This window comes from uncultured Pigmentiphaga sp., from assembly GCF_937950555.1.
GTDB lineage: Bacteria > Pseudomonadota > Gammaproteobacteria > Burkholderiales > Burkholderiaceae_B > Pigmentiphaga.
Window position 1 is genome coordinate 114,258 of the sequence record NZ_CALFCW010000072.1, and the last position, 43,488, is coordinate 157,745.

A 43,488-nucleotide genomic window follows, 5' to 3' on the forward strand; every position below is an offset into this window, starting at 1 on the left:
CATTATCTCAGGCACGACTGGCTTCGTCTCTGCGCAAGCTCAGGAGAATCCCTAGGCGCGACTTTGGCGGCCTGCCGGACGCGGCGGGCCACCGGAACGGGCCGGCAGCCGCACCCTGGTTACAGCTTGCGTCGTAGCACGACGGGCTTGCCGCCGTAGGTGCGCTTGCTCATCCATGCGGCGAGCGCAGCGTCCAGGTAGTCGGCGTGTCCCGGGAACCACTGGAAAAGATGCAGGGCGAAATCGTGGATGAGGGCAACATCCGCCTTGCCCGCCAAGAACAACTCCCGGACCTCCCGCGTGGACTTCATGACTGCCTCGTGTTCCTGGAAGTGGCAGTCCGAAGGCGGGAAATCGGTGCTGCGCATCCACTCCTCTTCCTGGCCGAAGTGCTCCTTCAGGTGTTCTTCGAACGCGTCGAGCGCGGCGGCCGCGGAGTTCTCGGTGCAGGTCAGCAACCGGAAAGCGACGTCGTAGAACTCTTTGTGCGACTCGTCCATCGGGTTGAAGCCGAGGAGGCGGGCGTCGGACCACAGAAAGCTGGTGTCGCTTTCTGGGATGGGCGCCTGGTCGTCACGTAACGTGGGTTCTTGCTTCATGGGATTCTTGGCTTAAGCGAGGTCAGGTCATACACCTGCCGGGAGGGAAGCTCCCGCATCGTTGCAAGTATATGAGTTTTGGGCCTCGCCCCGCTTCGCCAAGGCCGCCGGGGGCAGGAATCCACCCCCTGGCGTTCGCCGCCCAGCCCACTGGTCAGGCGGCCACCGTCCCCATGAGTTCTTCCTTGCGGGCTGCCATCATCTCGGCAGCTTCCCGCAGGTCGATTTTCTTGCTTACGACCTTGGGAAACATTTCCTCTTCTTCTTCTTTGACGTGATGGGTGACGTATTCGCAGAGCACGGTCACTTTGGCGTCGTACATCTCGTCGCTTGGCCGCATGGATTGGACCTGGGCGATGAGGTCCTTGGCGCTGGCGTGCTCGACGACCGCTTCGTCCAGCAGGTCGGCGAAGGCCTTGCCCCCCTCGCGGCGGACCAAGGGATAGAAGATTTCCTCTTCCAACGTGGCGTGGACGGTCAACTCCTTACAGACGGTTTGGGCGATTTCTTCCTTCTCGGCGTCCGATTCGGCTTCCTTGAATTGCTTGAACAGCTTCTTCGCGTTGCGATGGTCGTCGAGCAGCATGCCCAGAGCGGCCTTTTGCAGGGCCGGGATGGTCGATTTGTTCATGGAACTCTCCAAAGTATCCTCTCAGCGAGGTCGGTTCCATTCAGCAAGCGCCGTGCCCAACCTCCCGGAGTGTTCCGGCGACGCGTTCGAACAGCGCGGCCAGGTGGGCGGCGGCGGGCGTGAGGGGCACGCCGGCGCGCGAGATGAAAACGATGTCCGGGGCATCGATTTCGTCCAGCAAGGGAATGGGTTCTATCACGCCTGCGAATAGCCTGGAGTGGAACCATTGCTTGGGCAACATCGCGAGCGCATCGGTCGAGCACAGCAGCGCCGCTACGCCGACCATGGACTCGGCTTGGGTCATCGGGACAGGGGGCGGCAGCCCGTGTCGTGCGAATGCGTCTTCGAACTCCGCCTCCCGGCGTTCTTGCACGCCGGTGAGAATCCACTCTTGGTCGACTAGTGTCATGTCTGATTAATTTTGATGCTTAAAATAGCGGTATTGGGTAAAATATGGGCTGAACATTTCAAGGCGCCATGACCATGCCCAGAGCCGTTGCTGATTTTGTGCTCGCCCCTGCTGACAAGGCCACTTTGCAAGGGTGGTTGCGCAAGGGTTTGACGCCGAACCGCCTGGCGCAACGCGCGCGCATTCTGCTGTCGCTTGCTGATCACGTGCCACCCAAAGAAATCAGTGCGCAGTATGGCACTTCGGTGGCGAGCGTCTTTCGCTGGCGTGCGCGCTATCAGGAAATGGGGATTGCGGGATTGAGCGATCTGCCGCGCCCTGGCCAACCGCGCAAGCTTTCGCAAAAGAAGGTGCGCGAGATTCTCACGCTCACCACACAGCGCATCCCGGCGGAAGCCACGCACTGGAGCCTGCGACTGATGGCCCGGTATGCCGGCACCACCATCCACCAAGTGCAGCAGGTGTGGCAAGCGGCGGATCTCAAGCCTCACCGGCTGCAGAACTTTAAGATCAGCAACGATCCGGACTTTGCCCAGAAGGTGGTGGATGTCGTTGGCCTGTATATGAATCCACCCGAGAACGCCATGGTGCTCTCGGTCGACGAGAAGACACAGATTCAGGCGCTGGATCGCACCCAGCCGATGCTGCCGCTGCGGCCCGGGCAAATCGAGCGGCGTACCCATGACTACAAGCGCCATGGCACAGCCAGCCTGTATGCCGCCTTCGACATTCTCACCGGCAATGTCATCGGCCGGATCACCACCCGTCATCGAGCCAAAGAGTTTCTTCAATTCCTGCGCCAGATCGACCGAGCCACACCCGCTGAACTGGATCTGCATGTCATTCTGGATAACAGCTCCACGCACAAGACCAAAGAAGTCAAAGCTTGGCTGAGTGCGCACCCTCGGTTCAAGCTGCATTTCACCCCCACCAGCGCTTCGTGGCTGAATGCCGTCGAGCGCTGGTTTGCACAACTCGAGCGCCGTGCCTTGCACCGAGGCGTCTTTGGCAGCGTGCCAGAATTGCGTGATGCCATCCGCAAATTCATCGACGCGCATAACGCCTATAGCGCCAAGCCGTTTCAATGGACAAAAAGCGCTGACGCCATTCTCGCTAAAGTTGAACGTGCAAAGAACAGTATTAATGGTAGAAATCAAAATTAATCGAACAGAACACTAGCTCCGCGAGCCGCTTGGCATGCCGCTTCGGGTGATCTTTGCGCCCTACCACCACGCGCTGGTTCTGGAACAGGAGCTCCACTTTGTAGCTGTCCCCAACCGGCCGCGCGGGGCGGGGGCCGATGAAGAAGTCGAGCGTGCCGTCCTGCAATCGGCCTTCGAGCGTGGAAAAGAACCCCTCGACCATGCGCAGGCGGACGCCAGGGTAAGCGCGCCGAAAGGCCACGTGGACCTCGGCAGCCATGGACAGCCAGACGGCGCTGGACAGCCCTATGGTGACGGAACCGCAGGGCGTGCCCAAGAGCTGCGCGACTTCGTCACGGCCGCGGCGGATCTCGGCCATCGCAGCGTGCGCGCGTCGATAAAAGGCCTCGCCGATGGGAGTCAGGACGACGCCTCTGGCATGGCGTTCGAGCAGCGGCGTGGCAAGTTCGTTTTCCAGTTCCCGCAGGCTGCGCGTGAGGGCAGGCTGGGCAAGCCCGAGCGCGCGGGCTGCGCCCCGCACGCTGCGTGCGTCCGCGATGGCGATGAAATCCCGCAAATGATGCAGTTTCATGGCGATAACGCCCAGGTATCGACGGGAGAATTTTGCCATCTTTCTGTTAGCGTCGGGCGTCTCTAGACTTCGCGCAAGACATGCCAATATCTAGGAGACGGACGATGGCTTTATTCAAGCGGATACCTAGGGTGGCGCCCGCGCTATCCGATTGAAGGAGCTGCGCATGGAAACGATGCAAACCGAAATCGCCATCGTGGGCGGCGGGCCGGCGGGGCTGATGTTGGCGATCGAATTGGGATGCCGGGACGTTCCGTGCGTCCTGCTGGAGGAAGATGCCGACCCGCCCGCTTTTCCCAAGGCCAACGCGACGTCCGCGCGGACGATGGAGCATTACCGCCGGCGCGGATTCTCGGACGAGGTGCGGGCTCTCGGGTTGCCGCCAGACTATCCGCAGGACGTGGTTTATTGCACGCAGCTGGCAGACCACGAACTTGCCCGGTTCCGGATTCCGTCGCGTAGCGAGGCAGCGCGGCGCAGCGCATTGGGCGATCTCTCCACGGTCGATGCGGGCGACTACGGGCGCGAAGCCTGGCCCACGCCCGAGCTGCCCCATCGCGTCCAGCAGATGCTGATCGAGCCGGTATTGCGTGCGCGCGCGGCGGCCTATGCGAGCGTCAGGTTGTGCCTGGGCCAGAGGGCCATTTCATTGGAGCAGGACGACCACGGCGTGACCCTCCTTGTCGAGCCTTCGAATGGCGGTGCGCCGTGGCGCCTGCGCGCGCGCTATGTCGTGGGCTGCGACGGTCCGAGGAGCATGGTGCGCAAGGCCATGGGCGTCGGATACACAGGCGAGAGCCGCGTGCAGCGCGATTTTTTCGGCGGGCAGATGCTGTCGATTTATTTTCGGTCGAGGACGCTTTATGGCGTGATCGGCAAGCCGCCGGCTTGGCAGTATTGGGCGGTCAACGCGCGACAGCGCGGCCTGCTGATCGCCATCGACGGTGTGCAGACGTTCTTGCTGGCCGTGCAGCTTGCGCCGGGGCAAGGCCCGGCGGACATCGACCCGCGGGCCGTGGCGCATGCCGTCGTCGGCCGCGAATTCGATTTCGAACTCATCGACCGCATGCCCTGGGTTGCCGGCTACATGCTGGTGGCCGAGAAAATGGCGGCCGGTCGCGTGTTCCTGGCGGGCGACGCAGCGCATCTATTCACGCCGACGGGCGGCATGGGCTACAACACGTCGATCGACGATGCGGTGAACCTGGGCTGGAAGCTGGCGGCAGTGGTCCAAGGGGGCGCGCCGCCGGCGTTGCTGGAAAGTTACGATAGCGAGCGCCGTCCGATCGCATTGCGCAACACGGCGTTCGCGCGTCGCATGGCTGACAGCATAGGCAATATGCGTCCGGACTCGACCCTCGACGAGCCGGGCGAACCTGGGCAGCGGGCAAGGGCGGAGCTGGGCCGGCGGCTGGCGGCGCACGTGGCGAGCGAATTCAACATCCCCGGACTGCAACTGGGGGTCCGTTACCTCGGTAGCCCTATCGTGGCGAAGGAACCCGGCCCTGTTCCCCCGGACGATCCGAACCACTACGAACCGGTCGCGGTGCCCGGCTCGCGCGCGCCTCATGCCGTCGTGGAAGGCAAAGTGCTATTCGATCTTTTCGGCCGCGATTTCACTTTGTTGGCTTTCTCGCGCATGGGGGAGGCCGAGAAGGCGTCGTGGCGCGCTGCAGCGCACGGGTACGGCATCCGCCTGGATCTGCTCGAGGTTGGCGACCGCTCGGCGCATGCGCTGTATGGCGCTGACAGAGTATTGATACGGCCCGACCACCACGTTGCATGGCGCGGCGGCCCGCAGGCCGATGTGGGTGCCCTGCTGGCGCTGGCGACGGGGCGCGCCATGGGCTAGTGCGGCGGCTGCGGCCGCGGTAGTGCTGGAAGATGCACAGGGCGGCCGCCGGCGGAGCACGGCCTGCGGCCGAGGAAGCGGGCCGCCCGCTGCTCAGGCCTCCGTATTCTGGATGAACTCCGGCGGCACGTCGGGCCCCCACTGATAGAGACTGTCTTCCGGCTCGAAGTCTCCTGCGGGCCACTCGTAACCGGCGGAGATGTAATCGATGTCTGCCGAGTACTCGCAGTAGGAGCCCCAGGGATCGCGCACGTAATGGAAAAAGTTCGACCCTAGCACGTGCCGGCCAGTGCCCCAGCCCTGCCTATATCCGGCCGCCGCCATTTGCGCGGCGCCTTGTCCGACTTCGTCGATGCTGGCGACGTCCCAGGCGGCATGGTGCCAGCCGCGGGCCGTGCTGCGCGCGAAAGCCACCAGGTGGTGGTCGCATCCATGCGGCGCATGGGTGAAGGCAATATTCTCGCCGGAGCGGTCCGAGAGCCGCAGGCCCAGGGTCTTGACATAGAAATCGAGCGTGCGCGAGACGTCGGGCGTGAACAGCAATACGTGCGAGAGACGCCGGGGCCGGACCTGCGCGACCTGCTTGCGCAGGCTGGCGCCGCGCCTATCGGCGGGCACGTGGATGTCACGCAGAGGCGGCTTTGCGTCGGGCATGGTCTTGGGGCCGCTCTTCACCTGGATGAGGTTGCCGTCGACGTCGCGGAACCAGATTCCTTCGCGCGTGGCACGGGGGGCATCGCCCGCGGCCGCCACTCCCGCCTCGTCCAATTGGCGGCGCATGCCAGGCAGGTCTTCTTCAAAGCAATTAAAGCTCAGGTAAGCCAACGCCTTGCGCTCGCCTTCGTAAATCCTCGCCCATACGTGGCCGTCTTGCGCGCGCAGGGCGAGCCCCCCGTTTTCGTGCGCGACTTCGAGGCCGAATGCAGTGTAAAAATGCCCGGCCAAGTCGAGATCGGGGACGGTGAGCGCATAGTGATCGATGGAATGCACCGCAGCCTTGCGGCAGGCATGGTCAAGGGTGGTCGCTGTGGTCATCGCTCTCCTCCTTTTTTCTTGGCTGCGGCGCGTTCAGGCTTCGTCTTCGATCGGGTTGCGCAGCGGCGCAAAGCCCGTGACGGACACTTCGCATATATCGCCGGGACGCATCAGCAGTTTCGGTTCGCGGGCCCAGCCTATGCCTGCGGGCGTGCCGGTGACGATCACGTCGCTAGGCTCGAGGGAAATCGCCTCGCTGATGATGCTGATCAGGGTGGGAATGTCGAAGATCATTTCGTCCGTGCTGGCGGACTGCACGACCTCGCCGTTGAGGCGGGTTTCGAGCCGTAGACCGCGCGCGGCTGGCGGGACTTCGCTTGCCGTGACCAGTTCAGGGCCGAACGCTCCCGTGGCGTCGAAATTCTTGCCCACCGTCCATTGCGGGGACAGGAACTGGTACTCGCGCACCGAACCGTCATTGAACAATGCATAGCCGGCGACGCAGCCAAGCGCCTCTTCTTTCTTGATATGCCTCCCGCCGCGCTTGAGCACCACGGCCAATTCGCCTTCGTAGTCCAGGGAATCGGAAACGCGCGGTCGGACGATGGGCTGGCCGTGGCCCACGAGGCTCGTGTGGTAGCGGGGGAAGATGGTCGGATAGGAAGGCTGCTCGTACGGGCTTTCCTTGGTGTGGTCTGCGTAGTTCAAGCCAATGCAGAAAATCTTGGCCGGGCGCTCCAGGATGGGAAGAAATGTCACGTCGGCTTCGCTCACCAGCGTGCCGCCGGTGCGGGTCTTTGCATACGTCTCGAGGTCGACACCGGCAGCCAGCAAGGACTCGAGGGAGTCTTCCCCGAGGATCCGGATGTCGTCTCCGTCCCGGGCTCCCAGGTACTTGGTGCCTTGGTGGATGAAGCGGATATAGCGCATGGGGCATTCCTCTCGGGTTGGGGGGCGAGGCGGGAAGTCGCTTATCGCGGCACGGGCGGCATGCGTCGGGCGCGCATTGGCCGCCGTCCGATCCGGAAGCGTAAAAGCTGGGGCGAGGATTGGGAAGATGGCCGATTTGCCCTACCGATACCCCTTGGGTATCGGTAGCAGGAGAGGCTCGGCGAGGGCTTCGCGCGCCGCCGGCACGTCAGTGCGCGGGGCCGCTTCGGAAGATGGCTTTGGCGGATTTATGCGCGATGCGCCAGCCTTCGTCGGTCAGCACGAGGGAGTCCCGTACCAATTGGACGACGCGGATGGGAGGCGTGGGCACGGGCAGGGCGGGGGCTTCGTCACTTTCGTGGCGCAGCACCGCCACGTACATCGATGCTTCGGCCGAGTACGCGTCCTTGCGGTCGACCACGAGGTCTTGCACGAGATGGGCGGTGACTACGCCGGCGCCCCGTTTGGAGAGGGCCTCCCGCACGGCGGCACGGCCCCGGAGGACCTTGCCTTGCCGTTCCCACACGCCGTCCGGCGTCATTTGTGCCACGAGCGCTTCGTAATCGCACGCATCGAGGGCGCGGTAGAAACGGTGGATCACGTCCATGCATTCCGCCGTCAGGTTGCCTTGCGTATGATGGCTCATCATTCGTCCTCCACCGTGTTGGCCAGGATGCCGATGTCCGTGATTTCAACCTCGATCCGATCGCCTTTTTTCATCCACACTTGCGGGTCGCGACGATGGCCGACACCCGCTGGCGTGCCCGTGGCGATGACATCGCCGGGGACGAGCGTGGTGATTTCCGACAGGTAGGAGACGATGAGCGGGACGGAATAGATCAACAGGTCCGTGCCCGAGCGCTGCATTTCCAGGCCATTCAGGCGCGACGTCAGCGTCAGGCGGGTCGGGTCCGGGATGTCGTCGGACGTCACGATCCAGGGGCCGTAGGCGCCGCTGCGATCGAAGTTCTTGCCGGCGGTGACCGAGAATTTCTGGTAGTCGCGCACGCTGCCATCCATGAAGCAGCTGTAGCCTCCCACATACTCCAGGGCGTCCTGTTCGGAAACGAGGTGGGCGCGCCGGCCGATGACGGCCGCCAATTCTCCTTCGAAGTCGAAGCGGGAGGAGGCTTTGGGGCGGATGACGGGCGCGCCGTGCGGCACGATGCTCTCGTGCGTGCGCGTAAATACGGAAGGCCGGGGAGAGACTTCGCGGCCGGTTTCTTCGGCATGGGACTTGTAGTTCACGCCTACCGCGAATATGCGGTTGATCCGCTCGAGCGGCGCGAGCAGGCGGACCTGGTCGAGCCGGTAGTCGGCAGTGGCGCCTTGCACCAGCCGCGCCACTTCCTCTCGGGCGCCGAGCATGGCGTCGATGGCCGCCAGGTCCGGCGCGCGGCGCCCGACGTCGACGACTGCATCGCCGACGACGACGCCCGTGCTAGTGCGGCCCTCGGCCGAGAATCTGATCAGTTTCATCGTTTGTCCTCAAACTGCATCGGGAAATCGAACGCCTCCGCCGGGATGGTTGCCGCCGGGCGGAGGCGGGTATCGATGGGGCCGATCAATCGGCCGTGGCGCCGGAGGCCTTGACCACTTCGCCCCATTTTTTCACTTCGGCGTCGAGGTAGCGCTTCGTTTCCTGCGGCGTGGTTCCGACGGAGACCGCTCCGAGTTCCTCCAGGCGCTTTTGTATGCCGGGGTCGCGCATGGCCTCCCGCGTTTTTTCCGACAGCAGCTCGATGACCTGCTGGGGCGTGCCACGCGGTGCGACCAGGGCGAAGAATGAGGTCGATTCGGCGCGGGGGAAACCTTCTTCGGCTAGCGTGGGGACGTCAGGCAATTGCGGGATGCGCTCGCGCGACGTGGCAGCAAGGGCACGTAGCTTGCCTGAGCGGATCAGGGGCAGCACGTTCGGCGTATTGTCGAACATTACCTGGATCTGGCCTCCGATCAAATCGGTGATGGCGGGAGCATTGCCGCGGTACGGGACGTGGAGCATGGTGGTGCCCGCCTGGCTGTTGAACAGCTCGCCGGAAAGGTGGAAGGGGGAGCCGCTGCCCGGCGAGCCGTATGCCACTCCTTTGGGATGGGCCTTGGCGTAAGCGATGAACTCTTTGAGCGTGCGCGCGGGCACCGACGGGTTGACGACCATCACGCTGGGCGATTCCGCAAGGATGGAAATGGGGGCGAAGCCGTTTACGGGGTCGTAGTCCAGCTTGCGGAACAGGGTGGGGTGGATGGCGAGCGTACTGGTGTTGCCGAGCAGCAGCGTATAGCCGTCCGGCGCGGCGCGCGCCACGTGGCCCGCGCCTATCGTGCCATTGCCCCCCGTACGGTTCTCGACCACGAAAGGTTGTTTGGTGAGTTCCGTCAGTTTCTGTGCAAGTGTGCGGGCGACGATGTCGTTGGTGGCGCCAGCCGCCAAGGTGACCACGATCGTGACCGGGCGCGACGGATAGGCGGGCTGCGCCTGGGCGAGCACCGGCCCGAGCAGCGCGCAGGCTGCGATGGAAATGCCGAATAAGGGTTTCATCCTGGAGTCTCCTCTTTTGAGTTGGTGTCGTGCGGCCTGCTAGATCAGGCCGCGGCCGTGCGTTCCCAGCCGAGCATGCGCATGAGCGGCCTGTCTGAAACGCGCAGGAGCGTCGCGTTGCTGGCGGCGTCCATGCTGTGGTCGTGCCAGCTCGGGATGGCGATCATGTCACCCCGGTTCCATTCGAACGTGTGGTCGCCTGACCGGGTAGTGCCCGAGCCCTCGATGACCACGTATATTTGGTTGACCGTAGTGCGGGGCAGCGTCCACTGCGCGCCGGCGCTCATGCGTACGATCACGCGGTCGAAAGTAATGAGGCGAGGCGGGCCGAGCTCCAGGCATTGGACGCCGGGGACGGTGTCTTGTACGGCGGCCACGCGGGTGCTGTACTCGCTATAGGCAAAGCGCATGGGTGACAGCGGCGCGGTATCGCCGGCGCGCTCTAGTACCTCGGGATGGACTTCGAAAAAAATCGGCCCCAGATATTCGGCCAATGGCACGTCGAGAAAATCGATCCAATATGCGTCCTGGCTGCTTTGGTTGTCGTGGCCGTGGTAGCACCAGTTCGGGGTGAGCAGTACGTCGCCGGGCAGCATGGGGATGCGCTGCCCGTCCACGACGGTGTAGGCGTCGGGCGCGCCTTCGAGGATGACGCGCATGGCGTTGGGCGTATGGCGGTGGCTGCGCGCATATTCGCCCGCCTTGACCATTTGATAGGCGCCCACGATGGTGCGCGTGGTTCCGTAGTCATTCCCCGGAACGGGGTTGGCCATGATCAGGTTACGGCGTTCCGCACGGTCGGTACCCACGAGCCGGCCCGCGGCATGCAGCGCAGCGCGGGCGTCCACGTAGCGCCAGTGGGCGGGAATGAACGGTCGCTTGGGTTCTGGGTACAGCGATGGGGTCGGCTTGGCCCATCCGTTTTTCATCCGGACGGTATCCAGCATGGCGTGCAGCTGGTCGAGGCTTTGCGCGCTGTCGAAATCGATCGCCGGTTTCAAGGAATCGCTCATGTTTGAACTCCCTCATTCATTGCACGTCGAGGGTCATTTCCCCGACGTGATCGATGGCGATGCGCACGCGGTCGCCGCGCTGGACGGGGCCTACGCCTTCGGGCGTACCGGTGGCGATGATGTCGCCCGGGTAGAGCGTGGCCACGCGAGAGGCGATTTCAATCATCTCCGGGATGTCGACGATGAGATCGCGCGTATTGGCGTTCTGGCGCAACTCGTCGTTTACCCATAGGCGGGCTTGCAGGTTGGCAGGGTCCGGCACTTCGTCCGCCGTGACGATCCACGGGCCGAACGGGCAAAAAGTGTCGTAGGACTTGCGCATGACACGCTCTTCGTTGCCGCGCACCACCATGTCGATGAGGCAGGCGTAACCGAAGACGTGGTCGTATGCGTCGGCGCGTGAGATGTTTTTTCCTCCTTTGCCGATCACGATGCCCAGTTCGCATTCGTGGTGAATCTCGCGCCCGGGCAGGTCGGGTAGCACGATGGGGTCGTTGGGGCCCGACAGCGAGGAGTTCGCCTTCAGGAAAAAGCCGTTGAGGTCGGCCCGGTTCTTCGACTTCATTTCCAGCCCGTGCTTGACGTAGTTCACGGGGTAGGCCAGCAATTTGTTGGGCCATGCGATGGGCACTTCCAACCTGACCTGGGCGAGATCGATGGGGCGCGTCTTGGCATGCTTTTCGATAGACGGGATGCGGTGGTCGAAGTCCGCGATCAATTGCACCGTCTGCACAGGCGGCCAGGCGTTGATGTCGATGCCGAGCGCATCGGTGATGTCGAAGGCGCTGCCATCGCGTTCGATGCCTATTCTTCCGCCGTCGAATCGGAATAGTTTCATGGGTTGGCTCTCCTTTGATGTCCGGTGACGATGGCGAGGAGTTCGCTCACGTTTCCAGGAATGCGGTCGTCCCGCCACGCGACGTGGCCGTCCGGCCTGACTAGTACGAACTTTTTCTCATAGAGCGCTACCACATCCGGCTGCCCGAGGCGGACGTGCTCGACAGGGATCCCGGCTGTGCGGGCCGCATCCAATTGCAGTTCTTTACGCCGGTAGACCTGATGCCGCACATCGAACGCGGGGCGCTGCGCCCCATCGCCGTAGCCTCCGGCAAGCGGCTCGCGAGCCTGCCTGCCGTGCCCACCTTGGCCGAGCTGAACATCGAGGGGTTCGAGTCCCCGACCTGGTTCGGTTTGGTCGCGCCCGCCGGGACGCCGCCCGCCATCATCAATTATCTGCACGCCCAGATCGAGCGTGCGAAAGCGGATCCGGAAGTCGCCCAGCGGCTTGCGAGGGCGGGCGTGGAAAGCGAGAGCCTGACGCCGGAACAATTTGCCGCCTTCATCCGCAAGGAAGTGGATCACTGGGCGGCGGTCGTCAAAGAGTCCGGCACGGCCATCGAGTAAGCGGCTGCACGAGATTGTCCAGGCGCGCGGCGCCTGGCGCAGCTTCATCTATTCTCAGGGAGCTCCCATGCTTACCGATCTCATCCGCGATCTGGTGACTGCCAATCGCATCCTCGCACATCAGGGCGTGGTCGATGCCTACGGTCATGTCAGCGTCCGCCATCCGGACAATCCGGAGTGGTACTTGCTGTCGCGTTCGCGCAACCCCGAGCTCGTCGAGCCCGCAGACATCAAGGTTTATCGCCTGGACGGGACGCCGGTCGAAGACGACGGCCACCAACCTTATCTGGAACGTTTCATCCATGGCGCGATATATGAGGCCAGGCCGGACATCCGTGCCGTCATTCACAGTCATGCCGGATCTGTGCTGCCTTTCACCGTATGCGACGCGCCGCTGGTGCCGGTCATCCATACCGCGAGCGACATGGGGCATCGTGTGCCGCTATGGGACATTCATGCAAAGTTCGGCGACACGAACCTGTTGGTCACCTGCATGGAGCATGGCCGCGACATGGCGTGCTGCATGGGGCAGAACAAGTCTGTGCTAATGCGCGGGCACGGCTTTACTACCACTGGCCGCTCGCTCGTGGAAGCCGTGAAGGCGGCGATTTACTTGCCGGAGAACGCCCGAGTGCTGATGCAGGCTATGCAGATGGGCAAGGTGATTCCGCTCACGCAAGGCGAAGTGGAGATACGCAGCCGGGTGGACCCGGATTCGCCGCAAATGCAGCGTGCCTGGGAGTATTGGAGCCGGCGGGCGGGGATGGCGACCGGCGGGTAGCGCTTGGCCTTCCATGGAGGCGGGATGTCCGCCAGCCATGGAATACGCCGCCCCTGCGTTACAGGCCGCGCGCCTTCAGTTGCGCGTCCAGTCGCGGATAGACGCGCCGCGCGTTCAGCTCGAACACTTTGCGGCGGTCTTCTTCGGAGAGGTCCAGCGCATCGATGTAGCGCTTGGTGTCGTCGAAATAGTGACCGGTTTCCGGGTCGATTCCGCGCACGGCGCCGACCATCTCCGAGCCGAACAGGATGTTATCGATGTCGATGACGCGGAACAGCAGGTCGATCCCGGGCTGGTGGTAGACGCAGGTGTCGAAGAAGATGTTCTTCATCACGTGTTCGGCCAGCGGCGGGCGCTTGAGCATGTCGGCCAGGCCGCGGTAGCGGCCCCAGTGGTAGGGCACCGCGCCGCCTCCGTGCGGAATGATGAATCGCAGGGTGGGAAAGTCCCGGAACAAGTCCCCTTCGATGAACTGCATGAAGGCGATCGTGTCCGCCGCCAGGTAGTAGGCGCCGGTGGCGTGCATGGCGCAGTTGCACGAGCCTGAGACGTGGATCATCGCCGGCACGTCGAGCTCGACCATTTTCTCGAAGAATGGGTACCAGGAGCGGTCGGTCAGTGGGGGCGCGCTGAAGCTGCCGCCGGACGGGTCGGGATTGAGGTTGCAGCCCACGAAACCCAGTTCGTTGACACAGCGTTCGAGCTCGGCGATGGCGTTCTTGATGGACGTACCCGGGGTCTGCGGGAGCTGGCAGACGCCGACGAAGGTGTCGGGGTAGAGGTCCACCACGCGCTTGATGAGGTCGTTGGAGCGGCGGGCCCAGATTTCATTGACGCGCGCATCGCCGACGTGTGGTTCCATGGCCGAGGCGCGGGGCGAAAAGATCGTCATGTCTGCGCCGCGCTCGCGCAGCAGCCGCAGCTGGTTCTTTTCTATCGTTTCCCGGATCTCGTCGTCGGAGATGTTGGGATAGGCCGGGTCGATGTCGCCACCGGCCTTGAAGTTGGCTTTTTGTTTTTCCCGCCACTCCGTATGAGCGGCCGGCGCAGTGGTGTAATGACCGTGACAATCGATGATCATGCTGACGATTCCTGTTTGACGAAGATGGCGTCGAGCCGGGCCGGAAGGCCTGTCGGGCCGGGGCGGAATGGCCGCTCGTGCAACTGAGCATTGTAGCCCCGGGCGTCAGGCGAATACCTCTGTTTTCCGCATTTCTGCTTTTCGAATTTGCATGGTCAACATGGCGGGCAGCGTGCGATGGGCGCAGGCCGCTTCAGGGACGTGAGACGAGGGCCTTGCGCAGGCGCTCGCGCTCGTCGGGCTCCGCCTCGACCAGGTACCGGATATCTCCGGCTACGGCGGCGGCCGCAGGCAGGCCGTCCCGGTACAGTACGCGGTTGTTGGTCAGCGCCGGGATTTTTTCGCCTGGCAACAGGGTGCCCGTCAAGTTGAGCGGATCGGCGGCCGAGACACATGCCAGCTCGCCGGCGGGCTCCCGCCGCCGCACGGCGCGCAGCAGGGGGATGGCCTCGGGCAGCGCGAATTGTTCGCCGGCCAGGCCTGCGACGAATCGTCCGCCACGGATGTCTCCGCGCGCTTCCAGCCGGTGGAGCACGGGCAACAGTTCGCGCCAGGGCGGCAGCCAGCGTGCCTCGCGTTCGAGCACGCGCCAAAAAATCACGCCGTAGCGGCGCAGCAGCGCGAGGGCGACGTGTTCCAGCGATAGCGGGTCGATGCGGCGGCGCTCCCGCGGGCTGGCATCGGCCGCAGGACGACGCCATAGCGCCCAGCGGCCGGCATGGTCCATGAGATGCCACGGTGCGCCCTGACGCGCGCGGCGGCGCTCGCGGGCCGTGCGCTGGGACGGGGGAACCAGCAGCGCGCGCAGGCCGGCGAAACTGTCGGAGTGTGCCGCCCCGGCGGCCACTAACTCGCCCAGCGCCGCTTCTAGTTCGTTCGGAAGCAGCCTGGATTGCTCGAGCAGTTCTTCGAAGAACATCGCGCCGTGTTGCGCCAGCGCCTCGTACACGCGCCGCGCCCGTGCGGAAAAATCGGGTTGCCAGTCCGGCGGCACCATCGCCTGCCATTTCGCCAGATGACGCCGCGGCAGCAGCACCATGGGCGTGGACCGAACGGGAGTGGCCGCGGCGCGTCCTGAAGCCACCAGCCGCATCCAGGTCACTTTGCCGGCCCGGCCCAGCTCATCCAGCCAGTCGGGGCTGTAGCCTTCGATCCGTGTGGGTAGCAGCTCTGCCTCCCAGGCTCCCGCTGCAGTTTCGTAGCCTTCCAATTGCTCGATGATGGGCAGGAGCGCGTCGGGGCCACGCAGCCGGGAGTCGGGTGCGACATGCTGCCATTCGAGGAGGAACCGCATGAAGTGCTGCAGTTCGACCGGCTCGATCTCGCGGCGCAAACGGCTGATCGTGTAGCGGTGGATGCGTGCCAGCAGGTGCCGTTCGCACCATTCCTCCTCTCTTGCGCGGGGATGGAAGCGGCCCCGCATGACGTAGCCTTCCGTCTCGAGCTTGGCGAGCGCCGAGGCGACCATTGCCTCAGGCAGGAGGAGGTCGGCGGCGATGCGCCGCAACGCAAGGGGACCGAACCCCGTCAACCGCGCGCGCAGGACTTCGACGGCAGCCTCTTCGGCGTCCCAAGCTTCGTCGCAGCCCGGAGGCGGCGCGACCGGAGGATGGCAATCGGCGGACGGATACAGTGCCTGCATGCAGGTCAGGCGTTCCGCCGGCGTCCAGAGGCCGCCGCGCCGCAGCAGGAGCCGGGTCGCACGCCCGGTTTGCGCAAGCTCTTCGAGCCAGTCCGGCCAGCCGGGGTTGGATGCCGCTTCCGCCTCCGTCAGGCATGCGAGGCTCATCAGGGCCTCATGCATTTCATCGGCGCTGCGTACTTGCGGCCAGGCCTCTGCTGCGACGGCTTCGATGGCGCCGGCATCGAGCGCCCCAAGCTCGTCGGTCGACGCCGGGGCCGCCCAGCGGCGCGCCATCACCGCCTGCGTCCTGCGTTCTTCGAGCGGAGCATCGTCCAGGAAGGCATAGGGGCGCGCGCTAAGAATCTCCATGGCGAGCGGAGAAGGGCTCGGCAGGTCGCACGCCACGAGCTCGATTTCACCGCGCTCGATCCGGCGCAACAGCGCCAGCCAGCTATCCGCATCCATGGCGTCGTGCAGGCAGTCGTCGATGGTCTGGGCAACCAGCGGGTGGTCGGGAATCTCCCGTTCCCCCACAATGTTCTCCAGGCACGCAGCCTGGTCGGGAAACACCGCCGCCAGGAGGTCGTCGCTTTTCATGCGCTGCAATGGCGGCGCCACTTTGCGGCCGCCCACGTAGCGCGGCAAGGCGAGGGCAATCGTAGCGTTCCAGCGCCACCTCACAGTGAACATTGGGGCGTCGAGCAAGGCCTGGATCAGCAGTCGTTCTGCCGTGGACGATCGCAGGTAGCGCCAGACTTCATCCAAGGGAAAGCTGTGACCCGTCGACAATGACAGCACGATGGCGTCTTCCGTGGCGGCCGCCTGGAGTTCGAAATTAAAGCTGCGGCAGAAACGCTTGCGTAGGGCCAGCCCCCAGGCGCGATTGAGCCGGCTGCCGAACGGCGAATGGATCACCAGCTGCATGCCGCCCGACTCATCGAAGAATCGCTCCATCACCAGCGCATCCTGGGTGGGTAGCCGGCCCAGCGCCGCGCGGGCATGCGCCAGGTATTCGATGACCTGCCGGGCCGCGGCTTCATTCAGTCCAATGCGTTCCATGAGGGCGCGGGTCGCACCTTCGAGGCCGGGCATGTCGCCACGTTGGCCGAGCAGGCGTTCGACGTCGGCGCGCAGCCTCGATACGCCCGCCGACAACTCATCGCTGCGTCCGGGCGCCTCGCCGAGCCAGAAGGGAATGCTGGGCGCTGCGCCGTGTGCATCCTCGACGCGCACGCGTCCGGTTTCCACGCGGAGGATGCGATATGACGCATTGCCGAGCTGGAACACGTCGCCGGCGAGGCTTTCCACCGCGAAATCTTCGTTCACCGTGCCTATCATCAAGCCCTGGGGCTCGAGAAGTACCGTGTAGTCGGCATTGTCCGGAATGGTTCCGCCGGAGGTGACGGCGGTGAGGCGGGCGCCACGTCGGCCCCGCACGGTGCCGGTTACCCGGTCGCGGTGAAGATACGCGGCGCGTACGCCGCGGCTGCTGCCGTATCCCTCGGCCAGCATGCGAAGCACGGCGTCGAATGCCGGGCGTTCCAGGTCCGCGTACGGTTCGGCGCCGCGAGCCATCTCGTACAGCGCGTCCTCGCTCCATTCCCGGGATGCGACCTCGGCGACCAATTGTTGTGCGAGCACGTCGAGCGGCGCTTTCGGAAGCCGCAGCGCGTCGAGCTCGCCCCGGCGTACGCAATCCAGCAGTGCCGCGCATTCGACCAGGTCGTCGCGGGAGGTCGGGAACAGGCGCCCCTTGGGAACCCCGCCTACATGGTGTCCCGAGCGGCCCACGCGCTGCAGGAGGGCCGAGATGCTGCGCGGCGATCCGACCTGGCAGACGAGGTCCACCTCGCCGATGTCTATGCCCAACTCCAGCGAGGCGGTCGCGACCAGCACACGCAGCCTGCCTTGCTTGAGCCGTTGCTCGGCTTCGAGCCGATGCTCTTTCGACAGGCTACCGTGATGTGCCGCGACGGCGTCCGGGCCCAGGCGTTCGGCCAGGTGCCGGGCAGCCCGTTCGGCCATGCGGCGCGTATTGACGAAGATCAGCGTGGTCCGGTGCTGCGACGCCAATTCCGCCATCCGGTCGTAGACCCGCTCCCAGACGTCGTTGGCCATGACCGGCTCCAGCGGAACGGGGGGCAGCTCGATGTCGAGGTCACGACGCTTGCCATGGCCGATGTCCACCACCTCGCACTCGCCTGCGCGGGCACGCCCGACCAGGAAGCGAGCGACCACCTCTAGTGGTCTCTGGGTAGCCGAGAGCCCGATCCGCGTGGGCCGCCGGCTGCACAGCGCGTCGAGCCTTTCCAGGCTCAGCGCGAGATGACAGCCGCGCTTGTTCCCCGCCAGCGCATGGATTTCGTCCACGATCACGGTTCGGACGCCCGTCAGCATGTTCCGCCCGCCCTCCGAGCCCAACAGGACGTACAGCGATTCGGGCGTGGTCACGAGGATGTGGGGCGGGCGCTTGCGCATGGCCTGCCTGGCCTGGGGCGCCGTATCGCCGGTGCGCACCGCCGTGCGGATGACCGGTGCCGGGCACCCCAGTCGTTCCAGTTCGCGGGTGATGCCTTCGAGCGGTGCCTCCAGGTTGGCGCGGATGTCGTTGGAGAGCGCTTTCAGCGGCGAGACATACACCACCATCGTCGCGTCGGGCAGTGCGCCACCGGCATCCACGCCCATGCGCACCAACTCGTCGATGGCGGCCAGGAAGGCGGTGAGCGTCTTGCCTGAACCGGTCGGTGCCGCCACGAGCGTGGGCCGGCCGGCCCGGATGGACGGCCAGGCAAGGCGCTGGGCGGGCGTTGCAGCCTCGAATGCGCGGCGGAACCAGGTAGCGACCGCCGGGTGAAAGCCCTGCAACGGGTCGGGGGAGGTGGGCGCGCGAAGCATGCTTGACTATATGAGGGCAAGGCGTGGCGCCGCAACTGCAGGGAGGGGCGTCGCTGCGTACGCCTCTTGCAGCCCGCCCCGGCATCGACACGGAGCCTTGAAACCGAGGCGTTCGCCCGCACCTTCCTTGGGACACATTTGTTAGCAAATCGTCCATCCCGTGCTGCCTCGCCCAAGCCGACGCGGGCGGCGAACGCATCGTCGCCCCTATTGCCAGACGCGGGCGGCCGCCTTAACTTGGAGGCATGGGGCGAGGCTCGTGCAAGGACTAGGACCATGATTTATCGCAAACCGTCCAACACCATGTGGATCGATGCGGTCAAACTGCTGGAGCAGGCCGACAACCTCCACCGGCAGTTTTTCCGCCTGAGCCAGGGCAGTGCGAGCGGGCCGACCTGGGAACCTCCGATCGATATTTTCGAGACCGGGCGGGCCTTGTCCGTGGTGGTCGCGTTGCCCGGTGTGTCCGCCGACCAGGTGCAGGTCTTGATCGAAGGCGCCACACTGTCGGTGGTGGGCGAGCGCGTCTTGCCAGCGCCTTCCGAGGCGCACATCCGCCGGATCGAGATTCCCTACGGGCGCTTCGAGCGCCGCATCACGTTGCCGCCCGGCGCGTTCGAGATCCGCGAATCCCGTCTGGTAGACGGTTGCTTGGTGCTGACCTTGCTCAAGCTGGGATAGCTGTAACGTGAACCGGGACAGGTGAAAGCCATGGAAAACGAATTTCGGGATCGTCAGCCGGAACAGGAAGCGCCTGCGCAGTCCGCAGGCGCCCCGGCCTCCGCGTCGAGCGGGGCGGCGACCATCGAGCTTCCCAGCGATGCCCTTGCGCTCATCCCCGTGCGCAACCTCGTGCTCTTCCCGGGGTTGGTGGCGCCGATAGCGGTCGGCCGTGAAGGGTCGGTGCGCGCTGCGCAGAATGCTGCCCGGACCAACCGCCAGGTCGGCGTCATCCTGCAGCGCAGTCCAGACGTCGAAGAGCCCCAGGGCAGCGACCTGCACGAATTCGGAACGGTCGCGAACATCCTTCGCTATGTCACGACGCCGGACGGCGCCCATCATGTGATCTGCCAGGGCGTGCAGCGCTTTCGCATCATCGAGCTGCTCGAGGGGTTCCCGTTCCTCGTTGCGCGCGTGCAGCGTTTCGAGGATCCCGAGATCACGACCTCCGAGATCGAGGCACGCCTGATCCAGCTCAAGACGAAATCGCAGGAAGTGTTGCAGCTGCTTCCTCAGGCGCCTGCGGAGCTGTCGGCGTCGATTCAAAACATGACGTCGACCCCGGTGTTGTCCGACTTCATCGCAGGGCTGATGGAGATCAAGCCGCAGGAAAAGCAGGAGGTGCTCGAGACCGTGGACGTCATCGCGCGGGCGGACAAAGTGCTCGCGCTATTGGCGCACCAGATCGAGGTCCTGCGCATCAGCCGCGACATCGATCAGCAAACGAAGGCGCGCTTTGAGGACCGCCAGCGCGAAGTCATGCTGCGCGAGCAGCTCAAGACCATCCAGCAAGAACTGGGTGAAGTGGACGGCAACAGCGCTGAATTGGCGGAACTGAGCGAGCGGATCACCAAAGCGCAGATGCCCGAAGAGGCGGAGAAACAGGCGCGCAAGGAGCTCAAGCGCCTGGAGCGCATCCCGGAGGCTTCCACCGAGTACTCGATGATCCGGACGTATCTCGATTGGCTGATCGAATTGCCGTGGTCGGTGTCCACGGAAGACAGGATAGACATTGCAGAGGCGCGCCGCATCCTAGACGAAGACCATTACGGCCTTGAGAAGATCAAGCGCCGCATCCTGGAATATCTGGCGGTGCGCAAGCTCAATCCGAACGGCAAGAGCCCGGTCCTGTGTTTTGCCGGTCCGCCGGGGGTGGGCAAGACCTCGCTCGGGCAGAGCATCGCCAAAGCCACGGGACGCAAATTCGTGCGCCTGAGCCTGGGCGGCGTGCACGACGAGGCAGAGATCCGCGGCCACCGCCGCACCTATATCGGCGCCTTGCCGGGCAACGTGATCCAGGCGCTTCACAAGGCCGGCGCCAACAATTGCGTGATGATGCTGGACGAAGTCGACAAACTCGGCGCCAGTGTGCAGGGCGACCCGGCCGCGGCCTTGCTCGAGGTGCTCGACCCCGAGCAGAACAACACTTTCCGCGACAACTACCTTGGTGTGCCGTTCGACCTCTCGCGGGTGTTGTTCATCGCGACGGCCAACGTGCTCGATTCGATCCCGGGGCCTTTGCGCGATCGCATGGAGGTCATCTCGCTGCCAGGCTATACCGAGGAGGAAAAAGCGCAGATCGCGCGTCGCTACCTGGTGCCCAGGCAGCTGGAGGCAAACGGCTTGCGGGCGGAACAGTGCGAGATCACGGATGCCGCGATCCGGGAAGTGATCAACGGCTATACGCGCGAGGCGGGCGTTCGCAACCTGGAGCGGGAGATCGGCAGCGCCTTCCGCCATGCCGCCATGAGCATCGCGGAGGGGACGGCGGAACACGTGCGCATCGACGTCGCCGATCTTCATACCGTGTTGGGGCCCAGGCGTTACGAGAGCGAGATCGCCATGCGTACCGGCTTGCCGGGCGTCGCGACCGGGCTCGCCTGGACGCCAGTGGGCGGCGACATTCTCTTCATCGAGGCGAGCCGGACGCCGGGCAGTGGCAAGCTGATCCTGACGGGGCAGTTAGGCGAGGTCATGCGCGAGAGCGCGCAGGCGGCGCTCACCCTGCTGAAGGCGCGCGCGGCGTCCCTCAACATCGATGCCTCGCTATTCGAGCGCAACGACATCCATGTCCACGTGCCGGCAGGCGCCATTCCCAAAGATGGCCCGAGCGCGGGGGTAGCCATGTTCATCGCGCTCTCTTCCTTGATGACGGACACCCCAGTGCCGCCCGACCGCGCCATGACCGGAGAGATCAGCCTGCGCGGGCTGGTGCTGCCGGTGGGGGGCATCAAAGAGAAGGTGTTGGCGGCCCTGCGCGCCGGCATCAAGACCGTCATGCTGCCGGCCCGCAACCGCAAGGACGTGGACGATATTCCTGAGGATTCGCGCAAGCAGCTGCAGTTCATTTTCCTCGAGACCGTCGAGGATGCGCTGCGCGCGGTGGCTACCACCGAAGCGAAAGGGGAGGCGTTGGTCGAGTGACGCGCAGCCCTGGCGTACCGTGTAGGTCAAGAACGCGGAAGTCTTGGCAAAATTGGCGCAATGCGTCCCACGTATTTGCTCGCCCATATTGATTTCCACGCTCCTGCCCCGGAAGTGGCCCGCCAGCTGATCGGCGTGACCGTATTGGTCGACGGCGTAGGCGGACGGATCGTCGAGGCCGAAGCCTACGATCGGGAAGATCCCGCCTCGCACAGCTTTTCCGGGCCGACTCCCCGCAACGCGTCGATGTTCGGTACGCCTGGACGGGCCTACGTGTATCGCTCGTACGGCATCCATTGGTGCCTCAACTTCGTGTGCCGGGAAGCCGGCCACGGGGCGGGCGTGTTGATTCGCGCCCTCGAGCCCACCCACGGGATAGCGCGCATGAAGGCCCGTCGCGGCGTGGAGGACGTGCGGCTGCTGTGTTCGGGGCCCGGCCGGGTAGGACAGGCGCTTGGCATAGACCGGGGGTTCGACGGCCTGGCGCTGGATAGTCCGCCATTCGTATTGCATCCCCGTGAGGAGGAGCCTCCCATCGTCACGGGGCCGCGGATAGGCATCACCAAGGCGCGGGACGTACCGTGGCGTTTCGGCTTGGCCGGCTCGCGTTTCTTGAGCCGGCCTTTTCCCAAGGCGTAGCGTACCCTGTGCGGCCCGGTTTGCTTAGGCGGCCTGCATGGGCAGCTTGAGCTTGGCCATCAGCGTCTTGGCATTGCGCGGGGCTTGCACCTTGACGTCATTGTCAAAGTAGCAGAATACGTCGCGGCCGGTGCTTCGCCGGGCTTTGCCATCCATGCGGATGGCGTCCCGGGGCTCCGAGCCGCGCGCCGCAGCCTCGGGCCAGCGCACGGGCTTGATTCGTGGCGCGCGGCAAGGCCTCGAAGAAGGACGCAAATCGGTCCGGATCGAAGCGCATGCTGGGCGGAAACTGCCACAGGATGGGGCCGAGCTTTTCCCTGAGTTCGAGCAGGCCGGAGGCAAGGAAGTTGGCGAGCGGCTCCTGCACGGCTTTGAGCCGCAGCATGTGCGTGAGCAGGCGAGGCCCCTTGACGCTGAACAGGAAACCGCGCGGCGTATCCGCGTACCAGCGAGCATAGCGCTCGGGCGTTTGCAGGGCGTAGAACGAGCCGTTTACCGTTTAGCTCGATGGTGGAGAATTCGCGCGAAGCATAGGCAAGCTCCTGTTTCTGCGGGAGATCCTTGGGGTAGAAGATCCCTCGCCAAGGCGCGTAGCGCCAACCGGAGATGCCTATGCGAATGTCGCTCATGCCGGATGTGGCGGGGTGCGGTCGCCTTCGCCAAGCGGGCGCTGCATCAGGACGGAGTCGACCCAGCGGCCGTGCTTGTAGCCGACGCTGCGGAGTATGCCTTTGTGCTCGAAGCCCAGTTTGCGGTGCAGGGCGATGGATGCGGCGTTGCCACTGTCGCCGATCACGGCGATCATCTGGCGCCAGGGGCCCGTTTCACAACGGGCGATGAGGGCCCTCATCAACGCAAAGCCAATGCCGCGTCTACCGGAATCGCTGGCAACATAGACTGAGTTCTCGACGGTGTAGCGATAGGCCGGGCGGGTGCGATAACTGCCGGCGTAGCTGTAGCCGACGACGGCCCCGTCCTGTTCGGCGACGAGATAGGGCAAACCCATGCCGAGCACGGTCTCGCGTCGCCGGCACATTTCCTCCACGGAGGGGGGGATTTCTTCGAAGCTCGCGTCACCGTGCAGCACGTGGAAGGCGTAGATGGCCTGGACGGCTGGCATGTCGGCTTCGGTAGCGTCGCGCACGATGAGCGTCGACGCGGCAGCGGGGGCTGATTGGGACATGGCAACGTTGTTGACGGGCAGCAAGGAACCCGTAATTTACCCAAGAAGACCGCTGCTGAGGCAGGTTTGACCGCGCGTGCACGAAAAAGCCGGCGGGCACCCGGCATGGGCGCCCGCCGGCTCGCGCATGGTTGCGGCGCGGCGCGCGTGCGCCCGGTCAGCCCTTGACCGCGTAGAGGTAAATCTCGGTGCGCCGGTTCGCCGCGCGACCCTCCACCGTGTCGTTGCTAGCGATGGGGTCATGCGGTCCGCGTCCTTCGGTCGTCACCCGCGAGGCGGCTACACCCTTGCCGATCAGGTAATTGGCGACGGCCTGGGCCCGGTTGCGCGAAAGCGTTTCGTTCAGCGACAGCTGGCCGGTGTTGTCGGTATGGCCGACGGCTTTCACGCGCAATTCAGGATGCTCATTCAGCGTCTTGGCCACGCTGTCCAGCACGGGCAACAGGTCCGGTTTCAGCGCGTAGCTGCCGGTGTCGAACGACACGCTGCTGGGCACGTTGACCTTGAGCGAGCCGTCGGGCTGCTCTGTCATGTCGATGCCCAGTTCCTTGGATCCGGACTGCTCGACATTCTGCTTGACCTTCGACCAGTTGTAGCCGATCAGGCCGCCAGCAACCGCGCCCAGGCCCGCTCCGATGGCCGCCCCGCGGGTGTTGCCGATCAGCGCGCCCAGGCCGGCTCCGACAGCCGCTCCGCCGCCCGCGCCGATCGCCGTATTGGTTTGCTGCTGGGTAGCGCAGCCGGCGACGAAGGCGCCGAGCACCGCTACCAGGGCAACTTTCGGGAGAGTGCTTGTTTTCATATTTACCTCCTGGTGTAACCGATATCAGGCGTCGTTGTGCAGTGAACATTCTAGTTATGCATCGACAACGCTTACGCTAGGCGATCTTAGCCCCGACAAGGGCAGCCTAACGGCAACATTTTGTACGTTTTGTCCATTGTTTACGTTTGGCGGGCCGTGCGGCGCCGTAAAAATGGCAGGGTCATCGCGTCGCTGCGATATTCGCGCAAATGGGTCTTGTCTTCGCCCATGCGGGTGCCGGGCAGGGGGGTGTGGCGGATAAGACGAAGGGTTGGCGCATTGTTCCCGTTTCGCCGCTTATGCGGCAGAATCGTAACGCTTGCCGCAGCCTTCCGCACGCCGCTCGACGGCAGGACCACCCAAGGAGACAGCACATGAAACGTCGTCAGTTCGTCTACGCCGGTTTGGCCGGGAGCTTGCTCGCTGCGGCGGGGTGCACGACTACGGACCCCCAGAAAGGCGACGGCTCGCCTGCCGCCAAACGAGCCCGCATCGACGCCGGGGTCGACGAAGCGCTCAACCGGCTCTACAGCACGGTGCAGGGTTCGCGTGAACTCGGAAACAAGGCGCGCGGCATCCTGGTGTTTCCCAATGTGGTCGCGGCAGGATTCATCGTGGGCGGCGAGTACGGCGAGGGCGCGCTGCGCGAGGGCGGGCGCACCACCGGCTATTACAGTACCGCCAGCGGCTCCTTCGGCTTCCAGGCCGGCGCGCAGTCCAAGGCGCTCATCTTCATGTTCATGAACCAGGCCGAGCTCGATCGCTTCAAGTCCGGCAGCGGCTGGACCGCAGGCGTGGACGGATCGGTTGCCGTGGTGAAGGCCGGCATCAACGCGTCCATCGACACCAACACCGCGCGTGCTCCCGTCGTGGCGTTCGCAATCACCAACGCGGGGCTCATGGCCAATCTTTCGGTGGAAGGCACCAAGATCAGCAAGCTCGATCTTTAGGAGAAAGAAACGATGGGCGGGCGGCGCGGCTGCCGCCGGTGACCGCGCGCCCTTTCTCCCACTTGCGGGGATGACATCTCTGTCCGTCACGGGATCCTCGCATTGCGGGGGCGGGGCCCTCCCGGAAAACTGACGGGACGTTCCGCGGACGGCCGGGCAGGTGCCCGGCGCGCGGGGCGGGAGCCTCGTCATGCCTGTCCATTCCCGTTCGAGTTTCCGCATCCGTCAGCGCGGCCAATCGATGGTGGAATACGTCATCATCGTCGCTTTGGTGGCCGTCGCAGCAATCGCCGTCTATCAATTGTTTGGCCAGGTGGTGCGCTCGCAGACCGCGGCCATGGCCCGCGAGATCGCGGGCGAGGACGGCTCTGCCGAGTCCCGGGCCGCGCAGAGCGCCGCCAAGAGCGCTAGGTCTCAAACGGCCGCGCGCTCGCTCAAGTCGTTCACCGGTAACGCGGCGCAGGCAGGCGCGCATTGAGTCGACGCCATGGCGCGCGTGCAATCCGGACAATCGTTGGCCCTGGCCCTCGTGTTGCTCGCCGCGGTGGCTGCCGGGCTGGTCCAATCGTTCAACGGCGGCCAACTGCTGCGAGAAAAAGTGCGGTTGTCGAGCGCGCTGGATGCCGCGGCATACAGCGGGGCATTGGTCCAGGCACGAGGCCTCAATTTCCTCGCCTACACCAACCGCGCACTCGTCGCCCACCAGATTGCGATGGCGCATGCCGTCACCTTGGCTTCATGGGCAAAGTTCGGCGACGCCCAGGCGCGACAGCTGGCGCGTGCCAATCCTCCGGCCTCGTTGATCGGTGGGTTGTTCGGTCCGTCCCACGGCCAGGCCTATCGCAGCGCGGCAGCGGCAGCCGGCGCCGGCACGCACGCTGCTTGGCCGGACGGCGCATTGGCAAGAGCTTTTGCCGAACATGACCGCATCGTGCACGACGTGCTGGTTCGCGCGCAAGCCACGGTGCAGAAGACACTCGCCGCGTCGCGCATGCAAGCAATGCGCGAAGTATTCGCGGCGCACTTCCCCGGTGCGGAGGCCGAACTCGACAGCTCCTTATTGGCCGATACCTTGCCGGGGTTCGTCGTCCGTTACGGGGGGCAGGCCAGAGGACGCCTCAAGGGCATGGTCGAAGATGCCGCTTTCCGCCATGGGTTCCTGGCTCCGCGCAATGCGACGCGTCGCGCCTTGTTGCCGTCGGAGTGGCGCTGCCCATGGTTGCAGCATGAGCTGCGGCGGCGGGGGGCAACCTCGCTGCTGGACCTGGGCGTATGGCGGTCCGTCGATACCGAGTCGTTTCACGCATTGCGCTCGAATCGGTGGATAGGGTGCTACTACCGCGAGTACCCCATGGGTTGGGGGGCCGCGAAGGGCGATCCACAGCAGCCCGACGATGACCTCCCCCATGTCGAGGATCCCCCCGCCGATTTTGCAGATGAGGATTTCTGGCGTTGGGTACGCAGGCATACGAATTGGGACCTGCTCGACGGCGATGCCAACCCGCTCGCGAATTCCCATGCGATGTCGGAGTCGGTCGCATGGCCCGGACGGGGGTTGCCCTCGTTTGCCGAGATTGCGCAGGCCGGAAGGCCTGAGGATGGCGAGGTGGCCTTGCGGTTCGCCGTCCGTGCCGTCAAGCCTGCCGCAACGATGGCGACCACTGATGGCAAAGGTCCGCGTGCCGGCGCAGGAAGGCTGTGGTTCGGCACCCAGTTTCCCGGAAATGCCATGGCGGCGGTCGCAGCGGCGGAAACCTATTTTCGGCGGCCCCATCCTCGCAGCGACAGGCGCGAGGAAAGGCCCAGTCTTTTCATGCCGTACTGGCAAGCGCGCCTGAGTCTGGTCGACCCGCCTGAGCGCGCCAAAGCGTGGCACCGGCAGGGAGCGGGGAAGTGAAGGCGGCGGCCCGATCGCGTCATGACGGCCAAGCGGCGGTGGAAGCCGTGTTGGCCCTGGGCGCCGTCGCATTGATATGGCTCTTGGGGACTCTCGTGGGCCACTTGCAGGACCTTGCCCTGCAAACGGAGTTTGCCGGCCGGCACATGGCATTCGTCGCGGCCCAAGAGTCACCGCCGGTCGAACGCGCGAGGGCGCCGGCGTATTTTTTCAGCGCGCATGCGCGCCAATGGCGCAATCACGACGGGGCCCCGCTGTTGGGTTCGGGCGGTGAAGGCCAATGGATGCGGGCGGCTTTTTCGAGGAAGGATCTCTCCGAGAGCGCGCAAGTGGGCGGGGCGTCTCTAACCGTTTTGCGAACAGAACTGTTGCACGATTACCCGGGCATCGTATCCGGGGAGGTGTCGACGGAGCCTCGGCTCTCTACTGCTGCTCGCAACTTTTCTTTACCCGGGCGCGGGGTATTGTCGAGCCGGTTTGCCATCCTCGCCGGTGCGGGGCATGCCGACAGCGACCCCGACGCCCAAGCGCGCATCGATGCGTCGCCTCACGCTTGGGGCAGGGCCGCGCAAGCTACTGCGCGCGCGGGGAAGCGGGTGGAGTCGGCCACGGGAAGGGTGGATGCTGCCTGGAATCGGCCCCTGCCGCAATACGACTGGCTCTCCGCATGGTCCGGCCTGGTGCCGGCGGATCGCCTGGATGAGGTTCGGTGATGTACCCGTATCGCCTGGCACTCATCCGGTGGGCGCGCTTGGCGTCGGGCTGCGTCGTCGCGCTGTTCGTTGGCGCGGCCGTGCCCAGCCGTGCGCATGCTGCTGCGCCATCCCTGCCGCCGGGTGCGAAGGACCTGGGGTGGGGCGGCCGGATGCGGATCAACGGCGCCGACATGAATGTTCGCCTGTTTCGTGCCCCGGGTTCTCCGCTTGCCGTGGGCGCTGCCATGGCGCGGCAAGTCGGCCGGAGCGCGTGGCTGTTGCCCATGCCGGACGGCGTCATGTTGACCGGCGCTGATGGCGTTCGCCCCTGGCTGGTGCAGTTGCGCCAGGCAGGGCCACAGGTTTCGGCAGGGGTGGTCGCGATCGCACAAAGCACCCGTCCGTTTGCTCCAGTGCGCGCGCCGTGGCTGCCGGAAGGCGGCGAGCTGTGGCTAGACGTCGAGTCCGTGGAAGACGGGGTCAAGGTCGTGCAGCAGGTTTGTGGCTACCCGGACGACGCCGTGTCCTTGGCACGGGCCTTGGATGCAGCACTGCGCAGGGGTGGTTGGAGGCGAACCAGCGCGAGCGCGGGAGCGGCAAGCCAATGGCGGCGGGCAGGCAGGCTCTTGCAGCTGCTCGTCGTGGAGAGCGGCGCCGGTAGCGCCGTGGTGAGCATCGAAATCGTGGGGAGGATGTCTGGGTGGAGGCTGCAATGAGCGTGCCTCGTTCGTTCGGGGCTCTTCGTCGGCAGGCCGGCCAATCCGCCGTGGAATACATCGTCCTGGCCGCGGCGGTGATCGCGTTGGCGGGCTTGGGGTTCCTGGGCGAAGGCGGCGGCTTGCTCGGATGGCTGCTCGATGCCTTGGCTGGGTTCCACAGGCGGTTTGCCGCATCGGTGGCGATGCCGCTATGAAGCTCGCAGTCCTGCGGTTGCGCGTAGACAGGAAGTGGTGGATGCTCGCCGTGGCCTTGGGAGCGGGCACCGCCGCGGCATGGCTCAGCCAGCGGCACATTCAGGGCCGGATCGAGGCCATCGAAGCCGAAGCGTTGGCAGCGCGTACCCCTGCTGTCGTGGCGTCGGTCGATTTGCGGCCGGGGCAGGTCGTAACGATCGAAACGGTCGCCGTGCGGGATATTCCGGGCGAATGGCTGCCTTCAGGCTTCATTGCGCCGGAGCAGTTTGCGCAAGTCGAGGGTGGCGTGCTGGCGCATCCTGTGCGGGCCGGCGACCCCATTCTTTGGGCATACCTGGCGCCGGACCGCCCCGCCGCGCTGTCCGATCGGCTTGCAGAAGGCCGCCGGGCGGTCACCATCCCGGTCGATGAAATCAGCTCCGTCTCCGGTTTGCTGCAACCGGGCGACGTCATCGATTTATACGTTTCCTTGGATCATCGCGGAAAGCGCGTGACCGTGCCGCTGTTGCAGCGCATGCGTGTCTTGGCGACTGGACACCATACCGACTCTTCCGGTCCGGAAGGGGAATCCGGGCGGAGTGGTTTCTCCACCGTGACCCTGGACGCGACCCCGGACGAGGCGGTCAAGCTCATCGCCGCGCGTGACGGGGGGGTGCTGACCGCGATGCTGCGCCGGCCCGGCGACGGAAGTTCCTCACCCCCCAAGCCCGCAGGCGATCTCCCCGCATTGCTGGGCCTCAAGGCGCCTGCGCCGAAACCGCGGCGTCCGTCGTCCAGCGTGGCGGTGATCTATGGCGACAAAGCACCACGCAGCATTCCTCGCCTGGATGAACCGCATGGCGTCGGGGCCGCCCCGGAGGGCGAGTGGACGGATGGGGGGGAAACGACGTATGACAACTCCGCTAGGTGGTCGCAGAGCGTTCGTGCGGAAGCGAGCCCCGGCCCGGGCGGCGGTACGATCACGGAGGCGTCCGGACGGCCATGACCTGCGGTGCCCGGGAAAAGCGTGCGCTTGTCGCAATGCTTGTGTTGTTGGCGTGGCCGGTTGTCTCGCGCTCCGAGGCGCCGCCTGCTGCGTGGCCGGCCTGGCTGCGGGAGGATGGCGAAGCGCAGCCGGGCATCTCGGTTGCGCAGGATTTGCCGGACGTCGAAATGTTCGTCGGAGAAACCCAGGTCTTTCCGGCGCCCAATGTGGCGCGGATCGCGGTGGGCAACGGCCGGGTCATCAGCGCCGCTACCGCGGACGATCGCGAAGTGGTGGTGTTCGCCAATGCCACGGGCACGTCTTCGTTGGTCATTTGGGACCGCGACGGTTCCATGCAGCGCATGCGGATCACCGTCGTGCCGGGGCATTCCGCGCGCGTGCAGCAGGAAATCGCGGCCTTCCTCGATTCCATTCCATCCGTGCGTAGTCGCGTCGTAGGCGACAAGGTCATCGTCGAAGGCGACGACTTGAGCGATGCCGACCAAGCCAAGGTGGCCGCGCTGGCCCGCCGCTATCCCCAAGTCGTCGATTTCACGGGCCAGCTCGGCTGGGAGCGCATGGTAATGATGGACGTCAAGGTGGTCGAAATGCCGCGCGCCAGGCTGCGCGAGCTTGGCGTGCGCTGGGATGGCGCGACCACCGGCGGCCTGAACGCGGGGTTGGCATGGGACGCGGCGGTGGGACGGCCATTGCGCGCCGCAGCGGGCGATTCAGCGATGCGCCCCGGGGACAGCCCCATCGAACTGCCGTTTCCGGCGACCTCGCCCGCGGGGTATTTGGGCGTGAATGCGCTATTGTCCGCTCGCCTCCAGGCCCTGGCCCAAAGTGGCGAAGCCGTGATTCTCGCCCAGCCCCAGCTCTCGGCGCGCAGCGGTTCAACCGCCCGGTTCCTGGCGGGCGGCGAGGTGCCGTATGCGACCGTGGACAAAAATGGAGCGACGAACACGACCTTCAAGCCCTACGGCGTCACCCTGGAAATCGCGCCCAGGGTGGATGCGAGCGGCACCGTGCGCTCGGTCATCGACGTCGAGGTCAGTGCCGTCGATCCTTCCCTCGTTGCCAGCGGTGGCCCTGCGCTGAAGGTGCGCCGCACCTCGACGGAGTTCAACGTGCGGTCGGGCGAGACGCTGGTGTTGAGCGGTTTTCTCTCCCGGGAGCAGTCAGAGGACCTCGACGGGCTCCCAGGGCTATCGCAATTACCGATTCTCGGGCCGCTGTTCGGCTCCCGCCGTTTCCAGCGGCGGGAAACGGAGCTTGCCATATTCGTGACGCCTACCGTGGTGACGCAGCGCAATCCCGGCCTGCTCGAGCGCATTGGTCGCAGCGAGCGCTTGCTGCAAGAGACTTTCGGACCGGAGAGGTTGAACGTGCCGGTACGGCCGGACGTGTCTTTCATGGAGCACTGATGCTGGAAGTAGAGATTCTGATCGAGGGGAGCGATCGCTGCGTTCGTGCCGTGGCGTCTCCGGCGCTGATCGGGCGCGGTGAAGAGTGTCCGATACGCCTGCGACATTGGCGCGTCGCACGCCAACATGCGCGCCTGTTCGAACGCCCGCAAGGCGTATTCGTGGAAGACCTTGGCTCGCTGGGGGGCACGCACGTCAATGGCCGGCGCATCTTGCAGTACGGCCCACTGTTGCCCGAGGACGAAATCGTCGTGGGCTCGGCCATGCTTCGGGTTCGTTCGGTCCAGGAGCCCAGTCCGGCCGCCGCGCATTGGGGGCAGGAGCCTGGCGAATCGTTGGGTACGGAAATCGCCGTGCCGCCGGATGTACCGGGCGAGCAGGGCATGGATGCCGCGCTCGCAGAGTGGCGCCGGCGCCTGCACGCAAGATTGATCGAGGCGCTCGACCTGCGTCGCCGCGATGTATCGGCAATGAGCGACGACGCTTTGCGCGGGGAGGCGGACCGCCTGCTACACGGACTCATCGTCGAAGCCGACGCCGATATTCCGGCGGGGTTGGACAGGGAAGCCTTGCGCAGGCAAGTGGTAGACGAGGCGGTCGGCTTGGGGCCGCTCGAGTCGCTGCTTGCCGATCCCGGCATTTCCGAAATCATGGTCAACCGGTATGACGAGCTGTACGTCGAGCGTGACGGGGTTCTGTCGCGGCATCCCGCGGTGTTCAGCAGCGACCGCTCGGTATTGGGCGTCATCGAGCGCATCGTGTCCCCGCTGGGGCGGCGGATAGACGAGAGTTCCCCCATGGTCGACGCCCGACTGCGCGACGGATCGAGGGTCAATGCGATCATTGCCCCGCTCGCGCTCAAGGGGCCGGCGCTGACCATACGCAAGTTTCCCAGCCGTCGCCTGAAAATCGAGGATTTGATCGAACGCGGTTCGCTCGACCAGCATATGGCCAGGTTCCTGCGGCTGTGTGTGGAGCAGCGCAAGAACCTCGTCGTATCGGGTGGAACCGGCTCGGGCAAGACCACGCTATTGAATATCCTGTCGAACTTCATTCCCGAGGGCGAACGCATCATTACCATCGAAGATGCAGCGGAACTGAAGTTGGCGCATGAGCACCTGGTCGCGTTGGAGGCGCGTCCACCCAACATGGAAGGACGTGGCGCCGTTTCTATCCGCGACCTCGTACGCAACGCCTTGCGCATGCGGCCGGACCGCATCGTCGTCGGGGAGTGCCGGGGCGCGGAGGCGCTGGACATGCTGCAGGCCATGAACACTGGGCATGAAGGGTCGCTTACTACCTTGCATGCCAACACGCCGCGGGATGCGATGGCGCGCCTGGAAACCATGGTGCTGATGGCTGGCATGGACCTTCCTCTGGTCGCCATCCGCGAGCAGATCGCCTCGGCCGTCGACATCGTCGTCCAGCAGAGCCGAAGCGCTTCCGGGCAACGCCGGGTGACGTCCATCGTCGAAGTGACGGGTATCGAGAGCGGCCGCATCCAATTGCAGGAACTGTTTCGTTTCGAGCGGGCACGGGCCGCCGAAGCCGGGGCGCCGGGATATTTCCTGGGGTGCGAGCTGATGCCCGGTTTTTTCGACGAGTGGCGGGCGAGCGGAGTCGAGATATCTCCCGAGTGCTTTTGCCAACGCACGCCGGCAGCATCGGCCTCGCGGGGGCTGTCATGAGCGGATGGGCGAACTGGGCCATCGTGGTGGCGGTTTTTGCGAGCGCGGCTTTGTCGGTGTGGGTGGTGCAAGGCCTCGTGCGCGATAGCCTGGCCCGCTATCGCGCCGTTTTTACCGAACGCGCCCGCCTGCGCATGAGCGAATTTTTCTTCTTCATCGATGTACGCCAGCTTTGGTGCGCACACGTCGTTGTCATCTGCGTCATGGCCGTCACCTGCGGGTTGGTGGGGCAAAGTTGGACCTTGGCGGCGGTGGGGGCCGCCGCCGGTGCATGGTTGCCGCGCCGGTTGGCCTCTCATCTGCGGGATCGCCGCCTGCGCCGGTTCGACGCGCAGTTGCCGGACGCTTTGCTTGCCCTGGGCAGCGCTCTGCGGGCGGGCGCCAGTTTGCAAGCGGGGTTGCGCCAGCTCGTCGCGGAAAGCCAGCCACCGCTTTCGCAGGAGTTCGCGCTCATGATGCGCGAGCAGCGTTTTGGCGTAAGCATGGACCAATCGCTCGCGAGCCTGCACCGCCGCGTTCCCACGGAAGCGGCGAGCCTGGTGGTCGCCGCCTTGCGAATCGCGGCAGAGACCGGCGGCAACCTTGCCGAAACCCTGGAGCGGATAGGTGCGACCGTGCGCGCCCGCCTGCACATGGAGGGCAGGATAAGGGCGCTGACCGCCCAAGGCAGGCTGCAATCGAAGGTGGTGGCGGTCTTGCCATGGATGCTGGTCGTCGCACTCCAGAGACTGGAGCCCGACACCATGCAACACCTGTGGACGACGCCCGAAGGATGGGCCGTTCTCGCGCTGGTTACGGCGCTGGACTTGCTGGGGCTGTGGATGATCGCCCGGATCGTCCGGATAGACATATGAGTGCATGATGTTGATTGCTTCGTTGGCAGGCGTAGCCGTCGCGGCGGCAGCCGCCTTGCTTTATTTCCTCGTGACCGATCCGCCTCCCGGCCAGGAACGAACGGTCGAGGCGCCTCCCACGGCATTCCGGCTCATTTGGCGCCTCATCGTCGCGGCCGCCTACTACAGCCGTCCTTGGATCTCCTGGCAAGGCCGGCGGCAGCTGGAACGCCTTTTGGTGCAGGCAGGGTTGCGCCACGCCTTGGCGCCGGTGCACATCGTGGGGGCCCAGCTGCTTTGCGGGTGTGGCGCCGGGGCGGTGGCCCTGGCGTTCACGGCCGCGGCGGGAGCCGCGATGCACACGGTCGTTGCCGCAGCGGTGATCCTTGCCGCCGCCGGCGCCCTGTATCCCCGCCTATGGCTGCGGGAACGCCGGCGCAAGCGGCGGGTCGCGGTGCTTCGCGCTTTGCCGTTCGTGCTGGACATGACCACGCTGTGCGTCGAAGCCGGCTTGCACGTCGGGGCCGCGCTCCAACAGGCTGCGCAGAAGGGGCCCGCCGGGCCGCTGCGGGATGAATTGCGCCGCGTGCTGGGCGACGTGCGTACGGGCGTGCCTCGCGCGCAAGCCCTGCGGGACATGGCCGACCGGCTCGACGTGCCCGAAGTCCGCGCTTGGGTGAGTACGCTGGCGCAGGCCGACGTCCTCGGCATGAACCTGGCGCCCGCCCTGCGCGCCCAGTCCGAACAGCGGCGTACCGAGCGATTCTTGCGTGCCGAGCAGCTGGCCATGGAAGCGCCGGTGAAATTGCTCTTTCCTCTGATCGCCTGCATTTTTCCGTGCTCGTTCGTGATCATCGCATTCCCCATCGTCATCAAACTGATGGAGCTGGGATGGTGAGCGTGCGGTGGCGATGCGCGACGGGGTTGATGGACAGGATGCGCGGCCTGTTGGGGCAGGCTCCGCTCGCGCCCGGCGAGGCATTGTGGATCGCGCCCTGCCGCGCCGTGCATACGATCGGCCTGGGCGACGCCATCGATGTCATTTTCGTGGACAAGCGCGCACGCGTGCTGCGCATCGTGCATCGACTGCGGCCAGGACGCCTTGCCTGGTGCTGGCGCGCATGGGCGACGATCGAGCTCGCCGCGGGTGAGGCCACGCGCGTGGGCTGGAAGGAGGGGATGGTGGTTTTACCCGGCTGCCTGCTGGAAAGCGCGCAGCCGGGTGCAGGGGCGGACTGAGGAAATGCCCGGGCGGACGTTGTGGCTCAGGCGCGTGTTTCGTCCAGCACCCGCTGTGCTTCCTCGCGCACGCGCACGGGCGCGGTGCCGCCCACGTGGGAGCGCGAGGCCACGGAGCCTTCCAGCGTCAGCACGGAATGGACGTCTTCGCCCACCGCGGCGTGGAAGGCCTGGAGTTCTTCCACCGAGAGGTCGGCCAGGTCGCACCCGCGTTCCACGCATTTGCGCACCGCCAGGGCCACGGCTTCGTGCGCATCGCGGAACGGCACGCCCTTCTTGACGAGGTAGTCGGCAAGGTCGGTGGCCGTGGAAAAGCCTTGCAGCGCGGCGGCGCGCATGGCTTCCGGCTTGACCTGGATGCCCCCCACCATGTCGATGAAGATGCGCAAGGTATCGCGTACGGTGTCGGCCGTGTCGAACAGGCCTTCTTTGTCTTCCTGGTTGTCCTTGTTGTAGGCCAGCGGCTGGCCTTTCATCAGCGTCAGCAAGGCCACGAGGTGGCCGTTGACCCGGCCGGTCTTGCCGCGGGCCAGTTCCGGCACGTCGGGGTTCTTCTTCTGCGGCATGATGGAACTGCCCGTGCAGAAGCGGTCCGCGAGGTCGATGAATCCAACGCGCGGGCTCATCCACAGCACCAGTTCTTCGGACAGGCGCGAGATGTGGGTCATGATGAGCGCGCCGGCAGCGCAGAACTCGATGGCGAAATCGCGGTCGGACACGGCATCGAGCGAGTTGCGGCACACGCCCTCGAAGCCCAGCGTGCGGGCCACCCTTTCGCGGTCGATGGGATAGGACGTGCCGGCCAGCGCCGCGGCCCCGAGCGGCAGGCGGTTGACCCGCTTGCGGCAATCGGCGAGGCGCTCGGCGTCGCGCCCGAACATCTCGGCATAGGCCAGCAGGTGGTGGCCGAAGGTGACCGGCTGCGCGACCTGCAGGTGCGTGAAGCCGGGCAGGATGGTGCCGGCGTGTTCCAGGGCCAGTGCCGCGAGGGCATGGCGGAGCTGGCGCAGCAAGTCGAGCAGGGTGTCGATCTCGGCGCGCAGCCAGAGCCGGATGTCGGTGGCGACTTGGTCGTTGCGCGACCGACCGGTATGCAGGCGCTTGCCGGCATCGCCAACCAGTTCAGTCAGGCGGCGCTCGATGTTCAGGTGGACGTCTTCGAGGTCGAGCAGCCACTCGAAGCGGCCGGCTTCGATCTCGGCCTCGATGGCGGCCATGCCGCGGCGGATGTCGTCGAGGTCCGTTTGCGTCAGGATGCCTACGGACTGGAGCATCTCGGCATGGGCCAGGGAGCCCTGGATGTCGAATTTGGCCAGGCGTTTGTCGAAGTCCACCGAAGCGGTGTACCGTTTGACGAGGTCGGACACCGGTTCAGAGAATCGGGCCGACCAGGCTTCGGCTTTCTTGGCGAACTGGTCTTGGGGGCGGGAGTCGGTCGGTTTAGACATGGCGCGGATTATAAAGCGGGTTATGGCGGTTACTGAATCTCGGTGGGGCTCCCCGGCAGTGCTCATCGTGGGGCGCGACGCGTCGTTCTGCCGCCGGTTGTCTTCCCAGGTAAAAACCTTGGCGCGGCACATGCCCCTGTGCTTGATGCCACCGGTGGTCGGCGCCGAGCAGGCGCAGCACGTGCGATGCGACGGTCCGGCGGTGGCGTTGCTCGACCTCGGGCTGCCGGACGCGGCGGGCTATGCCCTGGCCCGGCACTGGGAGCGCCGGCCCGGCCTGCAGCTCGTGCTCATCCTGCCTTCCGCCGACTGCCGCTCCGAGGCGGAAACGCTGCGCGCCGTGGATTCGCTGTTGCCTCCCATACGATTGGAGCGCCTGGAGCAAACCCTCTCCCGCGCGCTCCAGGCAATCGGCCCTTTGCATGCCGAAAATGCGCTCCCGGCTTGGAACGGTTCCGGAACGACGGCCTTGGCCGTGGAAGAGGTTGTTTACGTGCGGGCCGAGGGAAAATACGCGTTCCTTCGCACCCGCCACGGCGAGTTCCTGACGGACCGCTCCCTCGCCGAGCTGCTGCGCACGTTTCCCGACCGTTTCCTCCAAGTGCATCGTAGCGCGATCGTGGCGCGCGCCGCCATCGCCGGGGCGTCCCTGGTAACGCCGGAGCTCAGTGGCGGCGACGCCGATCCCTACTGGGAACTGGTGCTGGACGGCGTGCCCGAGCGCATTCCCGTGGCGCGCCGCCGCTGGCCCCAGGTCCGGGACTGCGTGCCACGCAGCGGCGTCGGCTCTTCACTCACGGAGGCGTTTTGACCCAAACAGCCGTCGAATTGGTTGACGATCTCGGCGCCGTCGATCCGTCCGATTGGGACGGGCTGGCCGCCGGCAATCCGTTCGTGACCCATGCGTTCCTCCACGGCCTGCACGCGACTGGCTGCGCGGTGCGGCGCACGGGCTGGCAGCCCACGTACTTGATCATGCGCCGGGGCGGTCGGCTCGTGGGCGCCATGCCGCTCTACGTCAAGGCCCATTCCCGCGGTGAATATGTGTTCGATCACGCCTGGGCCGAGGCATTCGAGCGGCACGGTTTGCCGTACTACCCCAAGCTGTTGTGCGCCGTGCCCTTTACGCCGGTCGGCGGGCCACGGCTGCTCGCCGCATCGCACGAGGATCGCGTGTTGCTGGCGCGGGCAGCGATCGAGGTGGCCCGGCAGGCTGGCGTGTCGTCGTTGCACGTCCTTTTTCCCCGCGAGGACGATAGGCGCGCGTTGCGCGAAGCGGGCTACATGATGCGAGAGGGCGTGCAGTTTCATTGGCGCAACGCAGGCTATGCCGATTTCGACGCCTTCCTGTCCGCGATGAGCCATGACAAGCGCAAGAAGATCCGGCAGGATCGCAAGAAGGTGGCCCAAGCCGGCGTCGGCTTCAGGCACTTGCGAGGCAAGGCCATTACGGCTGAGCATCTTGATTTCTTTTATCGCTGCTACGCGTCCACCTACGCCAATCATTGGTCGAGGCCCTACCTCAACCCGGAGTTTTTCTCGCTCTGGCACGAAGCCATGCCGGACGCGTGGCTGCTCATCGTGGCTGAGCGGGGGGGCGAGCCCATTGCCTGCGCGCTCAATGTGATCGGCGGCGATACCCTGTACGGGCGCTATTGGGGGTGCGTGGAATTCGTGCCGGGCCTGCATTTCGAGACCTGCTACATGCAGGCCATCGACTATTGCATCACGCAAGGCATCTCGGTGTTCGAAGGCGGAGCGCAGGGAATCCACAAGATGTCGCGCGGCCTGTTGCCCGTACCCACGTGGTCCGCGCACTGGATCGCCGATGAGCGTTTCGCGAGCGCCATCGCGGACTTCCTGGAGCGCGAAACCGACGGCATGAACCAGTACCTGGACGAGCTGGAATCGCATACGCCCTTCAAGGCGCCGCTTGGCTGAGGGCGGTGGGGCGCGGGGGCCGGGACGACCAAGGTCCATCCGCCTTATCATGTCGGTTGATCCGTGGCGCCGCGCTGGGCCGGCGCATGAAGGAACTCCACCATGCAAGGCAATTTCTTCAATCTCTATACGCATCAATTCGCGCGCGTGGCCGTGGGCGTGCCTCGCTGCCGGGTCGCCGATCCCGAGTTCAACGCCGCGCAGACGCTGCACCTGGCCCGGCAGGCTGCCGCGCAGGGGGCAGCCCTGGTGGCGTTCCCCGAGCTTGGACTTTCCGCCTATACCTGCGATGATCTCTTCCACCAGCGGGCGCTCCTGGAGGGTTGCGAGCGGGCGCTGGCAGCCATCGTCGCCGAGTCTGTCTCGCTGCCCGCTGCGCTGGTGGTCGGGCTTCCCCTGCGCGTGGGGCACGCATTGTTCAATTGCGCCGCAATCGTGGCGCGGGGCAGGATCCTGGGCGTCGTGCCCAAGACCTACCTGCCCAACTACGGCGAGTTCTATGAGGCGCGCCAATTCACGCCGGGCGACTGCACCGTAGCCGACCACCTGGAGCTCGCCGGCCAGCACGTGCCGTTCGGCGCGTCGCTGCTATTCGAAATTGCCGATGTGCCTGGCTTGCGCTTTCACGTCGAGATTTGCGAGGACGTGTGGGTGCCGATTCCGCCTTCTTCGTTCGCCGCGCTGGCGGGTGCCAATGTGCTGGTGAACCTGTCGGCTTCAAACGTGGTCGTGGGTAAGTCGGGCTACCGCCACCAGTTGGTCAGCCAGCAATCGGCCCGATGCCTGGCCGCCTACCTCTATACGTCGGCGGGGCGGGGCGAGTCGTCTACCGACTTGGCCTGGGACGGCCAGGCCGTTATCTATGAAAACGGCGAGCTCCTCGCCGAATCGGAGCGTTTCCTGGACGAGTCGCACCTCATCCTGGCCGACGTGGACCTGGAGCGCTTGGCACACGAGCGCATGCGGCAGACCACTTTCGGCCAGTCCGTGCTGCGCCACAAAGCCGAAGCCGCGCGCTTCCAGACCGTTTCCTTCGAGATCGGCCTGCAGATGGACCAACCTTTGCCCCTGGTGCGCCGGGTCGAGCGCTTCCCGTACGTGCCGGCCGATAGGCGCAGGCGGGACGAACGCTGCGACGAGGTCTACAACATTCAGGTCCAGGCGCTGTTGCAACGACTCTCGGCCATCGGGACCGACAAGGTCGTGATCGGGGTCTCGGGCGGCCTCGATTCCACGCATGCGCTGCTCGTCTGCGCCAAGGCCATGGATAGGCTGAACCTGCCGCGCTCCAACATCATCGGCGTGACCATGCCCGGCTTTGCCACCAGCGAGCGAACCTTGCAACAGGCTCGCGCGTTGATGCGCGTCGTCGGCTGCACGATGCTCGAAATCGACATCCGGCCCAGCTGCGAGCAAATGCTCAAAGACATCGGGCACCCGTATGCGGAGGGCAAGGAGGTTTATGACGTCACGTTCGAAAACGTGCAGGCGGGCGAGCGGACGAGCCATTTGTTCAGGCTGGCCAATTTCCACAACGCCATCGTGATCGGTACCGGCGACCTGAGCGAACTCGCGCTCGGCTGGTGCACCTACGGGGTGGGCGACCATATGTCGCACTACAACGTCAATGCCAGCGTGCCCAAGACGCTGATCGCGCACCTTGTGCGCTGGGTGGCCGAGACCGGCGCCGTTGGCGCCGACGGCAGCCGGGTACTGCTCGACATCCTCGATACCGAGATCAGCCCCGAGCTGGTGCCTGGGAAAAACGGCAATGCGCCAGCGCAGCGGACAGAGCAGTTCATCGGCCCGTACGAACTGCAAGACTTCAATCTGTACTACATCCTGCGCTACGGGTTTGCGCCGTCCAAGGTCGCATTTCTCGCGCTTACTGCGTGGCAGGACAGAGAACGTGGCGTTTGGCCCGAGGAGGACCACGTCAAGCGCAACCAGTACGACCTGGCCGCGATCAAGCACAACCTTGGCATTTTCGTGCACCGGTTCTTCAAGACCAGCCAGTTCAAGCGGTCGTGCGTGCCCAATTCGCCCAAGGTCGGGTCGGGCGGGTCGCTCTCGCCGCGAGGCGATTGGCGTGCGCCCAGCGATTCCGAGGAAGTGGTGTGGAAGGCCGATCTCACCCGAATTCCCGATCGCACGGCCGATGCCTGACGCGAGGCGGCCGGCTACAATGACAGGATCTTCGAACTTCCGCCAGAATTCAACAAGGGTTCAGCCATGAAGCAAGTCACAGCCATCATCAAACCGTTCAAACTCGACGAGGTCCGGGAGGCGCTGGCCCAGGTGGGAGTCAATGGCCTGACCGTGACGGAAGTCAAGGGCTTCGGGCGGCAAAAAGGGCATACCGAGCTTTATCGCGGTGCCGAGTACGTCGTGGATTTCCTTCCCAAGATCCGCATCGAGCTCGTGATCGCCGACAGCCTGGTCGACCAGGCTGTCGAGGCCATCATCAAGGCAGCGCGTACGGGCAAGATCGGCGATGGCAAGATCTTCGTGACGCCCGTGGAGCAGGTCATCCGCATCCGCACCGGCGAAACCGGCGAAGCCGCGGTTTAATCGGTGCTCAGGGCCGGCCCCTCCTGCCGGCCCCGTTTTTGCAGCTTGGCGTAGTGATAATCCCAGACCTTCTGCAATAAGTGCGGCTTCCACAGGTTGGCGCGAATCTTCTCCTGCTGCGCCGCATCCAAGACCTGCGGCGCGCCCAGCTGGCTCGCCAGGTACTGCCTGTGGGCGGTTTCCTCCAGGTAGCAAGCCAGCACGAACACCTCCAGCACCCCTTCGGCGGCGACGACGGCGCCATGCGATTTCAGCATTGCGACGCGCGCATCGCCTAGGCACTCGGCCAACTCATCGCCCAATTCGCGCGTATTGATCGACGCCGTTTTCGGGAATTCGCGTATTTCTCCAAGCAGCGCTGCCTGCATGGTAACCGCTTCCACTTTGCGTCCGACGCTGCTAAAGAGCGTGGACCAGAGCGGATGCGTATGGGCAACGGCCCCGACATCGGGGCGACGCCGGTAGATGGACGCATGAATGTGGAATTCCATGGGAGGCTTGGGGCCGCCGTCGAGCGGCCTGCCCTCCAGGTCGACCTCGATGATGTCGTCGATCCCGATGGCGCTACGTACCGATGCGCCAGAGTTGATCAGGAAGCGATCGGGCCCCGTGCGTGCGCTGAAATGACCGTTGAAGTCGATGATGCCGGCAGCCTCCATCATCGCCAGCGCATCGGCGATGCGCCGGCGTGGATCGTCGGAGGAGTGAGTCGTGTGCATGCGTCGAGCCCCAGGTCAATCCAGCGTGATCTTGCTGGCGCGTATCACCCGCCCCCATTTTTCCGCTTCCTGCCGCATGAAACGTCCTGCCTCGGCAGAGGTGGCAACCAAGGGGGCGATGCCCATTTCTTCGAACTTCTTCTGGATGGCGGGAGAGGAAAGCACCTCATTGATTGCCCGCTCATATTTTTCGACCACCTCGCGCGGAGTGTTCGGCGGGGCGACGACGGCGTACCAGGCATTGGCCATCATCTGGCTCATCGACGGCGGACCGGCTTCGGCGAAGGTCGGCACCTCCGGCAGGACCGGCGAGCGCTTGTCGTCCGCCACGGCGAGAATGCGCAGTTTGCCGCTCTTGTGGTACTTGCCGCTGGAGCTGAGGGTGTCGAAGAACACCGTGACCTGACCGCCCAACAGGTCAACCAGGGCAGGGCCCGTGCCTTTGTAGGGGATGTGCAGCATGCTCGTGCCGGTCAATTGCATGAACAGTTCGGCGGCCAGGTGCGATGAGGATCCCGCGCCTTGCGAGGCAAAGGCGACCTTGCCGGGGTTGGCCCGAAGGTAGGCGATGAATCCGGCCAGGTCTTGGACGGGCAGGCTGGGGTGGATGGCGAGCACGTTGGGTACCGTGCCGAGCATCGCTACAGGCACCCATTGGGCAGGGTCGTAGCTGAGCCGTGGATACAGGTGCTGGTTGACCGCGATGGGGCCGTAGGGGGCGAACATCAACGTCGATCCGTCGGGAGGGCTCTTGAATGCTTGGTCTGCTCCGATATTGCCGTTGGCGCCCGGGCGGTTTTCCACGATGACGACGCCGAAGGCGGGTTGCAGCCCCTCGGCTACTAGGCGGGCGATGGTGTCCAGATTTCCGCTGGGCGGAAACGGGACGATCACGCGGAGCTGCTTGGGAGAGGCCCCCGCCGCGGCGGACCATGCAGCGCAGAGGGCGAGGCCCAATGCCGCGGCTCGGCGGATAAGAGAAAGTCTGAGCATGTTGGTGTCTCCATTGTTCGGGCGCGGATGCCGCGCACGCGCGGTTCTTGGCGCAGTGTATAGATTGAATCTATACTGGATCAAGATTGATTATTTAATCCATAAATCCGAAGGAACGGCCGAATGCCCAGTGCCAGGTCTGAATACCTCACCGCTGCACAGGCGGCAGAATTCCTGCAAGTGAAGGTCGCGTCGCTGTACTCCTATGTGAGCCGGGGCTTGATTCGTTCCGTCACGCAGCCTGGCACCCGCGCGCGGCTGTATTTCCGAGAGGATGTCGAGCGCGCTGCCACGCGCATGGGCGGGCGGGCAGGCATACCCGAGACCGTCGAGTCGGCCGTGCGCTGGGGGCAGCCGGTACTGACCACGTCGATCACCGACTTGTCGGAAGAGGGACCGCGCTATCGGGGGCGATTGGCAATCGAGCTTGCCCGGGCGGGCAGGAGTTTCGAATCCGTGGCCGAATTGCTATGGACGGGGGTGGATGTGCCGGGCCTGTTGGCGTGGGACGCCAGTTTTCCGCCGGCGAAGGTATTGGACGACATCGAGCGAACCGCGCAGCGGAGCGAGAGCCTGACCGGAGCGGGCCTGATGTCGCTGGCCTCCTCGGTGATGACGACGACCTTGTCCGGGAAACCGGATTTCGAGCGCGGAACGACGGCGGCGGATGCCGCGCGCCTGATTCGCCTTTGCGCATGCGCGATGGGGTTGCTGGGGCCCCGGAGGAAGGTGTTTCGGCCGAAGCGTGCCATGCCCATCGCCGAAATTCTCGCGCGCAGCCTTGCGGGCGATGAGCGGGTCGAGGAGCGCGCGGCCGTGATCAATGCCGCGCTCGTCGTGTGCGCGGACCATGAGCTCTCCCCTGCGACGTTCGCAGCCCGGGTCGCGGCTTCTGCGGGTGCTGACCCGGTGCGCGACAAGCCCCGCCGTTCAGGGCGGGGAAGGATAGCGCGGACGGCGCAGCCGTCCTTGTCTTT

General features: G+C 65.2%; 44 protein-coding genes and 1 pseudogene. 24 read left to right on the forward strand and 21 right to left on the reverse strand.

Going from position 1 to position 43,488, the window contains the following annotated elements:
• Nucleotides 1-119: 119 nt before the first annotated feature.
• The 3 genes from Q0319_RS18370 to Q0319_RS18380 form a co-directional block, all read right to left on the reverse strand.
• Nucleotides 120-599, reverse strand: a complete 480-nt coding sequence (locus Q0319_RS18370; protein ID WP_296468976.1) for a hemerythrin domain-containing protein — start codon at nucleotides 597-599, stop codon at nucleotides 120-122.
• A 154-nt stretch (nucleotides 600-753) separates the two neighbouring features.
• Nucleotides 754-1,230 carry a hemerythrin domain-containing protein gene (locus Q0319_RS18375; RefSeq protein ID WP_299455001.1) on the reverse strand — a complete coding sequence of 159 codons (477 nt, stop codon included), beginning with the start codon at nucleotides 1,228-1,230 and terminating at the stop codon, nucleotides 754-756.
• A gap of 40 nt (nucleotides 1,231-1,270) precedes the next feature.
• Nucleotides 1,271-1,639 carry a LysR substrate-binding domain-containing protein gene (locus Q0319_RS18380; RefSeq protein ID WP_299455003.1) on the reverse strand — a complete coding sequence of 123 codons (369 nt, stop codon included), beginning with the start codon at nucleotides 1,637-1,639 and terminating at the stop codon, nucleotides 1,271-1,273.
• A gap of 74 nt (nucleotides 1,640-1,713) precedes the next feature.
• On the opposite strand from Q0319_RS18380, the gene Q0319_RS18385 reads away from it, so the two are divergent.
• Nucleotides 1,714-2,802, forward strand: a complete 1,089-nt coding sequence (locus Q0319_RS18385; RefSeq protein WP_299455079.1) for an IS630 family transposase — start codon at nucleotides 1,714-1,716, stop codon at nucleotides 2,800-2,802.
• Here Q0319_RS18385 and Q0319_RS18390 read toward each other — a convergent pair.
• Entirely contained in the window at nucleotides 2,780-3,373 is a 594-nt protein-coding gene (locus Q0319_RS18390) for a LysR family transcriptional regulator (RefSeq protein ID WP_299455005.1), read from the reverse strand. The two genes, Q0319_RS18385 and Q0319_RS18390, sit on opposite strands and share 23 nt — an antisense overlap.
• Nucleotides 3,374-3,539: 166 nt before the next feature.
• Between Q0319_RS18390 and Q0319_RS18395 the strand changes: the two genes are divergently transcribed.
• On the forward strand, nucleotides 3,540-5,225 hold the full coding sequence (locus Q0319_RS18395) for an FAD-dependent monooxygenase (RefSeq protein ID WP_299455009.1): 1,686 nt from the start codon (nucleotides 3,540-3,542) through the stop codon (nucleotides 5,223-5,225).
• A gap of 93 nt (nucleotides 5,226-5,318) precedes the next feature.
• On the opposite strand, the gene Q0319_RS18400 is transcribed toward Q0319_RS18395, so the two are convergent.
• The 8 genes from Q0319_RS18400 to Q0319_RS19385 form a co-directional block, all read right to left on the reverse strand.
• On the reverse strand, nucleotides 5,319-6,260 hold the full coding sequence (locus Q0319_RS18400) for a VOC family protein (RefSeq protein ID WP_296468985.1): 942 nt from the start codon (nucleotides 6,258-6,260) through the stop codon (nucleotides 5,319-5,321).
• Nucleotides 6,261-6,293: 33 nt separating this feature from the next.
• Entirely contained in the window at nucleotides 6,294-7,130 is an 837-nt protein-coding gene (locus Q0319_RS18405; RefSeq protein ID WP_296468987.1) for a fumarylacetoacetate hydrolase family protein, read from the reverse strand.
• A 208-nt stretch (nucleotides 7,131-7,338) separates the two neighbouring features.
• Nucleotides 7,339-7,779, reverse strand: coding sequence for a nuclear transport factor 2 family protein (locus tag Q0319_RS18410; protein ID WP_299455013.1), 441 nt, complete (start codon nucleotides 7,777-7,779; stop codon nucleotides 7,339-7,341).
• Entirely contained in the window at nucleotides 7,776-8,609 is an 834-nt protein-coding gene (locus Q0319_RS18415) for a fumarylacetoacetate hydrolase family protein (RefSeq protein ID WP_296464778.1), read from the reverse strand. Before Q0319_RS18415 ends, Q0319_RS18410 begins: the two co-directional genes overlap by 4 nt.
• A gap of 85 nt (nucleotides 8,610-8,694) precedes the next feature.
• Nucleotides 8,695-9,666: a tripartite tricarboxylate transporter substrate binding protein gene (locus Q0319_RS18420; protein WP_296464775.1), complete on the reverse strand. Its 972-nt coding sequence runs from the start codon at nucleotides 9,664-9,666 to the stop codon at nucleotides 8,695-8,697.
• Between the two features lie 44 nt (nucleotides 9,667-9,710).
• The gene (locus tag Q0319_RS18425) at nucleotides 9,711-10,679 is read right to left on the reverse strand and encodes a cupin domain-containing protein (protein ID WP_299455017.1); all 969 of its coding nucleotides are present in this window, start codon (nucleotides 10,677-10,679) and stop codon (nucleotides 9,711-9,713) included.
• 16 nt (nucleotides 10,680-10,695) lie between these two features.
• Entirely contained in the window at nucleotides 10,696-11,517 is an 822-nt protein-coding gene (locus Q0319_RS18430) for a fumarylacetoacetate hydrolase family protein (protein ID WP_296464769.1), read from the reverse strand.
• Nucleotides 11,514-11,747 carry a hypothetical protein gene (locus tag Q0319_RS19385; protein WP_363322294.1) on the reverse strand — a complete coding sequence of 78 codons (234 nt, stop codon included), beginning with the start codon at nucleotides 11,745-11,747 and terminating at the stop codon, nucleotides 11,514-11,516. The genes Q0319_RS18430 and Q0319_RS19385 overlap by 4 nt, the downstream gene beginning before the upstream one ends.
• On the opposite strand from Q0319_RS19385, the gene Q0319_RS18435 reads away from it, so the two are divergent.
• Together Q0319_RS18435 and Q0319_RS18440 are read left to right on the forward strand one after the other, a co-directional pair.
• On the forward strand, nucleotides 11,673-12,083 hold the full coding sequence (locus Q0319_RS18435; RefSeq protein ID WP_296464765.1) for a tripartite tricarboxylate transporter substrate-binding protein: 411 nt from the start codon (nucleotides 11,673-11,675) through the stop codon (nucleotides 12,081-12,083). The two genes, Q0319_RS19385 and Q0319_RS18435, sit on opposite strands and share 75 nt — an antisense overlap.
• 67 nt (nucleotides 12,084-12,150) lie before the next feature.
• Nucleotides 12,151-12,864, forward strand: a complete 714-nt coding sequence (locus Q0319_RS18440) for a class II aldolase/adducin family protein (RefSeq protein ID WP_299455021.1) — start codon at nucleotides 12,151-12,153, stop codon at nucleotides 12,862-12,864.
• Nucleotides 12,865-12,922: 58 nt separating this feature from the next.
• Here Q0319_RS18440 and Q0319_RS18445 read toward each other — a convergent pair whose 3' ends face one another.
• Nucleotides 12,923-13,945, reverse strand: a complete 1,023-nt coding sequence (locus Q0319_RS18445; protein WP_296464757.1) for an amidohydrolase family protein — start codon at nucleotides 13,943-13,945, stop codon at nucleotides 12,923-12,925.
• A 193-nt stretch (nucleotides 13,946-14,138) separates the two neighbouring features.
• Nucleotides 14,139-18,464, reverse strand: coding sequence for a DEAD/DEAH box helicase (locus tag Q0319_RS18450; protein WP_299455024.1), 4,326 nt, complete (start codon nucleotides 18,462-18,464; stop codon nucleotides 14,139-14,141).
• Between the two features lie 276 nt (nucleotides 18,465-18,740).
• Between Q0319_RS18450 and Q0319_RS18455 the strand changes: the two genes are divergently transcribed.
• The 3 genes from Q0319_RS18455 to Q0319_RS18465 are packed head-to-tail and all read left to right on the forward strand — an operon-like array spanning nucleotide 18,741 to nucleotide 22,247.
• Nucleotides 18,741-19,145, forward strand: coding sequence for an Hsp20/alpha crystallin family protein (locus Q0319_RS18455; RefSeq protein ID WP_296464748.1), 405 nt, complete (start codon nucleotides 18,741-18,743; stop codon nucleotides 19,143-19,145).
• A 30-nt stretch (nucleotides 19,146-19,175) separates the two neighbouring features.
• Nucleotides 19,176-21,608, forward strand: coding sequence for an endopeptidase La (gene lon, locus Q0319_RS18460; RefSeq protein ID WP_299455028.1), 2,433 nt, complete (start codon nucleotides 19,176-19,178; stop codon nucleotides 21,606-21,608).
• 60 nt (nucleotides 21,609-21,668) lie between these two features.
• Complete coding sequence (locus Q0319_RS18465) at nucleotides 21,669-22,247, forward strand: DNA-3-methyladenine glycosylase (RefSeq protein ID WP_296464742.1); 579 nt, start codon at nucleotides 21,669-21,671, stop codon at nucleotides 22,245-22,247.
• A 24-nt stretch (nucleotides 22,248-22,271) separates the two neighbouring features.
• Here Q0319_RS18465 and Q0319_RS19390 read toward each other — a convergent pair whose 3' ends face one another.
• From Q0319_RS19390 to Q0319_RS18480, 4 genes and pseudogenes are all read right to left on the reverse strand, one after another.
• A complete protein-coding gene (locus Q0319_RS19390; RefSeq protein WP_363322295.1) occupies nucleotides 22,272-22,457 on the reverse strand; it encodes a hypothetical protein in 186 nt (61 codons plus the stop codon).
• 70 nt (nucleotides 22,458-22,527) lie between these two features.
• Nucleotides 22,528-22,722, reverse strand: a pseudogene (locus tag Q0319_RS19395) (DUF72 domain-containing protein); the annotation flags it as partial.
• A 150-nt stretch (nucleotides 22,723-22,872) separates the two neighbouring features.
• A complete protein-coding gene (locus Q0319_RS18475) occupies nucleotides 22,873-23,430 on the reverse strand; it encodes a GNAT family N-acetyltransferase (protein WP_296464740.1) in 558 nt (185 codons plus the stop codon).
• 157 nt (nucleotides 23,431-23,587) lie between these two features.
• The gene (locus Q0319_RS18480) at nucleotides 23,588-24,232 is read right to left on the reverse strand and encodes an OmpA family protein (protein WP_296464735.1); all 645 of its coding nucleotides are present in this window, start codon (nucleotides 24,230-24,232) and stop codon (nucleotides 23,588-23,590) included.
• A gap of 374 nt (nucleotides 24,233-24,606) precedes the next feature.
• On the opposite strand from Q0319_RS18480, the gene Q0319_RS18485 reads away from it, so the two are divergent.
• The 12 genes from Q0319_RS18485 (at nucleotide 24,607) to Q0319_RS18540 (ending at nucleotide 34,839) form a co-directional block, all read left to right on the forward strand.
• Nucleotides 24,607-25,182: a YSC84-related protein gene (locus tag Q0319_RS18485; protein ID WP_296464732.1), complete on the forward strand. Its 576-nt coding sequence runs from the start codon at nucleotides 24,607-24,609 to the stop codon at nucleotides 25,180-25,182.
• Nucleotides 25,183-25,372: 190 nt separating this feature from the next.
• A complete protein-coding gene (locus Q0319_RS18490) occupies nucleotides 25,373-25,660 on the forward strand; it encodes a hypothetical protein (RefSeq protein ID WP_296464730.1) in 288 nt (95 codons plus the stop codon).
• Between the two features lie 9 nt (nucleotides 25,661-25,669).
• On the forward strand, nucleotides 25,670-27,079 hold the full coding sequence (locus Q0319_RS18495) for a hypothetical protein (protein WP_299455034.1): 1,410 nt from the start codon (nucleotides 25,670-25,672) through the stop codon (nucleotides 27,077-27,079).
• A complete protein-coding gene (locus tag Q0319_RS18500) occupies nucleotides 27,076-27,792 on the forward strand; it encodes a hypothetical protein (protein ID WP_299455037.1) in 717 nt (238 codons plus the stop codon). Before Q0319_RS18495 ends, Q0319_RS18500 begins: the two co-directional genes overlap by 4 nt.
• Nucleotides 27,789-28,490, forward strand: coding sequence for a hypothetical protein (locus Q0319_RS18505; protein ID WP_299455040.1), 702 nt, complete (start codon nucleotides 27,789-27,791; stop codon nucleotides 28,488-28,490). The genes Q0319_RS18500 and Q0319_RS18505 overlap by 4 nt, the downstream gene beginning before the upstream one ends.
• Nucleotides 28,487-28,687: a hypothetical protein gene (locus Q0319_RS18510; RefSeq protein WP_299455043.1), complete on the forward strand. Its 201-nt coding sequence runs from the start codon at nucleotides 28,487-28,489 to the stop codon at nucleotides 28,685-28,687. Before Q0319_RS18505 ends, Q0319_RS18510 begins: the two co-directional genes overlap by 4 nt.
• The gene (gene cpaB / locus Q0319_RS18515; RefSeq protein WP_299455046.1) at nucleotides 28,684-29,673 is read left to right on the forward strand and encodes a Flp pilus assembly protein CpaB; all 990 of its coding nucleotides are present in this window, start codon (nucleotides 28,684-28,686) and stop codon (nucleotides 29,671-29,673) included. Before Q0319_RS18510 ends, cpaB begins: the two co-directional genes overlap by 4 nt.
• Nucleotides 29,670-31,079, forward strand: a complete 1,410-nt coding sequence (locus Q0319_RS18520) for a pilus assembly protein N-terminal domain-containing protein (protein WP_299455049.1) — start codon at nucleotides 29,670-29,672, stop codon at nucleotides 31,077-31,079. The genes cpaB and Q0319_RS18520 overlap by 4 nt, the downstream gene beginning before the upstream one ends.
• Nucleotides 31,079-32,767 carry an ATPase, T2SS/T4P/T4SS family gene (locus tag Q0319_RS18525; RefSeq protein WP_299455054.1) on the forward strand — a complete coding sequence of 563 codons (1,689 nt, stop codon included), beginning with the start codon at nucleotides 31,079-31,081 and terminating at the stop codon, nucleotides 32,765-32,767. The genes Q0319_RS18520 and Q0319_RS18525 overlap by 1 nt, the downstream gene beginning before the upstream one ends.
• Nucleotides 32,764-33,621, forward strand: a complete 858-nt coding sequence (locus Q0319_RS18530; RefSeq protein ID WP_299455057.1) for a type II secretion system F family protein — start codon at nucleotides 32,764-32,766, stop codon at nucleotides 33,619-33,621. The genes Q0319_RS18525 and Q0319_RS18530 overlap by 4 nt, the downstream gene beginning before the upstream one ends.
• Before the next feature lie 4 nt (nucleotides 33,622-33,625).
• Nucleotides 33,626-34,498: a type II secretion system F family protein gene (locus Q0319_RS18535; protein ID WP_296469642.1), complete on the forward strand. Its 873-nt coding sequence runs from the start codon at nucleotides 33,626-33,628 to the stop codon at nucleotides 34,496-34,498.
• Nucleotides 34,492-34,839 (forward strand): DUF192 domain-containing protein, encoded by a 348-nt coding sequence (locus tag Q0319_RS18540; RefSeq protein ID WP_296469644.1) that lies wholly within the window; start codon nucleotides 34,492-34,494, stop codon nucleotides 34,837-34,839. Before Q0319_RS18535 ends, Q0319_RS18540 begins: the two co-directional genes overlap by 7 nt.
• A 26-nt stretch (nucleotides 34,840-34,865) precedes the next feature.
• On the opposite strand, the gene argH is transcribed toward Q0319_RS18540, so the two are convergent.
• Entirely contained in the window at nucleotides 34,866-36,287 is a 1,422-nt protein-coding gene (gene argH / locus Q0319_RS18545) for an argininosuccinate lyase (RefSeq protein WP_296469646.1), read from the reverse strand.
• A 130-nt stretch (nucleotides 36,288-36,417) separates the two neighbouring features.
• On the opposite strand from argH, the gene Q0319_RS18550 reads away from it, so the two are divergent.
• The 4 genes from Q0319_RS18550 (at nucleotide 36,418) to Q0319_RS18565 (ending at nucleotide 40,799) form a co-directional block, all read left to right on the forward strand.
• Nucleotides 36,418-37,098, forward strand: a complete 681-nt coding sequence (locus Q0319_RS18550) for a LytTR family transcriptional regulator DNA-binding domain-containing protein (protein WP_296469648.1) — start codon at nucleotides 36,418-36,420, stop codon at nucleotides 37,096-37,098.
• The gene (locus Q0319_RS18555; protein WP_296469650.1) at nucleotides 37,095-38,228 is read left to right on the forward strand and encodes a GNAT family N-acetyltransferase; all 1,134 of its coding nucleotides are present in this window, start codon (nucleotides 37,095-37,097) and stop codon (nucleotides 38,226-38,228) included. Before Q0319_RS18550 ends, Q0319_RS18555 begins: the two co-directional genes overlap by 4 nt.
• 102 nt (nucleotides 38,229-38,330) lie before the next feature.
• A complete protein-coding gene (locus tag Q0319_RS18560) occupies nucleotides 38,331-40,394 on the forward strand; it encodes an NAD(+) synthase (protein WP_296470474.1) in 2,064 nt (687 codons plus the stop codon).
• Between the two features lie 66 nt (nucleotides 40,395-40,460).
• Complete coding sequence (locus tag Q0319_RS18565) at nucleotides 40,461-40,799, forward strand: P-II family nitrogen regulator (RefSeq protein WP_296470477.1); 339 nt, start codon at nucleotides 40,461-40,463, stop codon at nucleotides 40,797-40,799.
• On the opposite strand, the gene Q0319_RS18570 is transcribed toward Q0319_RS18565, so the two are convergent.
• On the reverse strand, nucleotides 40,796-41,518 hold the full coding sequence (locus Q0319_RS18570; protein ID WP_296470480.1) for a class II aldolase/adducin family protein: 723 nt from the start codon (nucleotides 41,516-41,518) through the stop codon (nucleotides 40,796-40,798). The two genes, Q0319_RS18565 and Q0319_RS18570, sit on opposite strands and share 4 nt — an antisense overlap.
• 15 nt (nucleotides 41,519-41,533) lie before the next feature.
• Complete coding sequence (locus Q0319_RS18575) at nucleotides 41,534-42,511, reverse strand: tripartite tricarboxylate transporter substrate binding protein (RefSeq protein ID WP_299455066.1); 978 nt, start codon at nucleotides 42,509-42,511, stop codon at nucleotides 41,534-41,536.
• Nucleotides 42,512-42,634: 123 nt separating this feature from the next.
• On the opposite strand from Q0319_RS18575, the gene Q0319_RS18580 reads away from it, so the two are divergent.
• Nucleotides 42,635-43,488 (forward strand): citrate synthase (locus tag Q0319_RS18580; protein ID WP_299455069.1); only part of this gene is annotated, 854 nt, incomplete at its 3' end.

Coding starts and splice junctions, on each gene's coding strand:
- Q0319_RS18385 (WP_299455079.1), top strand. CDS start 1,714: ATGCCCAGAGCCGTTGCTGATTTTGTGCTCGCCCCTGCTGACAAGGCC.
- Q0319_RS18550 (WP_296469648.1), top strand. CDS start 36,418: ATGCCCCTGTGCTTGATGCCACCGGTGGTCGGCGCCGAGCAGGCGCAG.
- Q0319_RS18525 (WP_299455054.1), top strand. CDS start 31,079: ATGCTGGAAGTAGAGATTCTGATCGAGGGGAGCGATCGCTGCGTTCGT.
- Q0319_RS18540 (WP_296469644.1), top strand. CDS start 34,492: ATGGTGAGCGTGCGGTGGCGATGCGCGACGGGGTTGATGGACAGGATG.
- Q0319_RS18465 (WP_296464742.1), top strand. CDS start 21,669: ATGCGTCCCACGTATTTGCTCGCCCATATTGATTTCCACGCTCCTGCC.
- Q0319_RS18440 (WP_299455021.1), top strand. CDS start 12,151: ATGCTTACCGATCTCATCCGCGATCTGGTGACTGCCAATCGCATCCTC.
- Q0319_RS18425 (WP_299455017.1), bottom strand. CDS start 10,679: ATGAGCGATTCCTTGAAACCGGCGATCGATTTCGACAGCGCGCAAAGC.
- Q0319_RS18415 (WP_296464778.1), bottom strand. CDS start 8,609: ATGAAACTGATCAGATTCTCGGCCGAGGGCCGCACTAGCACGGGCGTC.
- lon (WP_299455028.1), top strand. CDS start 19,176: ATGGAAAACGAATTTCGGGATCGTCAGCCGGAACAGGAAGCGCCTGCG.
- Q0319_RS18390 (WP_299455005.1), bottom strand. CDS start 3,373: ATGAAACTGCATCATTTGCGGGATTTCATCGCCATCGCGGACGCACGC.
- Q0319_RS18490 (WP_296464730.1), top strand. CDS start 25,373: ATGCCTGTCCATTCCCGTTCGAGTTTCCGCATCCGTCAGCGCGGCCAA.
- Q0319_RS18565 (WP_296470477.1), top strand. CDS start 40,461: ATGAAGCAAGTCACAGCCATCATCAAACCGTTCAAACTCGACGAGGTC.
- Q0319_RS18370 (WP_296468976.1), bottom strand. CDS start 599: ATGAAGCAAGAACCCACGTTACGTGACGACCAGGCGCCCATCCCAGAA.
- Q0319_RS18405 (WP_296468987.1), bottom strand. CDS start 7,130: ATGCGCTATATCCGCTTCATCCACCAAGGCACCAAGTACCTGGGAGCC.
- Q0319_RS18570 (WP_296470480.1), bottom strand. CDS start 41,518: ATGCACACGACTCACTCCTCCGACGATCCACGCCGGCGCATCGCCGAT.
- Q0319_RS18535 (WP_296469642.1), top strand. CDS start 33,626: ATGATGTTGATTGCTTCGTTGGCAGGCGTAGCCGTCGCGGCGGCAGCC.
- Q0319_RS18575 (WP_299455066.1), bottom strand. CDS start 42,511: ATGCTCAGACTTTCTCTTATCCGCCGAGCCGCGGCATTGGGCCTCGCC.
- Q0319_RS18560 (WP_296470474.1), top strand. CDS start 38,331: ATGCAAGGCAATTTCTTCAATCTCTATACGCATCAATTCGCGCGCGTG.
- Q0319_RS18400 (WP_296468985.1), bottom strand. CDS start 6,260: ATGACCACAGCGACCACCCTTGACCATGCCTGCCGCAAGGCTGCGGTG.
- Q0319_RS18430 (WP_296464769.1), bottom strand. CDS start 11,517: ATGAAACTATTCCGATTCGACGGCGGAAGAATAGGCATCGAACGCGAT.
- Q0319_RS18520 (WP_299455049.1), top strand. CDS start 29,670: ATGACCTGCGGTGCCCGGGAAAAGCGTGCGCTTGTCGCAATGCTTGTG.
- Q0319_RS18455 (WP_296464748.1), top strand. CDS start 18,741: ATGATTTATCGCAAACCGTCCAACACCATGTGGATCGATGCGGTCAAA.
- Q0319_RS18375 (WP_299455001.1), bottom strand. CDS start 1,230: ATGAACAAATCGACCATCCCGGCCCTGCAAAAGGCCGCTCTGGGCATG.
- Q0319_RS18480 (WP_296464735.1), bottom strand. CDS start 24,232: ATGAAAACAAGCACTCTCCCGAAAGTTGCCCTGGTAGCGGTGCTCGGC.
- Q0319_RS18380 (WP_299455003.1), bottom strand. CDS start 1,639: ATGACACTAGTCGACCAAGAGTGGATTCTCACCGGCGTGCAAGAACGC.
- Q0319_RS18530 (WP_299455057.1), top strand. CDS start 32,764: ATGAGCGGATGGGCGAACTGGGCCATCGTGGTGGCGGTTTTTGCGAGC.
- Q0319_RS18445 (WP_296464757.1), bottom strand. CDS start 13,945: ATGATCATCGATTGTCACGGTCATTACACCACTGCGCCGGCCGCTCAT.
- Q0319_RS18420 (WP_296464775.1), bottom strand. CDS start 9,666: ATGAAACCCTTATTCGGCATTTCCATCGCAGCCTGCGCGCTGCTCGGG.
- Q0319_RS18485 (WP_296464732.1), top strand. CDS start 24,607: ATGAAACGTCGTCAGTTCGTCTACGCCGGTTTGGCCGGGAGCTTGCTC.
- Q0319_RS18450 (WP_299455024.1), bottom strand. CDS start 18,464: ATGCTTCGCGCGCCCACCTCCCCCGACCCGTTGCAGGGCTTTCACCCG.
- cpaB (WP_299455046.1), top strand. CDS start 28,684: ATGAAGCTCGCAGTCCTGCGGTTGCGCGTAGACAGGAAGTGGTGGATG.
- Q0319_RS18495 (WP_299455034.1), top strand. CDS start 25,670: ATGGCGCGCGTGCAATCCGGACAATCGTTGGCCCTGGCCCTCGTGTTG.
- Q0319_RS18475 (WP_296464740.1), bottom strand. CDS start 23,430: ATGTCCCAATCAGCCCCCGCTGCCGCGTCGACGCTCATCGTGCGCGAC.
- Q0319_RS18410 (WP_299455013.1), bottom strand. CDS start 7,779: ATGATGAGCCATCATACGCAAGGCAACCTGACGGCGGAATGCATGGAC.
- Q0319_RS18510 (WP_299455043.1), top strand. CDS start 28,487: ATGAGCGTGCCTCGTTCGTTCGGGGCTCTTCGTCGGCAGGCCGGCCAA.
- Q0319_RS18395 (WP_299455009.1), top strand. CDS start 3,540: ATGGAAACGATGCAAACCGAAATCGCCATCGTGGGCGGCGGGCCGGCG.
- argH (WP_296469646.1), bottom strand. CDS start 36,287: ATGTCTAAACCGACCGACTCCCGCCCCCAAGACCAGTTCGCCAAGAAA.